Here is a 57671-nt window from a genome sequence, read left to right as displayed (position 1 = left end):
TCGGCGAACAGCTGCGCCAGGAACAACATCGTCAACGGTGTCTCGCTGGCCGGTTTGACGATGATGGTGCACCCGGCAGCGAGCGCGGGACCGATCTTGCGCGTTCCCATCGCAAGCGGGAAGTTCCACGGAGTGATGGCCAGGACTGGGCCTACCGGCATCTTGCTCACCAGAATGCGACCGTTACCCGCAGGTGCAGGCGTGTATCGGCCTTCGATACGGACGGCCTCCTCGGCGAACCAACGGAAGAACTCCGCGCCGTACTTGACTTCCGCTTTCGACTCGGCCAGCGCCTTGCCCATCTCGAGTGTCATGAGCGTCGCGACGTCGTCGGCACGTTCGGTGATCTTCTCGAATGCGGCACGAAGGTACTCACCGCGCTCGCGAGCGGGCGTCTTCGCCCACGACTTCTGTGCTGCCGCAGCTGCGTCGATCGCCTTCTTCGCATCCGCAGCGCTGGCGTCGGCGACGCTGGTGATCGGCTTTCCTGTAGCCGGATTGTTGACCTCGAACGTCGCTGCGTTTTCGGCATCGACGGCGTGGCCACCGATCCATAGCTTCGGTTGGATGGATTCGACGAGTGAATTGGTCTCCATTCTTCCAGTGTGCCCCCAGGCTTGACGTGCGCCCAGAGCGCACGAGAAGACGCGCACAAGCCGGCGAAGCAGATTAGGGTTTGCAGACATGAGCGGTGACATCACGGGCAGCGACGCCTGGAACAACTTGAAAGCACACCACGACGCAATCGGCGAGAAGAAGCTTCGAGACCTGTTCACCGAGGACCCGGATCGCGGCCGAACCTTCACGATGGATGCGGGCGACCTGCACATCGACTACAGCAAGCACATCATCGACAGCGAGACAGTGTCTCTTCTGGTCGAACTCGCTCGCGCCGCGGACATCGAAGGCCGTCGGGACGCGATGTTCGCCGGCGAACACATCAACACCTCTGAGGATCGTGCAGTCCTGCACACCGCCCTGCGGCTTCCCGCCGACGCGACGCTCGAGGTCGACGGCCAGAACGTCGTCGCCGATGTCCACGAAGTGCTCACGCGGATGGGCGAATTCACCGATCGAGTGCGTTCCGGCGAGTGGGTCGGCGCGACCGGTTCTCGAATCTCGACAGTGGTCAACATCGGCATCGGCGGCAGCGACCTCGGACCCGTCATGGTCTACAACGCGCTTCGTCACTACGCCGACGCCGGAATCGACGCGAGGTTCGTCTCCAACGTCGATCCCGCCGATCTGGTCGCCGCCTTGGTCGGGCTCGACCCGGCGTCGACGCTGTTCATCATTGCCTCGAAGACGTTCTCGACGCTGGAGACGTTGACCAACGCGACGGCAGCGCGGCGATGGCTCGTCGATGCCCTCGGCGAAGACTCGGTCGCCAAGCACTTCGTTGCAGTGTCCACCAATGCGGAGCGAGTGTCGGAGTTCGGCATCGACACCGCCAATATGTTCGGGTTCTGGGACTGGGTCGGCGGACGCTACTCGGTGGATTCGGCGATCGGTCTCTCGGTCATGGCCGTGATCGGAAAGGAAGCATTCGGGGAGTTCCTCGACGGCTTCCACCGCATCGACGAGCACTTCCGCACGACGCCACTCGAGCAGAACGCTCCGGCCCTGCTCGGCCTCCTCGGGCTGTGGTACAGCAGCTTCTTCGGGTCGGAAACCCGCGCGGTACTCCCGTATTCGAACGATCTGTCACGCTTCCCTGCGTACCTACAGCAGCTGACGATGGAGTCCAACGGCAAGTCGGTCAAGGCCGACGGCACTCCGGTGACGACGTCGACCGGGGAAATCTTCTGGGGCGAGCCGGGCACCAACGGACAGCACGCCTTTTACCAGTTGCTGCACCAGGGAACCAGGCTGATCCCCGCCGACTTCATCGGGTTCGCCGAGCCCACGGACGACCTCCCGACCCGCGACGGCACCGGCAGCATGCACGACCTGCTCATGAGCAACTACTTCGCCCAGACCAAGGTCCTCGCGTTCGGCAAGACGGCCGACGAGATCGCCGCCGAGGGAACCGCGCCCGACGTCGTGCCGCACAAGGTGATGCCGGGCAACCGACCGTCGACCTCGATCCTCGCGCCGAAGCTGACCCCGTCCGTCGTCGGTCAGCTGATCGCGCTGTACGAGCACCAGGTGTTCGTCGAGGGTGTCGTGTGGGGTGTCGACTCGTTCGACCAGTGGGGTGTCGAGCTCGGCAAGACCCAGGCCCTGGAGCTGACGCCGGTGCTGACCGACGAGGCGGCACCGGAGAAGCAGGGCGATTCATCCACCGACGCCTTGGTCCGCTGGTACCGCGATCAGCGGGGGCGCACGAAGTAGCTCTGCGGGGTCGATCCACCCGGCCGAGGGATCCGAATGGTTGGCCGGTACGTCCAACTCAGTATGGACTTCGATCAGAACCACATGTTCTCCCGTACGGACGCGCTGGCACGCGGTTATACGGACGACGACCTGCGGCGGGGCCGAGCCAGCGGCGAACTCGTCACCGTCCGGCGTGGGCACTTCATCAGGGCCGAGGTCTACCGCACACTCGATGCTCATCGCAGGCACGCAGTCCTCGCCGAGGCTATTTTCGCGGAGTCGAGCGCCGACACGGTATTCAGTCACGTGTCGGCGGCGGTGCTGCACGGGATGGAGACGTGGGACATCCCGCTGGACAAGGTCACGTTCACGATCGGTCGCTCGTATGCGGGCAAGCGCGGTCGACAGCGAGTTCTGCACGGATCACCCGTGCCGTCCTCCGACTTGATGACGCTGAACGGGTTCGCGGTCACCACACCGACACGGACGGTGGTCGACCTGGCCAGATCGCTACCACTGCACCCCGCGGTGTGCGTCGGTGACTACGCGCTTCGCACCGGCCTGACAACGCATGCCCAATTGCTCACCGCGCTCGACGACGCGAGAAACAGAACGGGTGTAGCCAAAGCGCGCCAAGCCGTCGGGTCGATGTCCCCGCGAAGCCAGAGCGCGGGAGAGTCACGCAGTCGCATGCAGCTCGACACGCTACCGCTGCCGCCGCCGCAGCTCGGTCAATGGCTGCGCGACGAATTCGGCCTACTCGTAGCGAGGGTGCCGTTCCTCTATCCCGATCACGGGGTAGTCGGGATATTCGAGGGTCAGGGGCTGTACGGGGCCGATCCCGTCATCGCCGACGTGGACTGCACGCGACAGCGGAAGCGCATGCGCAATCTGGGATGGGTTGTCGTGCAGTGGAACTGGGAAGACCTCGCGTTCCCGAGAGAGCTGACCGATCGAATCGCACGGGCCTTCGTCCGCGCAGCCGGCCTGCCTTCTCCACGCGGATCCTTCACCTGAGAATCGACCTAGATTCGGGCCAAGATCGCCGCGGTGTCCAGTCCCGTCGGCAGGGTCCCGAAGGCCCCGCCCCAATCTTCTCCGAGCCTGCTGGCGCAGAACGCATCGGCCACAGCCGCGTCGCCATGTCGGATCAGCAGCGAGCCTTGAAAAACCAACGCCATCAGCTCGACGACGCGTCGCGCGCGGTATTCGATATCGGAACGATCGGCGAGCTCCTTACCGAGCCGTGACACCGCGTCGTCGAAGCGTGAATCCGCTCCTGCTGCAAGACCGACCTCGGCAAAGTATGCCTCGACAACGTCCGGCTGTTTGGCCAGCGCACGCAGGGAATCGAGTGCGGCCACGTTGCCCGAGCCCTCCCAGATCGACATCAGCGGCGACTCTCGGAACAACCGCGGCATCGACGAATCTTCCACGTATCCGTTGCCGCCCAGGCATTCCAGTGCCTCTGCTGCATGCGACGGGGCGCGCTTGCACACCCAGTACTTGGTGACGGCCAGGGCGATTCGACGCAGTTCGGTCTCCTGACTGTCTCCCCGCGCCGACCGGTCCGTCGCTCCCGCCAGACGCATCATGACGGTCGTCGCGGCCTCGGACTCGACGATCAAGTCCGAGAGCACATTCCGCATCAGCGGCTGATCCACCAACTGCGCCCCGAACGCCGAACGATGGCGCGCATGGTGCACTGCGCGGACTGTCGCATTGCGAATTCCTGCCGCCGATCCGATGACGCAGTCCAGCCGCGTCATGTTGACCATCTCGATGATCGTCGGCACCCCGCGCCCCTCTTCGCCGACGAGCCAGCCGGTGGCCCCTTGGTATTCCACCTCCGAGGATGCGTTGGACTTGTTACCGAGCTTGTCCTTGAGTCGTTGCAGCGCAATACGATTACGAGTACCGTCGGGCAACACCCGGGGCAGCAGGAAGCACGATAGGCCGCCCGGGGACTGTGCCAGTGTGAGGAACATGTCCGACATCGGCGCCGAGGTGAACCACTTGTGTCCGACGATCGAGTACGTACCGTCCGCGGACGGTGTCGCTGTCGTCGTGTTGGCGCGGACATCGGACCCGCCCTGCTTTTCCGTCATCGACATACCCGCGATGAGGCCGCGCTTCTCGGTGGGAGTGCGAAGCCCGAAATCGTAGTGGGTCGACGCCAGCAGCGGCTCGTACAGATCGGCGAGCTGTGCATTGTGCCGCAGCGCCGGTACTGCCGCATAGGTCATCGAGATGGGACACATGTGCCCGGCGTCGGCCTGGCCCCATGCGTAGAACTTCGCCGCGCGGGCCACATGAGCACCTGCCCGGTCGCACTGCCACGGCGTCGCGTGCAGGCCGTTCGCTACCGCCACCGACATCAGGTCGTGCCAGTGCGGGTGGAATTCGACCTCGTCGATGCGGTTGCCGTACCGATCGTGTGTCCGCAGGATCGGCGGGTTCTCGTTGGCGAGGCGCCCCCACTCCTGAACTTCTACGCTGCCTGCATGATCCCCGAGTTCGCGGAGGTCGGGGAGCGAGTACTCGGCACCTTCGCGTTCGAGCCCCTCGAGCAACGAGGCGTCGTCGGACGTGTCGTACGGCAGCAGGTCCGGGACCTGATTGAACACGCTGTGTGTGTCCGGAAAAGTCATGACGAGACTCCTAGCGATCGAAGGGCGAATGCGACGAGATCGGGAACGACGTCGGCAGCGTCTCCGTGGTTGCGGTCGGGACGCAGCGGCCCGACGAGGACCTCCCCCACCGCGCCGACGAGTCCTGCTGCCGCCAGGTCGACGTTCTGCGCCGGAATTTCACCCGATGCGACTCCGGCGGCAATCGCTCCGGCGATCGCGTCCGTGAAACTGCGTCGGAACACCAGCCGTTCGGCGTCGACGGCCGGATCGACGGGCTCGGCCAACAAGGCGTACGCCATGGTGCGGTTCTTCATGGCCCGCCCGGCGAACGTCTCGACGATCGCGGTGACCCGCTCAGTGGCATCACCGGAAGCGCAGGCCTCGGCGACGGCACGGACCTCCCGACCGCACACCTCGCGAAATATCGCCACGACCAGGTCGGACTTGCTCTCGAAGTGGGTGTAGACGCTACCGGCGGAGACCCCGGCCGCTGCGGCGACGGACGCGATGGACAACCCCCGATAGCCCTGCTCGGACAGCACCTCGATCGCCGACGCGAAGAGTTTGTCGCGTCCGGCATCGAGTCGAGCTTGCACGGCCGTCGTGCGGCGATACGGCATGCCAAGAAGTGAAGCACTGATTCATTGCTTCACACAAGCCCCCTCGAGTACCGTCGACACCATGCCAGTGAGGATCGAACGCTCGGGGCCCGTCACCACCGTCATCCTGTCGCGACCGGAATCGAGGAATGCCGTCGACGGCCCCACCGCGGCCGAGCTGGTCGCTGCGTTCGAGGAGTTCGACGCCGACGACGACGCTGCCGTCGCGGTGCTGTGGGGAGAGGGTGGAACCTTCTGCTCCGGCGCCGATCTCAAGGCGCTCGGAACGGAACGGTCCAACCACGCGACCGAACACGGCGACGGCCCGATGGGGCCGACCAGAATGCAGCTGTCCAAGCCCGTCATCGCCGCGGTCTCCGGCTACGCCGTCGCGGGTGGCCTCGAACTCGCGCTGTGGTGCGACCTTCGAATTATCGAGAAGGACAGCACTTTCGGGGTCTTCTGCCGGAGGTGGGGCGTCCCTCTGATCGACGGCGGAACGGTACGGTTACCACGGTTGATCGGTACGTCGCGAGCGATGGATCTGATTCTCACCGGGCGCGCAGTCGACGCCGACGAAGCACTTGCCATCGGCCTCGCCAATCGCGTCGTCGACGTCGGTGGCGCGCGGGCTGCTGCAGAGGCACTCGCAGCCGATCTGGCACTTCTACCGCAGACGTGCATGCGCGAGGACCGCCTGTCATTGCTCGAGCAGGAAGGTCTGGAGCTGGAAGCCGCCATCGCCAACGAGTTCCGGCACGGTGCGATCTCGATGTCTGCCGATGCGCTCGGAGGTGCCCAGCAATTCGCTTCGGGCGCAGGCAGACACGGCGCCAGCCAGTCGAGACACACGCCGTGAGGCGAGACCGTCTGTCCGTTGTCGACGACATCTTCTTGCGAACCCACCGAGGGTTCGGACTGCCCATCGTCCTTCAGGGCATCTGGCGCAGCGCCGAACACGTCGACAGAGTGGATTTCGCTGCGGTGCATGCCAATCTGGCGTCGGGTCAGCTCGGTCGAAGGATCGTCACCCCTCGTGTTCCCGGTGCGCGACGACGCTGGACTCGATCCACCGAGGCACACCCACTTCGGTACGACGCCACACCGCTGAGCGAAGGCACTGTGCTGAGGTGGGCGGACGCGCAAGGAGACATCGAGCTCGATCCGGAGTTCGGACCGGGCTGGCGGATGTCGGTGGCAGCGGTCGAGACAGGCGGGACCGTGATGTCACTGGTCTGCTCGCATACCCTGGCCGATGCTGCAGGCCTCATCGCGGCGGCGGGGAGGGCGTTCGAGGGAAGTGCGCCGGAGTTCCGACTGCGTCGAACGTCGGACATCGGCGATGCGGTCTCGCTCGCCACTCGGGTGGCTGCGGGTTCGGTGCGCGCGTCCGTGAGTTTGATGCTCAGCCGAGACTCCCGGCGCGAGCTGACCGGTTACGTCCGCTCGACGAAGACCGTCGGACTTCACGACGTACGCCCCAGTACTGCCATCTTCGATATCGATGCGAACCTGTCCAACACGGTGTTCATTTCGCTGATCGCCGAGATCGCCGCCTCCCTCGGGGAACACGAACCCATCAGCATCAACGTACCTTTTCGGTCGAATACGCACGGCACCAATCGAATCGGTATGGCCACCGTCGGCGTGTCCAGCACCGACACCCTTGCAGACATCAAGACCGCAACCAAGGCGGCTCTCGCCAAGCCCGCACACGCGCCGAGCGGCTTCCCGGCCGAGGCAGTCCAACTGATGTCCGACGCCAAGGCCGCATCGATGACGTCCTCACTCGGGACTGCGCGGGTGCTGTGTTCGAACATCGGGGCTCTTCCGACGTCGATCGCATCGATCTCGGGACACCGTGCCACCACTGTCGCGACCCGAGCAATCCACCCGAACGCAGGTCGATCGCGTACCAAGACGGTCCTGTCCGCCTACATCTCGACGATGGGATCGACATCGACGCTCTCCCTCGTCGGGACCGAGAACCGGTTCGTCCCGATACTCACCGACCGAGCATCCGCGGTGCTCACGCGCCGCGGATTGCCGCACAAGTCGTGGTAGCAGGGTTAGACCATTCGGTCGGTGAGCTCGTTCGGGAGGAAGCGCAGCGCGGCGTCGATACCCCGCCACTTCAGGCCGGGCAGTGCCGCGCGACGCGGTTCCTTCTCGATCGCGGAGACCATGGCCGACACTCCCTCGTCGAGGCTGGCCGTCATCATCTTGTTGTCTCCGGCCTTCGCCGACATGTCGGTGGCGATGTAGCCGGGCAGCAGCGTCGTGACGACGATGTCGGTCTTCGCGAGTTCGCTGGCGAGCGCCTCGCCGAGGGCCGCGACGCCGGCCTTGCTGGCCGAGTAGACGGCTTTCGGGCCCGGTAGGCCGCGGTCGGCGCTGATCGAGGACACGAGCACGAGGTGGCCGTACTTCTGAGCTCGGAAGATCTCGAGCGCGGCTTCTGCTTGCGACAGTGCTCCGATGAAGTTGGTGCGCGCGGTGGCCAGATTGGCGTCGGCTCGTCCACTGCCGATCTTTGCGCCCTTGCCGATGCCTGCGTTGACGACGACACGATCGAGGCCACCGAGTTCGTCATGGAGTTCACCGAAGACCCTGACCACAGCGTGGTGATCGTTGACGTCGAGCGCCCGGATCGCCACCGTGACTCCCGGGTTGGCGATGATCAGCTCGTCTCGCAGTGTTTCGAGGCGGTCGAGCCGCCGTGCGCACAGCGCCAGGTCCTTCCCTTTCGCCGCGAACCGCCTGGCCATCTCCTCGCCAAGTCCCGAACTCGCACCGGTGATCAGAATCTTGTTCCGTCTCTCGCCCATGGCATTGGACCCTATGCCACCCTGGAGAGATGACCGAGCAGAGTACGGACGAATTCGACGTCATCGTCATCGGCGGAGGCCCCGTCGGTGAGAACGCCGCCAGCTATGCGATCGCCGGGAGCGACCGCACCGCCGTGATCGTCGAACACGAACTCGTCGGCGGCGAGTGCTCGTACTGGGCGTGCATGCCGAGCAAGGCACTGCTGAGGCCAGGCGATGTCCTCGACATCGCACGACACATGCCGGGAGTGAAGGAACTCGTCGGCGAGAAGACTCTCGATGTCGACGCCGTCCTGGCGCGTCGGGAGTCGTTCACTCATTCGCTCGACGATTCATCCCAGGTGACGTGGGCCGAGTCGGCCGGAATTTCGGTTGTCCGCGGCCACGGCCGAATCAGCGGAGAGAAGACCGTCGACGTCGATGGTCGCACCCTGACGGCACGGCACGCGGTGGTGCTCGCCACCGGAACGACGGCATCGATACCGAAGACCCCTGGACTACGCGAGGCGCTACCGTGGATCTCCCGCGATGCCACCAACATTCACGAGGTGCCGGCCAGAGTAGCCGTCATCGGTGGCGGCGTCGTCGCATCGGAGGCCGCAACGTGGATGCTGGCGTTCGGGGCCGAGGTGACGATGATCGTCAGAGGATCGCGCCTGCTGGCGAACGGTGAACCGTTCGCCAGCGACCTCGTCGCCGAGACGTTGCGAAGCCGCGGCGCGAGAATCCTGTTCGACGCCGACCTGACCGCTGTGTCGAGGCCGGACGCGAAGGACACCGGCGTCGGCAGAATTCACGGCGGCCCGGCCGAGCTGACCGTGGACGGACAGAGCATCACGGTCGACGAGATACTCGTTGCGGCGGGTCGCACGCCTGCGAGCACTGATCTCGGATTGTCCACCGTCGGACTCGACGACCGCGGATACGTCGAGACCGACGACCATCTACAGGTACGGGGAGTGCCGTGGCTGTACGCGACGGGCGATGTCAACGGTCGCTCGCCACTGACCCACATGGGCAAGTATCAGGGCCGCGTCGCCGGTGACGTGATTGCGGCCCGCGCCGGCGGAAAACCGCTGAACGGCAGGAGGTTCACCGCAAGCGCCGACCACGGCCAGGTCCCGCAGGTGGTGTTCACACCGCTTCAGGTCGCGTCGGTCGGGCAGACCGAGAAGCAGGTGCGCGACGCCGGGATCGACGTGGAGATACTCGGAGTCGACATCGAAGTGGCAGGTTCGTCGCTGCAGCAGGACAACTTCGCGGGCCACGCGCAGCTGGTGGTCGACAGGGCGTCGGACACCATCGTCGGCGCCACCTTCGTCGGACCGGGCGTGGACGAGTTGGTGCACGCGGCAACGATAGCGATCGTCGGCAAGGTGACACTCGAGGATCTGTGGCATGCCGTCCCGTCGTATCCGACGGTCAGCGAAGTGTGGCTTCGACTGCTCGAATCCCGCAGGGAGTAAGCTAAGTTGGTGTGGTGACCACCGAGACCGGATCGAAGCAGCAGCCACTTCTGGTGCTGGGCAAGATCACCGAGATTCTCGACGCCTTCTCGTTCGACAAGCCGACGATGACCCTCGGCGACATCCAACAGGTGACGGGTATTCCTACGTCGACGGTGCAGCGGCTCGTCACCAACCTCGTGTCGCAAGGGTTTCTGGACCGCAACGGCGACGGTATTCGGATCGGCGTCAGGATGGCCTATTGGGCCGCGACAGCGACGAAAGATCTCGACGTGCTCTCCATCGTCAATCCCGTACTCAAAGAGGTGCGCGATCTGACGACCGAGACGACGTGCTTCTTTCGTCCCGAGCAGCAGTACCGCGTCTGCATCGCCATCGCCGAGACTCGGCACGCACTCCGCCGAGACATGTACGTCGGCAAGGTCATTCCGCTCAATGTCGGCTCGGCCAGCCGGGTGCTGCTCGCCTACGACAGCGAACTGGCCGAGCGAATCCTGGCCGGCACACTCGAATCGATGACGTCCGATTCGATCACCGAAGCCGACGACCTACGCGCGGCGCTCGTACAGACCAGGTCCGACGGCTACGCCATCACGACCGGCGAGCGCGAATCCGGCGCGTCGGGGATCTCTGCTCCGGTGTTCGATTCTGCGGCAGACGTCATCGGCGCCATCACCATCAGCGGCCCGACCGTACGCATGCCCGAAAGTCGGTGCGAGGATTGGGTGGAACTGCTCGTCTCGCACGCCGAGCAGATCACCCGCACCCTCGGCGGTCGCTACCCTGCCTGAGCTACCAGGTTGACCGGGTGCGGCGGAACCGCGCCCCTCGCCATCGCAACCGCGTTCTCGGCGCACAGACGTGCCATCTCCGACCGCACCGACACAGTCGCACTTCCGACGTGAGGTAGCAGCACCGTGTTCGGCAGCCCGGCCAAACCGGGGGTAAGAGTCGGCTCCTCCTCGTAGACGTCGAGGCCGGCGCCGGCAATCACTCGTTCGCGGAGCGCACGCACCAACTCCGCCTCGTCGACGATGGGGCCGCGTGCCGTGTTGATCAGAATCGCGGGATTCTTCATCGCCCACAGGACCTCTGCGTCGACGAGGTGACGGGTCGATTCACTGAGCGGAACGTGCAGCGAGAGAAAGTCACTCGTGGCCACGAGCTCCTCCCAGGACACATGCTCGACGCGCCCGGCGAACTCACCGAGCTCGGACTCGGTCACCGCCCGGTCCGATGGCGGGCGAGGACAGAACTTGACGGTCATCCCGAACCCGAGCGCACGCCGAGCCGTCGCGCGTGCAATGCGTCCGAAACCGGCCAGCCCGAGCACCTGACCCGACACGTCGCTGCCGAGCAGTAGTTCCGGTTCCCAGCCGGTGAATGCACCGGACCTGACGAAATGATCCGCCTCGATCACGCGTCGCGCGGTGGACAGGATCAGCAACATCGCGATGTCGGCCGTCGAATCCGTCAGCACGCCCGGGGTGTTCGCGACGGTGATGCCGCGAGCAGTTGCGGCGTCGATGTCGATGTTGTCGAATCCGACTGCATAGTTGGAGATTCCAGTGATGCGGGCCGATCCGAGCAGCGCCGCATCGAAGCGATCGCGTAACTGGGACACGACAACCGAGTACTCCCCTGATGCACACCGCTCGGCCAATCGGTCGTAGTCGAGTTCGAGAACCTCGACCTCCCCTGCAGCGGCAAGGATGTCCATGCCCGGGGCGGGAATCGGCGTCGTGACGAGGATTTTGCTCATATGACCCACTCGAATGCCTTGGCATTCGATCGCGCTCCCTGAACGGTTTTGGAGCGCATGGGTTCGCCCAGTTCGGCGAGCAACTTCTCGGAGATCTCGACCATGCCCGCCAGCGTATCCGGGGTGAACCACTGGGGTCTCGTCGCGAACAGGATGTCCTCGCTCGAGGTGTTGCCGCTCGCTCCCGGCGCGAAGGGGCAGCCGCCGAGGCCGCCGAGGGAACCGTCGACCATCGTTGCCCCGGCACTGATCGCGGCGAGTGTGTTCGCGACACCGAGGCCCCAGGTGTCGTGGCCGTGGAACACGATGCGACGGCTCGGCGATTCTGCCGCGACCCTGGCTACCAGGGACGAGACCTGCGCGGGCACGGCCTGACCGAGGGTGTCGCAGATGACTATGTCGGTAGCACCCGCAGCGCGTTCGTCGTTCGCGATGGCCATCACCCGATCCGGTGGAACCGGGCCTTCGAACGGACATGTGAACGAGGTCGCGATGCACAACTCGATCTGCCCAGCGACCGAGCGAGCGATGTTCACGGCGTCGGGCATTGCTGCCAGAGAAGCCTCGGTGGTACGCCCGATGTTCGCCTCGTTGTGCGCATCGGAGGCGGAGAAGCAGTACTGGAAGTTTCGAGCCCCGGCCGCGGCGGCCTTCTCGACATGCCGTGGGGTGGCGACCCACACCCAACAGCGCTCGAGCTCCTCCGCGGTGAGTTCAGCGATGACGTCGAGGGTGTTCGCCATAGGCGGCACCAGATCTCCGCGTGCCATCGATCCGATCTCCAGAGCGGGTACACCCGACTGTAGGAGGCCGCGGGCAACGTCGAGCTTGCGGTCGACGTCGAGTAGCTTGCCGGTCAGTTGCAATCCGTCGCGCAACGTGACGTCGCGCAACTGAGCCTGCGGTTCGAACTCGTACATCACGGCACCATCTCCTCGTCGGTCCTACCCAGCAGATCCTTCAGCACTTCCGCTGTGTGTTCGCCGAGATCGGGACCCACCGAGCGAATCGGAATCGACTTTCCACCGATGACGGGCACGATGCCGACGAAGCCCACGTCGGCCGGCTCGTCGCCGCCGGTGTCCACCGGGAAGTGCTGAATCATGTCCCTGGACGCGTACTGCTCGTCGGCGGCGATGTCGGCTGCGGTGTAGATCGGACCCGACGGCACCCCTGCCGCATCGAGAACCTTCAATACCTCTTCGCGGGAGCGCATTCCGGTCCATGCGCTGATCGCGGCGTCGAGTTCGTCGCGACGGTTCCATCGACCGGCGTTGCTCGCGAGTTCGGGATCGGCGCCGAGATCCGGACGTTCGATCGTGTCCATGTAGCGCTGGAAGATCGCATCGCCGTTGCCCGCGATGACCACGGAGTGGCCGTCGTTGCAGAGGTAGGCGTTCGACGGCGCAATACCCTCCATCCGTCCACCGGTGCGCATCCGCTCGACGCCGTACGCCAGATAGTCCGGGATGAGCGATTCCATCATCGACAGGATCGATTCGTTCAGCGCGACGTCGATCGACCGTTGTTCGAGCGACAACGTCGCCTTCGAGGTCTGGCGTTGGAAAAGTGCCATGACGCAACCGAATGCGGCGTACAACCCGGCGATCGAATCTCCGATGGAGACCCCGACGCGCACGGGCGGTCGATCTGGATCGCCGACGAGATTACGGAAGCCGCCGTACGACTCGGCGACGGCGGCGAAACCCGGACGTTGAGACATCGGGCCGGTCTGTCCGAATGCGGAGATGCGCGTGATGATCAGGTCGGGGTTATTCGCACTGAGAACCTCGGGCGAGAGACCCCACTTCTCGAGGGTCCCCGGGCGGAAATTCTCGAGCACGATGTCGCAGTGCGCAGCCAGGTCGATGACGTCCTGGCGCCCCTGCTCGGTACGGAGGTCGAGGACGATGGACTTCTTGTTCCGGTTGATCGTGCGGTAGAGCATCGAGGTGGTTCCGGAATAGAGCCGCCAGTTTCGGAGCTCGTCCCCAGTCCCGGGCCGCTCGACCTTGATGACCTCGGCGCCGAAATCTGCAAGCATGCGCGCAGCCGTCGGTGCGGCGATGTAGTTTCCGAGCTCGAGTACGCGAACGCCACTCAGTGGTAGAGACATCGAATCCCCTTCGGGCCTCGTAGGACTACGTAGTGGGTAGGTCACAGCTGACACCTCAGTATGACCCGCCACACCGTCACCCACATTATGAGCTCACATTCACTTTATGGGCAATGTGGCTACTGCAGCGGTTGTGCCCTCTTCACCGGAACCGCCGCTCTGGCGGCATCCAATTCGACGGGCGACCGGACCACGGCCACGCCCGTCCGTAGGACACCGTCGGTGAGCGGTTCCGCGCGAAGCCCGCCTCGCCCGATGAGCGCCTTCCGGGCCCCCTGGGCGACCATCGTGTCCATCCATACGCATGGATGCGCTGGACGCCCACCCCGAAAGCGCACCGGGCCGTCGCCGGAGTCGATCTCGAACTCGAGTCCGCGCAGCGGGTCCAACTCGAGACCGCGAACCACTACGTTTCGCCTGGCCACCGCTGTATCCGGAACGGCTGCGCCCAGTTCCTCACCGACGGCTTCCCACGCCTCGAGCGCAAGGAAGGTCACCGCAGCCTCGGTGTGAGCCTTGACCCCGAAGAAGCGATCGCCGCGAATCCCTTTGTTCGCGACGATGTCCACGCGCTCGGCCAACTCGGTCTGCACGTCCATCGCGGGACCGTCCTTGGCCCGGCCGAAATACGCATGGGCGGGTGATACGAGCAACTGAACGATCTCGACGCGGTATTCGAAGGCCATGCGACCGATTCTCTCTTCTTCGATTACCTACCCGTCGGTAAGTTCGATACGTAGACTCGCGAACATGTCTGCGAACACCAGAGTGACCACCTCGGACGGCATTCTCGACGGCAAGTCGGTGGGCGACCTGCTCACCTGGCGCGGGATCCCGTACGCGGCTCCCCCGGTGGGGCCGCTTCGCCTCCGCGCACCGCAGCCCGTACAACCGTGGGAGGGCGTCCGCGACGCCACCGAGTGGGGCAACGCCTCGGTGCAGCACAAGCGCGGCACGATGCTCTCCATCGGCAAGTACCAGCCATCGAGCGAGGACTGCCTGACTCTCAACGTGCTCGCCCCGAGTCGACCCAGCGAGGGCCCCAGGCCCGTCATGGTGTTCATTCACGGCGGCGCGTACACCCTGGGCACCTCGGCTACCCCGCTGTACGGCGGCGGATCACTCGTGCGCCGATCGCTACAGGACAGCGACGGCATCGTCTACGTGTCGATCAACTATCGTCTCGGCGCACTCGGTTACCTGGACCTGACGCAGTTCTCGACGCCGGCAAGGAAGTTCGATTCCAACCTCGGCCTACGCGATCAGGTTGCCGCACTCGAGTGGGTTCAGCGGAACATCGGCCAGTTCGGCGGCGACCCCGAGAACGTGACGATCTTCGGTGAATCTGCAGGCGGGAATGCAGTCACGACGCTGCTGGCCACACCGGCGGCTGCGGGCCTGTTCCGGTCGGCGATTGCAGAGAGTTCTGCCCCCGGGCTGGTCGCAACTCAGGAACGAGCCACCGGATGGGCGCAGGAGTTCGTCGGGTTTCTCGGCGACGGCGGCAACGTCGCCGAGACCTTGGAGCAGGCAGATGTCGCCCGATTGGGCCGCGCTGGAAACAAGCTCGCGTACACAGTGCTGGATCGCACACCAGGACTTCACCCCTTCGGTCCCGTCGTCGACGGTGAATACGTCCCGAAGAATCCGCTGGACGCCTACCAAGACGGCACGGCGCACCGAGTGCCCCTCATCATCGGCACGAACAGCCGCGAGGGCACCTTGTTCCCGAAGGTCCTCGACGCACTGCCTACCAATCCCGAGCGCATCGACACCCTGTTCGCCCTGACCGATCCGCCAGCGAAAGATGTTGTCACCGAGTCGTATCCGGGGTATCCGAACGAGTCCGCCGCGATCGACATCGGCGGCGACTTCACGTTCTGGAAGCCGTCCATCGAAGTAGCCGAGTCACATTCGCGTCGAGCGCCGACCTACAGCTACCGCTTCGATTTCGCGCCGCGAGTGATGAAGTGGCTCGGTCTCGACGCCACCCACGGCTTCGAGCTGTTCGCCGTGTTCGGGATCAGCGAGACGGCATTCGGGAAAATCATGACGATTCCCGGTGGCCGCCGAGCGTTCGCCGAGGTTACCGAGAACGTGCAGTCCCAATGGCTCCACTTCGCCAGGACCGGTCAGCCACTGCCGACGTGGCCGAGATACGACGAGAAGGTCCGCGAGACGATGATTTTCGACTCTCGCACCCGAGTTCAGCGTGATCCTCGGCGTGACCGTCGGCTCGCATGGGAGGGCTACCGCGGCTACGCGAGCCAGAGGACCGAGGCTTCCTCTATTTGAGCAGGCGGGACATCCGGCGGTCGGCGAGGATTTTGCCGCCGGTCTGGCACGTCGCGCAGTACTGGAATGAACGTTCCGAGTAGGAGACCTCCCGAACGGGATCGCCGCACACCGGGCACGGCAGTCCAACTCGGGCATGCACCCTCATGCCCGAGCGCTTCTCCCCCTTCAGCCGCGCGGCATCCTGCCCCACGGATCGAGACACGGCGTCGGTGAGCACTTCTCGCATTGCTCGGTACAGCGCCGAGGTGGCCTCTGCGTCCAACTTGTTCGAGGACGCAAAGGGAGAGAGTTTCGCGACGTGCAGGATCTCGTCGGAATACGCGTTGCCGATTCCGGCGATCAGCGATTGATCGACGAGCGAGGTCTTGAGCCGAGCAGTGGTACCGGCAAGGATCTCACCGAATTCGGGTTCGGTGACAGCCAGCGCGTCCGGGCCGAGGCGCGCGACTCCCGGGACTTCCTTCGGGTCGTGAACCACCCACACCGCGAGTCGCTTCTTGGTGCCGGCTTCGGTGAGATCGATAGCGGGCGTCGACCCCTCAGGGGTGAAGAAGTGAATCCTCAGCGCAAGTGGGCCCTTACCTGGCTTCGGCGGTGCAGCGGAGGGGTTGTCGGTCCACCGCAACCATCCGCCGCGAGAGAGGTGAGTGATGAGCCAGAGGTCACCAGCCTGCAGCGCGAGGTGTTTGCCGAATCGGGCAGCGCCGGTGACGTCCCGGCCCTGCAACTCGGCGATCGGTGGGTCGAACGTCTTGAGCACGCTCAGAGCCGCGATGTCGATACGGCCGATCACGGCGCCGACGGCATGCTCGCGAAGGAAGCCGGCGAGCGCTTCGACCTCGGGTAACTCGGGCATGAACCCATTATGGTGGTGTTCGCGCTGAAAATGCGGGACATGCAGGCGGCTGCGCACACGGGCGGCCGCATACAATGGCCCGCGTGATGGTTCCTACCCCGTACGAGGATCTGCTCCGACACGTGTCGGAGACCGGCACCGCGAAGTCCGATCGCACCGGGACAGGAACGACCAGCGTCTTCGGTCACCAGATGCGGTTCGATCTCAGCGAGGGCTTTCCGCTGATCACCACCAAGAAGGTGCATCTGAAGTCCATCGTGTACGAGCTGCTGTGGTTCCTCCGCGGCGAGTCGAACGTCAAGTGGCTACAAGACCGCGGCGTGAGCATCTGGGACGAGTGGGCCGCACCGGACGGCGAGCTCGGACCCGTCTACGGCGTGCAGTGGCGTTCGTGGCCGACACCGGCCGGCGAGCACATCGATCAGATCTCGCAGGTGCTCGAGATGCTCCGCACCAACCCCGATTCGAGGCGCATGATCGTCTCGTCGTGGAACGTCGGCGAGATCCCGCAGATGGCGCTGCCACCCTGCCACGCGTTCTTTCAGTTCTACGTCGCCGACGGAAGACTGTCGTGCCAGCTGTATCAGCGCAGTGCCGATCTCTTCCTCGGAGTTCCGTTCAACATCGCCAGCTACGCACTGCTGACACACATGGTGGCCGCACAGGTGGGCCTCGATGTCGGCGACTTCGTGTGGACGGGCGGTGACTGCCACATCTACGACAACCACCGCGAGCAGGTGGCTGAGCAGTTGAGCCGCGAGGCTTACCCGTATCCGACATTGAATCTGGCACACCGTGATTCGATTTTCGACTACGAGTTCGAGGACATCGAGATCGTCGACTATCAGCATCACCCCGCGATCAAGGCGCCGGTCGCGGTATGAGTCCGACCCACGTCGGATTGATCTGGGCGGAAGCTGCGGGCGGGGTGATCGGCGACGGCAACTCCATTCCGTGGCACGTCCCCGAGGACATGGCTCACTTCAAGGCGATCACCCAGGGACACCCAGTCGTCATGGGCCGCAAGACCTGGGATTCGCTCCCACCCCGGTTCAGGCCGTTGCCGGGGCGTCGAAACATCGTCGTGACTCGTGACCCCGACTGGCACGCTGACGGCGCCGAGACCGCGAGCAGCGTCGACGGTGCACTGGCACTGATCGACGACGACACGGCCTGGGTCATGGGCGGCGGCGAAATCTACCGGGCAGCAATGCCGTTCGCCACCGAACTACAGGTCACCCGAATCGACCTCGAGATCGACGGTGACACGGTGGCCCCGACCATTCCCGAGAACTGGACCGCTGTCACCGGCGAGTGGATGACCAGCCGCGTCGACGGCATCCGATTTCGCTGGGAGCAGTACGGCAAGGCTTACCAAACTAGTTGATCGGCACTGCCTTTCGGTCGGTTAAGGTGTCCGCGACCGTCCCCGTACGCCATACTGAGCGCATGGACAAGAAGTCACTTACCGCCCTTGCCCGACAACAATTGAAGCTTGCCGTGGGCGCTTCGAGTGGCCGTAGTTCACAGACCGTCTACGGGGGCCATCAGCGCCACCTTCGCCAGACCGTCGTCGCGTTGGCTGCCGGGAACAGTCTTGCCGAGCACGACCTCTCCGGCGAGTCGACCGTACTGGTCATCAGCGGTCAGTTGATGCTGGTCAGTGGCGAGAAGTCGTGGAAGGGCTCGGCGGGCGACCTCCTCGTGGTGCCTGATGCCCGCCACAGCGTCGAAGCGACGGAAGACGTCGCATTCCTGTTGACGGTGGCGGTCTAGCCTCCCCGGACCACGAGCACCGGGCAGTCGGCAGTGTTTATCAGCGCGTAGCTCGTGGACCCGAGCGTCATTCCGGAAAACCCTCCGCGCCCACGACTGCCGACGACGATCAACGACGCTTGCTCGGACAACCCGGTAAGTACTCGCACCGGACGGTCCTGAGCGACGACGCGTCGCACTTCGACGTCCGGGTACTTCTCCTGCCAGCCGGCAAGACTCTCCGCCAACACCGCTTCCTCGGCTGCCGCGATGTCTTCCCATCCGAAAGGCACGGCCGAAATCTGTGCGAGAGAGACGTCCGACCACACGTGCACGGCCATGAGCGGCGCATCTCGATGCGATGCTTCGTCGAACGCGGTCGCGATGGCGCTCTGATTGACGGCTGAACCGTCGACGCCGACGACGACGGGTCCCAACGCCGGCGGTCGGCCGTCGATGCTTCGACCGCGTACGACGACCACCGGTGACGACGCATGCGTGCTCAGCGCAACCGCCGCCGAACCGATGAGGCCCGAATCCGATTCGCCGAGTCCGACGGCGCCCAGAACGACCATTGCACTGGTTTTCGACTCCGCCAGAAGCACATCGATGACCTTGCCGTCGAGAGCCTCGGTTTCGATCCGCAGGGCCGCGCCGTCGACGGTCGCGCGCGCAAGGGTTTCGGCCGCGACGAGGCGTGAACGTGCCATCGCCGAGAACTCAGCGGTGTGTGCGTCGTCGAGATGCGCTGGAATGTCGACCGCGGTGACTATCCGAAGAGTGAAGTCACGCCCGGCCGCTGTGAGCGCAGCCCAGACGGTTGCCAGATCGGACGCCTCGGACCCATCGATTCCGACCACTATGGTACTGCTGCCGCTCATCTGGGCCGCCTCCGCTCGGTGTGCCGCCCAGAGTAATCGACCAGAAGCAAAGAAGGGGTCGGTCAGACGCAAGAACCCTCTCGCCGGTCACCGAGAGCAATGCTTTCGGTCACCGGCGAGAGGGTGCTTTCCCACAGACCCCCCGGGGGTTTCGACACGCGCGTCGAACTACGACGCGCGAAGCTTTTCTGCATCGCGTGCAAGCGCACGCATACGCACTTGTTCGAAAGCCGTGGCCTGAATCTCCAGATCGTCGAGGAAGTCGGACAGGATCTTTCGATTCCGTTCCCCACCTACTGTGTCGGCGCGCTCGAAGACGCGCCATCCACGTAGTGCCGGGAGCAGAACTTCGTCGAGATGGCGTCTCAGGTCATAGATTCCGTCACGGGCGATCAACATCGCGCTGCGCTCGAAGCCGGGCAGACCGCTTCCTGGCATCTGGAAGTTCATCACGACCTCGGTGATCGCCTTCAACGTCTGAGCGGGTGCGATTCCGAGTGCAGCGTCGACGAGGCTCCGATAGAACTCGACGTGCAGTCGCTGATCGGCGACGATGCGATCGAGGATGGCGGTGGCCACCGGGTCCGCACACTCCACGGCTGTGTTCACATGGCTGACCATCGTCGCCATCACGTCGACGGTGGAGTGCACGATCGATCGGAGGAGGTGGTCACCTTCCATGGACGCTTCGATCCCGATGGTCGTGCATTGAAACCGGGCTCGATCGAGCGCAATCGGGTCGACACTTCTGGTTGCGACGAGGTACTGCTGGATGGCGTCGGCGTGCAGTCGTTTCTCGCCGGTCCACTCGTGCAGCCAGGATGCCCACGACCCACGGGTGGCCGCGGGTGCGCCAGGTTCCGTGCGCGCAGTGTTGTTGTGGGTCAACAGGGTAGTGATCAATGCAGCCTTGGCCGTTTCGGTCAACGGCGACCGCCGCTGCCCCCAGTACCGTTCCGGCAGAACGTACTGCGCAGGATCCCATGTCTGCGCGGTTGCACGATGTCGACCGAGACACCGCTCGATCACCGGCTCGAGTTCTCGAAGCAATGTGATCTGACTCAGTGCTCCCACCGCACACCTCCTCGACATTCTCGGGATCGGAGTCGATCCGCCCGATCGGCTGCGGACGACGCTAGGCCCACCGCTGGCCCCGAGTGCACGTTCCGGTGATTGTTTAGGCAATGTCGCAATCGTGATGTCGCCCGTGTTGAGAGCCTTCACAAATTGCTCGCGCCAAACACTGGATAACGCGTTGATAACATCCTATGATCAAGTCTGTTAGCAGCGGGAAAACAAACTTCAGGTTCGAAATCCGGGCATATTCGGTCAAGTTTTGAACCAAAGTTGCGTGGATAGGCAACAATACGCGTCAGTAACTTTCTCTACGCCGGAGCTGACGTTCCTACACGAAGGGCTGATCTGTGACCGTTCACAACACGACGAGCCTCGGAATAATGGTTGCAGGACAGCCTGCATCTGCGCCGCTACGTGACTTCCGTGCCGTGGCACGGCTACTCGTCGGCCACTTCGCAGCCAATACCCCGTGCGGATCCCTTCCTGGTGAGCAGCTGAACGGCGACGTCACCGAGTTCACCGTCAAATGCATCAGCATTGCGGTCCAGATGCTCGACGAGCGTCGCGCGCCGACCGAGAGCGATCTCGCGGAGCTGCGAGCGAAAGCCAGCCAATGGGCGCGCGAAGGCGTCCCGCTCGAGTCGGTACTGACCGTCTACCACGAGGGCATCCAGATCGGCTGGAATCTCGTATCGAAGCGGGCAGGTGAAGGAGACGCGAACGACCTCATCGAAGCGGCTCGGATGTTCGTCCTGCTGTCGGAGAAGGTGTCCATCGCTGCGTCCAAGAGCTACGTCGAGGAACTGCAGGCGGTTGCGAGCGAGCACCACACCGCTGCCCACACTCTGGTGTCCTCGCTGCTGAGCGGACACAATGCCGTCGCGATCGCCCGGCAGTCCGGCATCGAGCTCGCCGACAGTTACCTCGTGTTGGCATTGTCGGTGCCCTCCCACCCGGACGAGAACGATCCTGCGATCCAGCGGACTGTCGCCGCGCGCCGCAAGCTCCGCCGGGTCCAGGCGGAACTGGCGACCATGTGCGGACGGAGCCCGCTCTCCATGCTCAGCACCGAGGGCGGCACCGTTCTCATTCCCGGCGTGCACGACGAGGAATGGGTGGAAGCACTCGTCCATCGCTTGAGCACTGCAGCCGAAGTGCCTCTCACCGTCACCGCCGAACAAGCCGCGACCGCCGACATCCCGACGGCAGCCGATCAGGTCCACGAGCTGCTGGCCTTGGCGCATCAGCTTCATCGCCCCTCCGGTCTCTACCGCATGGACGACCTGGTTCTCGAATACCAGCTGACCCGGCCCGGACCGGGACGGCGCCACCTCCGCCAGATTCTCGAACCACTCGATTCTTCACCGGAGCTGCTGGAAACGCTCGAAATCCACATCTCGCACGACCTCAATCGCCAGCGGTCCGCGCGCCAGCTACACCTGCACACCAACACGGTCGACTACCGACTGAAGAGGATTGCTCAGCTGACCGGGTTCGACCCGACACGACCGTCGGGAATCCGTCATCTGCAGGCTGCGCTCGTCGCACGAAGACTCGAAGCAGCGCAGGGCGCGGCATAGGGAATTAATCGCCCGGGGCGCTGGTTGGACACTTCGACAGTGTTCGATCCATGCCCCGGGTACCAACACAAATGCCGCTTCGAGCGGCCTCTTGCCGAGAGGCGCACTGGCGGACACTGTCACTATTGAACCGCCCACCCTCGTGTGGGCGGTTCTTTACGTTCCAAGAGGAGTCGCATATGGCCACGCCCACTCTTACGGTCCGCCTCGATGGCGTCGTCAAGGAGTATTCGACCGGGGAACAACCGGTACGCGCTCTGGACGGGATCGACCTCACCGTGTCGGGTGGCCAATTCGTCTCCCTGGTTGCACCGTCCGGAGCAGGCAAGAGCACCCTGCTGCACATGCTCGGTGCCCTCGACGTCCCCGACGCCGGGACTGTGGTCTTCGACGGCATCGACATCACGAAACTCAACGACAACGAGCAGTCCGACTTCCGGCGCCATCGAGTCGGGTTCGTCTTCCAGTTCTTCAATCTGCTGCCCACCATGTCGGCGTGGGAGAACGTTGCGGTACCCAAGCTGCTCGACGGGATACCGATGTCCAAAGCCAAGGCCGATGCGCTCCGCCTGCTCGACATGGTCGGGCTGGCGGATCGCGCTGAGCACCGCCCCGCACAGCTCTCCGGCGGTCAGATCCAGCGGGTGGCGATCGCGCGAGCTCTCGTCATGAACCCGGCACTGATCATCGCCGACGAGCCGACCGGCAACCTCGACTCGAAGACGTCGCACTCCGTACTCGACATACTCGCCGACATCGCACACGACAGCGATGACACCCGCGCAGTCGTCATGGCGACGCACGATCTCGAAGCTGCGCGTAGAACCGATCGCGTCATCTCCATGCTCGACGGTCGGATCGATACCGATGTCTTGTCAGGGCAGGAAGTGTGATCGGGACGGCGGTCAGTCGCTTTCGGGTACTCGGACTTCGAGACCTCCGCGCGCACTGGGTTCGATCGCTGGTATCGGCCGGCGTCGTAGCCGTCGCGGCCGCGCTCCTCGTTGCGGTGCTGGGGACGTACGGTTCCCTCACCGGTTCGGTCGAAAAGCTTGCGATCTCCATTGCCGGAAACGCCGATCTCGAGGTCGTCGGTGTGACGGACACCGGTTTCGCTGCAACCGAACTCGACGTCATCCGCGGTGTGCCCGGCGTCGAGGCGGCCGTACCGTTGCTGCGCGGTGAGATCGTCACCGGCAGTGGCTCGCTCACCGTCATCGGAGTCGACGCAACCATCACTGCGCTCGATTCGGATCTACAGAGTGCCGTGTCGGGTTCGATCACCGACCTGGCGCGCCCGGGTGCCGTACTCGTCGGACCGAACACCGGATACACCGAAGGACAGACCTTCGAGGTGGCCGGACGCACGCTCACTGCCGTCGGCGTGGTGACCGGGGAGGGTTCGGAGCGAATCGGCGGCGGCAATTTCCTCATCGCTCCCCTGCCTTTCGCCCAGACACTCACCGACCGAGCCGGACAGCTGGATTCCGTATTCGTCGTCGGCGATGTAGCCGACGCAGTGCGGGATGCAGTCGGTGGACGAGTCGCCGTGATGAGCCCGGACTTTCGTGCCGAGCGAGCCGACACGGCCATGAGCCTGACGCGAAACTCCACACTCATGGTCTCGCTGATCGCCTTCGTCGTCGCGGGCTTCCTGGTGTTCAACGTCATGAACATGGCGATCGCGAAGCGTCGACCGACCATCTCCGTGTTGCGCTCCATCGGTGGTCGGCGCGCGACGATCGTCCGAGACCTGCTGGCCGAAGCTGCTCTGGTCGGACTCGTAGCAGGATCGATCGGCGTTCCATTGGGAATCCTGATGGGGCACCTTGCAATCGACAGCCTGCCCCCGTTTCTGATCGAAGCGTTCGACGTCCGAATCGAATACGTGTTGCCGGGCTATGCAATCCCCTCGGCGATCGTTCTGTGCGTAGCTGCGTGTGTCGCGGCGTCTGCCCTGGCAGCCGTCCAGGTATATCGAATTTCCCCTGTCGAGGCTCTCGCCGTGGGCGGGTCGGAGACCTCGTCGGGGCCGTCCGGTCGGTTCGCCTTCGGTGTCGCACTGCTCGGTGCCGTAGCGATCGCCGGGTCGGTCGTCTTGGCTGTGACGGTCGACGGACAAGCCGCACTGACTGCGGGCGCCGTTTTCCTCATCGGCGTCGTCGCGCTGTGCGTGGGTGGTACCAGAATCATCGTCGGAGTCGCAGGTAACGTTCCACGCCGCTGGGGTGGCGCCGGGCGACTGGCAAGCGCCACCATCGAACGCGCGCCGGGCCGAATCTGGGCAACCGTCATGACGATCGTGGTGGCAGTCGGCGTCATCGTCGGTGTGTCAGGGGCGTTGAACAACCTGACGAGCTCGGCGACGGAGTCGTTGTCGTCCCTGGGCCGCACCGACGTGTTCGTGTCATTGACCTCCAGCTACGCGGTGCCCGCGGGCGCGACATTGGATCCTGCAGTGGTGCAGCAGATTCGCTCGACGCCCGGGGTGACGAATGCCGTCGAAGGGCAGTGGGCGTACGCGGACCTCGGCGACGAACTAGTCGCCATCCAAGGCGTCGCCGAGGGCAGCAACGCCGTGACACTCTCGGTCCTCGACGAGTCCGTCGAAGCTGCTGTGCTGCGCGGTGACGGTGTCGCCATATCCCGCAATCTGGGCCTCGCGCTGAATGTTTCGACGGGAAGCACCATCGAACTTCCCACTCCCACCGGAGTGCGGCCGGTGAAAGTTCTTGCCGTGGTCGACTACCTCAATGCCGCCGGCGGAACCATGGCGATCTCACTCGACTCCATGCAGGAATGGTACGACCGCCCAGGCGCCACCTATCTGGAGATCGCAGTCGACTCGGACACCGTCCAGAAGACGTTGGACGACACCCTTCCGCCCGAGGTCAACGTCTACTCCGGCACCCAAGCACTCGAAGGCGCGAGCGCATCCATCGCGCAGGCCGGTGCGCTCGCCGTGGCACTGCAATGGATCGTGGCCGTCGTCGCGGCTGTCGCGCTGCTGAACACCCTGATGCTGTCGGTCCTCGAACGACGCCGAGAACTGGGTGTGCTGCGGGCCATGGGCGCGAGCCGCGGAACACTCGGACGGATGGTGCTGAGCGAAGCGCTGTCCGTCGGGATCGTGGGCGGTGTGCTCGGGCTGGCAATCGGTGCCGCGCTGCAGTACCTCAGCACCCTCATCCTCGGCGCAAGCACAGGCATCGCCATCGAGTACACGGCGGACCCGTCGATCCTGCTCTACGGACTCGTCGCGTTGCTCCTCGCCCTGGTCGGGTCACTACCGCCGGCCGTGCACGCCTCGCGGTCGACCATCGTCGATGCTATTGCGGCCGACTGATCCGGCGACCGGTACACTCGTCCGTGCACAACTCGCCTTCGTAGCTCAGGGGATAGAGCAACCCTCTCCTAAAGGGTAGGTCGCAGGTTCGAATCCTGCCGAGGGCACCACGTATAACCGCAGGTAGTGCGCCTGCGACGCCAGATCCAAGGGCCGGAACCGGCCTCCGCAAGCGCGAAACGCGCGTGATTTACGCGTGAAGCGCGGGCCGATCAGCTCTGCATCGCATCGAGCAACATGCCGCCGAGACACCTTGTGCAAACCTGTCGGTACGTGATGACAGGATGTGTTCAAGCTCGCTCGATCCACGACGTACCGCGCACCTAGGGGCAACATGAAGCTGAAGTCATTCCGCGTTCGCGTTTTCCGCAACATCATTGATTCAGGTGAAGTCACGGCCGATGACGTCACCTGCATCGTCGGAAAGAATGAGGCGGGCAAATCTGCTCTCCTGCAGGCCTTGCACACCCTGAACCCAGCTAATGCAGCGTCCAACCTAAGTATGCTTGACGAATACCCGCGCTGGCTGAAGAAGGAACACGAAATAACCGGCGTGATTGACGACGCGGTTCCGATCACTGCCACTTTCACCATCAGCGACTCGGAGCTACAAGACATCGAAGACACTTTCGAACCCGGCGTACTGGACTCTCGTGAAATTGTAGCCAGCCGCTCGTACAAACATCCCGGAACTTTGAATATTGAAGCGCAAATAGATTACGCTGCCTACGTTGACCCGTTCATTAATAGCTTGCCAGCAGTCTTACAGAGCGCAATCGGATCGCCAGGCACGGTTGACAAACTACGAGCTCTGGTAAATGAATGCATAAACCAAAAAGACGATTTACCAGAATCCGTCGAGATTGCTGGGGCTGCACGAGATGCGGCAGCCCGACTTGCTGAAACCTTTGGCCCCACCAAGGGTTTGCGAAGTGCAATAGACGACCTACTCAAAGAACTTGTCCCAAGAACGTTCTACTTCAGCACCTATGCGCAGCTGGACGGAAGATACGACTTCGATTCGGTAGCTACGGCCATCAAGAATGGGTCCGAAGTTGAAGCAATACAGACAGCCGCGGATTTTCTAAAGTTGGCAAGAATCGCACCTGACGCTGCTGGTGACTGGAATTTTGAGGAGTCCAACGCCGAACTTGAGTCAGTATCCAGCTTACTAACAAAGCGGGTAACTGACCAGTGGCACCAGAACGCACATCTGAAGTTGCGCGTATCAATCGAGGCAAAGCAGGTTACAGATGGATATCAGAATTCTCGAATCGAGCGTTATTTGCAGTTCCGCGTCGAGGACACCCGCCACGACTTCAGCAATCGCCTTGACCGCAGGTCAACCGGCTTCCGTTGGTTCGTTTCGTTCATAGCCGCCTTCTTGGAGTTTGAGAAGGAGGCCGACCTGATTTTGCTGCTTGACGAGCCTGGGCTGAGCCTGCATGCTCGTGCGCAGATGGATCTACTAGATACAATTGAAGACAAGCTCGCCAAAGATAGGCAAATACTCTATTCGACCCATTCGCCGTTCATGGTCAGGACAAACAGCCTGTCACGCACTCGAATCGCAGAGGATAAGGGTCCAGAAGTCGGCTCTACTGTGACCAACGATGCTGGAATGGTTTCGGACTCGGACACACTATTCCCGTTGCAGGCCGCCCTCGGCTACGACATTGTTCAGAGTCTTTTCATCGGCAACAAAAACGTACTCGTAGAGGGCGTCTCAGACTACATCTATCTCTCGATGATTTCGCAGCACTTAAAGTCAAAGGGACGCGCATCGTTGGCAGATGACACTCGACTCCTACCAGCAGGTGGCGCTACCAATATACCGACCTTCATCTCCCTCGTGGGGACACAACTTGACATTGTCGTTCTTCTTGACGGGAATAGTCCCCGCCAGCGAATAGAGAACACAATAGAGCGAGGGCGGCTGAGTAGCTCAAAGATTTTAAGCATAGCGGATTATACCGATGTGAGAGAAGCGGACATCGAAGATCTTTTCGCCCCTGAAGAATACTTGAAACTTTACAATCAGACTTACAAGACTCGACTCAAGATTGCAGACCTAAACGGCAGTGACCGCATAGTGAAACGGATTGAACGCGCTCGAACTGCATTCGATCACGGCGAGGTAGCAGCCCAATTCCTGCGAACGCTCGACAAATCACTAGCCAGTCTTTCTGACGAGACACTGCAAAGATTTGAAGATACCGTCAAGGCGATCAATGCCGCATTGCCGTAGTCGGTTACTCGTTACTGTGGAGTAGAAGCTGAGGTGGTGCGCTCGCTTACCCCACTGACCTCCTACCGAAGAGCGGCACTACGTTCGACGCCTCTTGCGAGGCCGTCTGCTTCGGTGCCGGTTCCGTCGGGGGACGGGTGAGCGGTGCTTGCTTGCCGCCCTCGTTCTCGGCGATGTAGTCGGCGTAGACGTTGAGCGTGGTCACGTAGGACGCATGCCCGAGCCACTTCGAGACCTGCATGTAGTGCTCCCCCGCGCTCAGGCTCATCACCGCGAAGGTGTGACGGAGGTCGTGCCAGCGGGAGTGCGGCAGGCGGACCGAGCGTAGGGCTGGCTCAAGTAGTGGTCAGCGATGTTGCCGGGGTTGATCGGAACGCTCCACTTGTACCCCTCGGACGGGGCGGGCCGAATGCAGGTCGCCGTCGGGTCGTAGGTCGCGTTGCGGCGGTCGGCGGCTCCGTTCTTCCGACGTATCTCAGGGTCAACGACCGTCGCGCGCTCTGGTCGGATCGCGTCCTGGGTCAGGCCGTCCGGCAACGTCTCCCCCATCGCATACCGACCAGGGAACAACGGTGTGTTCGGGTCGTAGTCCGCGCTGTCGGGGTTGCCGAACGGGTGTACCTCGTAGAGGTACCGACGCAGGTCGTCCGCCAACCAACCGTCAATCGGCACCGTTCGACGGCTTCGCTTGCTCTTCGGGGTGCCTGTCTCGAAACCACCCCGCACCGCTCGTCTAGTCCGGGTCACCCGCAGAGACCCATTGCTCCCCTCAACCTCCGGCAGGCCAACGTCCCCGACATCAAGGCCGGCAAGCTCTCCCGCGCGGAGTCCGCTGTAGGCGCTCGTCGTCACCGCCAACGCGTAGATCGGGTAGCCCTGGATACGCGCGATGTGGTCGGTGACAGCGCCCACCTGTTCTGCGGTAAGTGGCCGCGGCTCGAACTCGGGGGTGTCCGCGTCGACGGTGGCCGTGGTCCGACCGAGCGGAACCGAATGCACAGGGTTCGCCGGAATAGCGCCGTCCACGACCGCAACGTCCAAGATCCTCCGCAACACGTCGTACGCGGGCTTGATCGTGGTCCTCGCCAAAGTGACCATCTCCACCGGTTCGTCGGGTCGGTAGCTGCGCTTCGGACGCGGACTCAGCAGATCAGCCCGAAACCGGCGAATGTCTGCGGCAGTGATCGAGGCGACGGCCCGCGTGGCGAAGGCGTCTGCGATGTAGCGCTTGTAGACGGCTTCGGTCTCCCGCGCATACCTCGGCTTCACCGCCCCGGCCAAGCCCTCGAAGTATTGGTGGGCGAAGTATCCAAGCGCCTGGTCTCCGAGCTTGCGTAGTTCCGACGGCGAAGCGGCAACTACTCTGTGCCGTTTCGCGTTCAGCTCGTCGCAGTACTCCTGCGCTGCTTCCTTAGACCGGAAGGTGCGCTGTCGGTTCACTTCCTTGGCGCGACCATCGGGACGGTTTGGATTGAAGGGGATGGGTCGACCGTGCTCGTCGCGTGCCTTCTCGGTCCACCGCACCCGATACGACGGGACTGGCTTGCCGTCCTTGGTGCGCTTAGTCTCTGCCTTCTCGATGTGGGGCATTGCTACTTCTTTCCGGTTCCGAAGATTGCGCCCAAGACGATGAAGGCGAGGGGCAGGACGACCACGAGGATCAGGGCGAACGTGTCCATGTCAGGCCACGCCCTCTCGCTGGAGCAGGCGGCGAATCGTGCTGTGGTGCCACTGGAGGCCGTCACCTGGGGTGGGCACCCCGTACTCGTCCAGCTTGCGAGCGATGACCTTTGCGCTGAGGCCGTCCTCCTGGCGCATAGCGATGATCTCCGCGACGATGGACGGGTCGATCTTCGACGGCCTGCCGAGCTGCTGGCCCTGAGCCTTGGCCCGACGTAAGCCCTCCTTGGTCCTCTCGCTGATCTTGCGCTTCTCTTCAGCGGCCATCGCTACTCGAATGTCGAAGAGCAGGCGCTGGCTTGCATCGCTGGAGTTCGCTCCCTGCGTATCGAGCAAGGTCCAACCATTTGTATTGGCGCGCTTGGCGATTGATGCCGCATCGAGCTGGTCCCGCGTGGCGCGATCCAGGGCCCGAACCAGCAGGCCGTCCGCGAGACCAGACTCAATTGCTGCGATGGCCGTCTGGCGTCCGAACAACTTGGGTACGCTGCCACTGCTCATGACATCGTATGTGACAGTGAGTAACTGGAGCTCGTTGACTTGGCAGTACCTACGCATCTCATCAGACTGTGCGCCGAGGCCGTGCCCCTTCTCCTGCGCGCTGGTTGAGACCCGCGCATAGCCGATAACCCTGAGGCCCTTGAGCTTTGGACCCGAGTGTTCGCGCTGGTCGAGCGCCTGCATCGTCGTCATTTCGTTCTCCTGTTCGCCTTACTGAGTGGGGCCGGAAACGTCGCCGTCGGTCGTGATGAACGTTTCCGACGCCGAATCCGCTCTGATCCCAAAGACAAACAATCTGAATGGGACCGGTCACGCGGTGACGAGCTTTGCCCGGAGCTTCCGGTGGACTGAGGAATTGGCGAACAGGCCTGGCCCCACCTGGCAGAACTTCTCCCCGCAATAGATATTGCGCCCCGCTACCAGCGTTGCTATTATCGAACACATGTTCGAGAGATTCAGGGGGATCTCGTGGAAGCATCCGAAGTTCTGAAGTTGGTTGCGCAGCTGCAGCAGTCGACGGGCACCGTCGACGCCACTGCCGGGATCGACCTGATCTCTGCGCTCGAAACCTTGAAGTCGACCTGTTCGGCCGTTCAAGCCAGCGCAACCGATGGCGTGGCCACTGCGATCGCCGAGCACAGGCGTGCAATCGGTAAACCGAAGGCGCAGTGGCGCGCTGGGGTTGCCTCGCAGATCGGGCTCGCCAGGCGCGAGTCACCGAACAAAGGGGGCCGATACCTCGGACTCGCCCGTGCACTGGTCCACGAAATGCCACACACGTATGCACGTCTACTGGCTGGTGAACTCAACGAATGGCGCGTGACGCTGCTCGTGCGTGAAACAGCATGCCTGACAGTCGAAGACCGACAGATCATCGACAAGCGGCTGTGCTCGGACCCGGCGACGCTGAAGAACCTCGGCGACAAAGCCATCGAGTCGAAGGCCAAAGCCTTGGCCGCTCAACTCGATCCGGCATCGGTAGTGAAGAAGAAACAGAAGGCATTCTCCCAGCGCCGCACCAGCACCCGCCCACAACCCGACTACATGTGCGAATTCAAGACATTGACGTCGATGGACCGCGCCGTCAGCATGTGGGCAACACTACGCAAGGCCGCCGACTCGATCGTGGGCGTCGGCGACGAAACACGCACCCGCGACCAGGTCATGGCCGACCTTGCGTACGAACGCATCACAGGCGCATCGACCGCCAAAGCCGGGGCCGCAGTAGCCGTCAACCTCGTACTGTCCGACGAAACCCTCCTCGCCGGCGGCAAACAACCCGCCCACCTCGACGGCTACGGCGACATTCCCGCATCGATCGCGCGACAACTCGTCCGGGACGCGTTCGCAGAGGACGTTTTGGTTACCCTCCGAAAGCTCTACGCCGAACCATCGTCGGGAGCGCTCACTGCGATGGAATCGAAATCGCGGACCTTCCCGACTGCGTTGGCCCGACTCATCGACCTCAGAGACCGCACATGCCGGACTCCGTGGTGCGATGCTCCGATCCGCCACCGCGACCATATCCAATCGGTCGCCCGCGGAGGTAAAACCACCGCGAACAACGGTGCCGGGCTGTGCGCAGCATGCAACCATGCGAAGGAAGCCGATGGCTGGGAGTCGGGACCTCGACCGAAAGCGAAAGGTGTGGTCCACATCTACGACTTCGAAACTCCGACCGGACATGCATACAGCTCGGAGGCACCGCGAATGCCGGTAGCACGGCGCTACTCATCATTCTTCGAACACGAGCTCACACTGAACCTGACGGTTGCGTGAATGCCTGATGCATCACTCGGGGAAGGATCGTGACGGGTCAGCAGTTACACTCGGAGATGACGCGCGTAGCAGCACGTCAGACGTCGTGGAATGCTTCTACTTCCGCCCGGCTCCGGCCGCGTAGTCCATGTGCACCCTGCACAGGCTTTTCTTACGGCGATCGAAACTGCCCGCCGGCAGTCTCGCCACCCTTGCATTCTCGGGCCATAGCCCATGGGTGCAACACCCTGCCCGAAAGGCGCAACCCATCACTATGACTACCTTTGCTTCACTCGGCGTACCGCACGCTCTCGCCGACGTTCTCTCTTCACAGGGCAAGACCGAACCGTTCCCCATCCAGGCCGACACCCTGCCCGACACCCTCGTAGGACGCGACGTCCTCGGGCGCGGCAAGACCGGCAGCGGCAAGACCCTCGCCTTCGCAATCCCCATGGTCGCCCGGCTCGCCGGACAGCTCCCCGGCAACCGCAAGCCCGGTCGCCCGCGGGGACTGATCCTCGCCCCGACCCGCGAGCTCGCAACTCAGATCGCCGTCGCCATCGAACCGCTGGCAGCGGCATACAAGCTCAAGGTCACCACCATCTTCGGTGGCGTCTCGCAGAATCGTCAGGTCTCGGCACTCAACGGCGGAGTCGACATCGTCGTCGCATGCCCCGGACGTCTCGAAGACCTCATGAAGCAGCGCCACGTGAGCCTCGACGCAGTCCAGATCACCGTGCTCGACGAGGCCGACCACATGGCCGACCTCGGCTTCCTCCCAGTCGTGACGCGCATCCTCGCCGCCACACCGCAGAAGGGACAGCGTCTGCTGTTCTCTGCGACGCTGGACAACGGCGTCGACAAGCTGGTCAAGCGCTTCCTCACCGACCAGGTCACCCACTCGGTCGACGAGGCAACCTCGCACGTCGAAGCCATGACGCACAGCGTCTTCGAGGTCGACGGCGTCGAAGCGAAGAAGAAGCTCGTCCAGCAGCTCGCGTCGGGAACCGGTCGCCGGATCCTGTTCATGCGCACCAAGCACCAGGCACGCAAGCTCGCCAAGCAGCTCACCGACGCCGGCATTCCGTCCGTCGACCTGCACGGCAACCTGTCTCAGGCAGCGCGTGACCGCAACCTGCTCGCCTTCTCTTCGGGCGACGCTCGTGTTCTCGTCGCCACCGACGTCGCTGCACGCGGAGTCCACGTCGACGATGTCCAGCTCGTCGTCCACGTCGATCCGCCCGCCGAGCACAAGGCGTACCTGCACCGCTCCGGCCGCACCGCTCGTGCGGGAAGCGCCGGAGACGTCGTCACGGTCGTTCTGCCCGAACAGCGCAAAGACACTGCAATTCTGCTGCGCAAGGCTGACATCAAGGTGACGCCCATTCGGGTCACTGCAGATTCGCCCCAGGTAGCCGAGCTGGTCGGTGAGCAGGCCCGATACGTACAGCCTGCACCCAAGGCAGCACCTCAGCCACAGCGTCAGGGAACGCCCCGTCCGCGCAACGGCGCTCCTCGCGGAGGGAACCCGCGGAACAGTGGCAGTTCACGTGGCGGCTCCAGCGAGGGCGGTCAGCGTCAGCATGCCGCCGTCGGTGGACGTCGTCGCCGGCCTGCAGGTCCAGCGGCAAGCCAGCGGACTCGCTGACCTACAGCGTTCGAGCAAAACATAGCGACGTCGGTTCGTCTACGTAGGCGCCGAAGGGGTCGATCTTCGAATACCCTTCGCGCTCGTAGAACCGAACGGCGTCCGGTTGCCCTGTTCCGGTCTCGAGCTTCAGTACGCGAATTCCCAACCTTCGCGCGCTGTCCTCGAGCCGGCGCAGGATTGCGACCGAAGCGCCGCGTCCCCGTTGTGCCGGGACGACATACATGCGCTTGATCTCGGCCTCATGGTTGCCCAGCAACCGGAGCCCACCGCACCCGATCCCGACGGCGTCATCGTCCCGCGCGACGACGAAGACGACGATGTCGTCCACCGACGGTGCCGTACCGGGCTCGTGATCGCTGCTGCCGTACCGGGCATCCAGCTCTGCCCGTTGTGCAGCCCGCAGCTGTGCGCCTACCGGGGTGTCCCATTCTTCTTCGTCGACGGTGATCACCGCGAGAGTCTAAGTCGGTAACTGGCACACTGGACAGGTGACCGACAGCCCCGCGGACGTTCCCAAGCGAACAGCATTGACGCCTGCAGAGTTGGCGACCGCGGCGGTCATGAGCAGCTTCACAGTTGGGCTGTCGGTGGTCGCGATGGTCGTGCCGATGGCCACCGCCCTGCAGATCGTCGCAGCCGTACCGATGGCTGTGGTCGCACAACGACACCGCACCCGTGCGCTCGTCGCAGCTGCTGTCGCCGGCATTCTGGTTGCCTTCGTCGTAGCGGGGACCACAACAGCGTTCACCGTCGGCATGTCGGCGCTGCTCGGCGGTCTGGTAGGCCGAAGCAAGCGCAAGAAGCAAGGCCTCCTTTCTGTGCTCGCTACGTCAGCGGTGGTGGGACCCGCCATCGGACTCGTCAGCGTCGGAATCCTCTTCCTTCTGACCCCGCTGCGCGAGCTGTTTCTCCTGACGATCGAGAACACCGTCGAGGGTGTGGCACGACTGATGTCACGGGCCGAACTGCTGGTGTCCCCCGCAGATGTGTTGCGTGGCAGTGTCGGCGCGATCCTCGACAACTGGTGGTGGATCCTCGGCACAACCAGTGTGTCGATCATCGTCGGGGCCCTGTTCACGTGGCTGATCCTCGGCGCGGTCCTCGACCGACTGGCCACGATTCCGGTCGTCGAACACCTCCCTACGTCAGGCGAAGGCACCGTAGCGCCATTGCCGCTACAGCTGACAGGCGTCGGATTTCGATACGGTGAATCCCGCACCGCCGCACTGACGGACATCGATCTCACGATCGACTTCGGTGAGTTCATCGCCGTCGTCGGACACAACGGTTCCGGGAAGTCGACACTCGCTCGGATTCTCGCCGGCCGCACTCCGACGTCGGGACATGTCGCTCGCCCCGGAGTGGCCGGACTCGGTTTGGTCGGCGGCACCGCAGTGGTGTCGCAGCGACCCGAGAGTCAGGTGCTCGGCAGCCGAGTGGCGGACGACGTGGTGTGGGGACTTCCGCCGGGCTACGACCTCGACGTCGACGCTGTGCTCGCCGAGGTCGGTCTGACCGGAATGGGCGATCGCGACACATCGTCGCTGTCCGGCGGCCAGCTGCAACGACTCGCGGTGGCTTCTGCCCTCGCCCGCCAGCCTGCGCTTCTGATCGCCGACGAGGCAACAGCGATGATCGACGCCGAAGGTCGGGCGACACTTGTTGCCCTGCTCGCCGCGCTGCCGAAGCGCCATCGAATGTCGGTCGTCCTCGTCACCCACCAGGAGCTCGAGACGACTGCCGCCGACCGCGTGATTCACCTGCACGGCGGATTCCAGGTCGACCATGTGCCCGAGTGGATGCGTGGCCCGCTCACCGGATCGGCAAGGCCCCTTCACACCGGATCGAAACAGCCGGCACTGATGCAGATGCGCGGCATCGCGCACACCTACAACCGCAGGACTCCGTGGTCGCAACGCGCCCTGGACGGACTGGATCTGACGATCGCCGCAGGAGACGGCATCCTGATCCTCGGCGGCAATGGGTCCGGAAAATCCACTCTGGCTTGGGTTCTCGCCGGACTGACGAAGCCCTCGGAGGGATCCGCTGAATTCAGCGGTAGCGACATCAGCCGCAACGTGGGAGCCGTCGGGCTCGCGTTTCAACATTCGAGGCTGCAGCTGCAGCGGAGAACGGTTGCCGAGGACATCGAGGCAGTCGGCGGCCCCGAAGTCGGCTCCGCAGCGGTGTCACGCGCCATGGACGCTGTCGGATTGGATCGACTTCTTGCCGGCCGCGAAATCGACTCGCTCAGCGGTGGCCAGATGCGACGCGTCGTCATCGCGGGACTCGTGGTGAACAAGCCGAGGATCCTCGTACTCGACGAACCCCTCGCCGGACTCGATCCACCGGGACGGACGGAGATCATCGAGGTTCTCGGGACATTGCGTCGGCAAGGGATTGCGGTCGTAGTGATCTCGCACGACGTCGACGGCATGGATCGAATCTGCGACCGGACCATCACCCTCGACAACGGGCGCATCGTGTCGGAACTGGCGACGCCGGGGGTCCCGTCGTGACCACAGTCGTCCTCCGGCAAGTTCCGCGCTCGTCACCGATCCATCGCCTGTGGGCCGGAACGAAGTTGATCGCGGTCCTGCTGATCAGCATCACCATCGTCGTGGCTCCGTCATGGATTTCGATCGGCATCATCGTCGGACTTCTCGTCGTGACCGCCGCGATCGGGCACATCCCTCCTACGGCGCTTCCCCGCCCGCCACTGTGGATCTGGGGCTTGTTCCTGGTCGGCGCCCTACTCAATCTTCCCCTCGGACTCGATGCCGTTCTCCTCTTCCTCCGCTCCACGACGTTCGCGTTCGTATTGCTCGGCGCATCGCTGATGATCGGGTGGACGACATCGATGAGCGATATCGCCCCGGCGATAACAGTGCTCGGAAAGCCGTTGACGAAACTGCGCCTGCCGGTCGGCGAATGGGCCGCAACCGTCGCGCTGTGCCTGCGATCCTTGCCGCTGCTGATCGAGGAGATGCGGACCATGATCGCCGCACGAAGACTGCGCCCGAAATCCGTACTGAACAGTGCCTCGGACAATTCCATCGTGGATCTCATCACCGCCACGATGTCGATCGCGATCCGACGAGCGACCGAGATGGGTGAGGCCATCACCGCCCGCGGAGGATCGGGTCAGATTTCTGCACACCCGAGCAGACCGCATCTGCCCGACGCTTTCGCCCTCATCGTCGTCGTGCTGTGTTGCGGCGCAGCTATGACCCTGACGTTCGTCTGATCCTCGTCATTCCCCGCCGATTCGCTGCGTTCTACTGTTCAGAGCCTGCACGAATACGTCGGGGATGTCTCGCGGATCCTCTGCCACATAGCTGGTTCCGCCGGTGGCGGCCGAAATACGCTGGAGAGCAACCGGATCCGCGTCGGTGGTGATGCCGACGGTCACGATCACGACCGGCCGGACCGGATCCTGCTCTCGCTGCAGGGTATCGAGGAGTTGATCGAGACTCGGGCTGCCCTCGTCCTCGTTGGTGCCATCGGTGAGCAGAATGACACTGTTGACGAATTTCGGGTCGTACCCCTCCTTGACCCGGCGGAATGCTGCCAGCGTGGTGTCGTACAAACCGGTTCCGCCGCCGACCAGCGAGGGAAGCGTTCCAATGGCTGCAAGGATGGCCTCACGCTGCGGAAGACCGTTCACCACGTTCGTAACCGGGCCCAGCGGAACGAGCTCGCGGTAGTCCTGGCTGCCGCCGCCGAGACCGATCGAGAACGCCCACAGACCCATCTCCGTCTGATCACTGAACAGGGCATTCGCGCCGAGACTTGCCTCGACGGTCAGGGCCATCCGCGTCGAGTCTCCGGACTTCGCCGACATCGAACCGGACACATCCTCGACGACGAGGGTGCGAAGCGGCAGAGCCAGCACGGACCAATCACGCAAGGTTGTTTCGATCGCCAGCGGATTCTTCAGCTCGAGTGCCGCGACCGAACCCACTCCGGCGTTGTCGGCCAACGGAATGCCACTCGACTGACGGAACCCCGCAGCGGCGAAAGCGTCCGTGGCCGTCGTCGTCGCAAGCACCGAGGACAGTGCGGCACCGGCTTCCTTGACGCGGTCGTAGTCGGGTCCCGGGGCTGCGGTGATCGCAAGCGGGTAGTTCAAGAAGTAGCTGCCTGTCGGCGGAACCGTGGCTGCCACAGGGGCATCCGCATGTGCTGTGTTGTAGGCGACGACGCTCTGCTCGGTCGCGATACTGCTTCCGCCGTCGGTCGCCGCTTGTTCGACGAGGTCCGCCGTGTCATGGGGTTCGTCTGCGATCCGCCCGAAGTCCTGTGCTTTCGGCACCAGGGCTGCGGACACAGCCTGAGCGTCGGAGATCGCCACCTCGGACTCGGCCAGGGCACCGAGTATCGACGCGAGTGAGGCGCTGCTGTTCAGCGGATCGCCGATCCGCACAGCCGGAGCCTGCAGCACTTCGAGCCAGGTGTTCACCGGAGTCGATTCACCCGGTCGGGTGACCACCACCGGCATCGTATTGACGACCGAGGACTTCGCGACCTCCGGCAACGCGCCGGTCGACCGGAGAGTCTTGAGCAACCACAACGTCGAATCGGGAATCCAGAGATCGGGACGGTTCTCGTCGGTGCCCGCCAACTCGGTTGCGGTGTCGGTGGGAGCTTCCGCCCGCACTTCGAAGTCGGTGCAGCCACGTTCGACGACGTCGGACGTGGAGAGGATGTCGGAGATGACGGGCGCAACGGTCGGATCCACCGCGAGCGACACCTGGTCCACGGTGTCGCAGCCGCCGCTACCTGCCCGTACGGCCTGGACCCCGAAGTAGCCACCGACCACCACGACCACAGCGACTACTGCCATCGCAGCCCATGCATAGGCCGGGTTCCTTCGTGTCCCTGCTCCGTGACGCCCCGACATTCCTTTGACTCCCTTGATTCAGCGACATACGGGCATCGAGCAGACTCCGATGCCAAAAGTAGCGGTTGAATCAGCGACCCGCGCGGCTTTTGAGAGCATTCACAAACACGTTTGGAATTTCTGCAGGATTTCTTGCCAAAAAACTTGTTCCACCGGTTGCTGCCGAGATCTGCTGAAGGACGCCGGCGTCGGCGTCGTCGGTGATACCGATCGTCACGATGATCACCGGCTTGGTCGGGTCCTGCTCGGCGCGCAGAGTGGCGAGGAGTTCATCGAGCGAGATGCTGCCCGCATCCTCGTTCGACCCGTCGGTCAAAATGATCACGCTGTTGATGTAGTCGGGGTCGTACCCTTCTTTGACCTGACGGAATGCAGCGAGTGTCGTGTCGTAGAGGCCTGTTCCCCCGCCCACCAACCCGGGCAACGATCGGATCTGCTGACGGATCAGCTCTCGCTGGGTAGTCCCGTCGACGTTCTCGTCGAGCTGCCGGATCGGGGCCAGTTCTCGATAGTCCTGACTCCCACCTCCGAGGCCGATCGAGAATGCCCACAGGCCGAGTGCAGCGTTGTCGGGAAACAGCGCGCTGCCCGTTTCGCTGGCTTGGACGGTCAGCCCGATCCTGGTGTCGGCGCCGGCGCTGTAGCCCATCGAACCGGACACATCCTCCATCACCAGCGTGCGCGACGGCAGCGCAAGGACCTGATACCGACGCAGCGTCGTTTCGGCGGTTTGTTGGTCGGTGATAGCCAGGGCAGCGACGTCTCCCAAACCGCGACCATCGCTCAGCGGGGCATTGTCAGGTGCGCGGAAACCTGCCTCGGACAACGCCTGCAGCCCTGATTCGGAGGCCAGAGCATCGGCGACGGCCAACCCGGCCGTCTTGGCGGCCTCCCTACCAGCTCCCTCCGGCTCGGTGACCGCGAGTGGAAAGTTCAGGAAGAAGGAACCGGTCGGCGGCGCCGTCACACCGAATTCGGTGCCGGTCGAGTCCTGGAAGTCGACGAGCGTCTGCTCCGACACCACGGATACTCCCCCGTCCGCGGCCGTCTCCTCGAGACGCACTACGGGGTCCGCTTCACCGCGAGTCTCGGCCTGGGCCTGCGCGATCGGGACCAACGCAGCGGAAACGGAGTCGACGGCGTCGGCATCGGTGCCCGCTTCGGCGAGCGCACCGAGGATGGCGGCGTCGGAAACCGTGTTGGTGAGCGGGTTTCCGATCCGTAGGCCCTTCAACTGCAACGCCGTCAACCACGAGTCGAAGAACGGGACCTCGTCCTTCCGCGCCGCGATGAGCACCGGCGAACTTGCGACGGACTGGCTGGCGACATCGACGAGCGAACCCGTCGCTCGCACAGCCTTGCCCACCCACAGCGCTGAATCAGGAATCCACAGCGACGGGACGTCGACACCCATCGACACTGCCGCGGATGCGTTGCCGGATTCGGTCGCGGTGACATCGACGTTCGCGCACCCGAGATCTTCCGCAGGCGTGTCGGCGACGATCTGCTCGACGACGTCGGCGATCGCCGGGTCCGCGGCCAAGGAAAAGGTCTGCGGGTTCTTGCAGCCCGATCCGAAAGCCTTCTGCGCGGCATAGACACCACCGCCGACGACGAGAAGGAGAACGACGGCAATTACGCCGTATTTCACCAGCCCTGTCGAGCTGGACGCCGTGGTGGGCGTCGCACTGTGTCTACCGGGCATTGTTGAACCTCTCCGTAGTGAGCGAGAGACTTGGTGAAACAGACTCCCGCTGTGCGGTTGCGCAAGATCGTAACGCGGCCGCAGGCAGCGAAGTGAGACGCGCTAGAACTACGCGTACAGGGACTCGAAGGTCTTCATCGAATTCTCGATGTCACCCTTGAGTGCTCGCGCAACACCTGATCCGATGGGACCGAACAGTGGCGCGCCGCCGAGCTCGACGTCGAGCGACAAGTCCGAACCACCGTTCTTGGCAGCCGTCACCGACAACAGGAGGCTGATCTTGACGCCGCCCTTACCGTTGCCCTTGAGCTTCAGCTTCGTCGGTGGGTCGTAGCTCTCGATGGTCCAGCGCACCCGGTTACGCATTCCCTTGACACTCGCGACCGACTCCAGGTTGGCGCCTTCTGTCAACTGTTCAGGCAGCTCACAACGCCAGGCTTCGTGAATGGACAACCACTTGTCGTAGTCGGCGAGATCGGACGCATGCGTCCACGCTGTCTCTGGGTCGAGGGGAACGTTGACGGATACCTTCAGCTTGGCCACGCAGGGATAGTAACCACAAGCGTCGAGTTTCCTGCGTGAGGTTGGCCCTCACAGCGCGCGCCGCTTTGTGAGGAGTCACAAATTCACCGCTCTACCTCGCCACGCGACGAGGGCGACCGACTATATGTCGGCCGCCCTCGTCGCGTGGAATTCGTGCCAGTAGAACTCAGTGAGCGCTTGCTTTCTCTGCACCGATACCGGTGAGCGAGCGGACCTCCATCTCGGCCTGCTTGGCGCGAGACTCGGAATCCTTCGACAGCAGAGTGCCGACGATACCGAGGACGAACGCCAGCGGGATGGAGACGATGCCGGGGTTCGACAACGGGAACCACGCGAAGTCCGAGCCCGGGATCATCGCGGTCGGCGAGCCGGATACTGCCGGCGAGAAGATGATCAGGACGAGCGTCGAGATCAAACCGCCGTACATGCTGCACAGTGCGCCGGTGGTGTTGAAGCGACGCCAGAACAGCGAGTACACGATGGTCGGCAGGTTCGCGGCCGCTGCGACTGCGAATGCGAGTGCGACCAGGAAGGCGATGTTCTGACCGTTCGCCAGGATGCCGAGGCCGATCGCGAGGATACCGATCACGACAGCGGTGATCCGTGAAACCTTGACCTGCTTCTTCTCGTCGACGTCGCCCTTCTTGATGACGCTCGCGTAGATGTCGTGTGCAAACGATGCCGAGGCCGTGATCGTGAGCCCGGCGACCACCGCGAGGATCGTCGCGAAGGCGACCGCCGAGATGACACCGAGCAGGATGACTCCACCGAGTTCGAACGCGAGAAGTGGTGCAGCGGAGTTCTGTCCGCCGGCCGACGCCAAGATTCGGTCGGGTCCGACGATGGCTGCGGCTCCGTAGCCGAGCACCAGGGTGAAGAGGTAGAACGCGCCGATGAGGGCGATGGCCCAGACAACGCTGCGACGCGCTTCCTTGGCGGTGGGCACGGTGTAGAAGCGCATGAGAACGTGTGGGAGTCCGGCAGTTCCGAGTACGAGCGCGATGCCGAGCGACAGGAAGTTGAGCTTGGACATGTTGCTGCCGCCGTACTGAGCGCCCGGTTCGAGGACGTCGCGAGCAGCGACGGCCTGGGATGCAGATCCGGAGACGGTCTCCTGCGCACTACCGAGCAGCTCGGAGATGTTGAACCCGAACTTCGCCAGTACCAGCACAGTCATGAACAGCGCACCGGCGATGAGCAGAACCGCCTTGATGATCTGCACCCACGTGGTGCCCTTCATACCGCCGACGAGGACGTAGACGATCATCAGCACACCCACGACCGCGATCACGATGGACTGTCCGGTGCGATCCGAGATGTCGAGGAGCAGCGCGACGAGTCCGCCGGCGCCTGCCATCTGCGCGAGAAGGTAGAACAGCGACACCGTCAGAGTGGACAGTGCTGCCGCAGTACGAACCGGACGTTGCTTCAAGCGGAAGCTCAGCACGTCGGCCATCGTGAACTTGCCTGTATTGCGCAGCAATTCGGCAACGAGGAGCAAAGCGACGAGCCAGGCGACGAGGAAGCCGATGGAGTAGAGGAATCCGTCGTAGCCGTACACCGCAATGGCGCCCGCGATGCCGAGGAAGCTCGCCGCCGAGAGGTAGTCACCGGCAATTGCGATGCCGTTCTGCGGCCCCGAGAATCCGCCACCCGCGGTGAAGAATTCGGAGGCGGTCGCGTTCTTCTTCGATGCCCGGATGACGACGAACATCGTGACGGCGACGAATGCGCCGAAGATCGCAATGTTGATCAGTGGTTCGCCGACGGTGGTGTCCGTGGCTTCTTGAGCTAACAGGCTGATCATCGCTTGGCCTCCTGGGAGGTGATCATCTCGGCGCGCAGCGCTGCGGCGCGCGGATCGAGTTCACGGTTCGCGAACCTCACGTAGATTCCCGTGATCGCAAAGGTGGTCACGAACTGGCCGAGCCCGAGTAGCAGGCCGACGTTGACGTTCCCCCATACCGGGGTGGACATGAATCCCGACGCGTAGGTACTGAGCAGCACATAGACGACGTACCAGATCAGGAAGAACGCGGTCATCGGAAATACGAAGCTGCGCAGACGTCGTCGCAACTCCTGAAATTCCGGGCTGGCTTGCATGTCGATGAACGCTTGCTCGTCTGGTGGCGGAGACGTATCCGGTGTGCTCACGTCGCTTGCTCCCTCGTTTTCCCCATCACGGGCTGTGATTGGAACCGATTCATGACGTTAATGAGAGCGTCATCACAAAGATACGGAGTGGCGCCAGTCACACGGCCAGTAGTCGGACTCTGCGCCGAGCGGTCATCTGACGACGATGAACGGGGAGCTCGTTCGGCTAGAGCTCGCGCTCCCGATCACGGCCGACGCCGAGACGTTCCGGCGCATGAAGCCGAGTGAAAATGCTTCCGACATCGCTCGGAACCGACCGAGCGGTGGCCTTGCTGACGGCGTACATCAGGCCGAAGGCGAGGGGAACACTCACGGCGGCCGGATATCCCAGGATCGCGGCCGCCCAGCCGTCGAGCCAGGAATCCGGAATACCGAAGACCGACAACGACGCGGCGACCAGCGACACCGTTCCGCCGCCGACCAACCCGGCCGCTGCTCCCGCGGCGGTCAAACCGCGCCACCAGATGCCGAGCACCAACAAGGGGCACAGCGTCGACGCGGCGACCGCGAACACCAGTCCAACTGTTCGAGACAGATCGAGCGATACCAGTCCGAGGGACAGCACCAGCGGCACTGCCCCCGCCAGCACCGCAGCGATCCTGAAGTCGCGAACTCGCCCCTTCAGCACATCTGTGCTCAGCACCCCGGCGATGCTCACCAACAGGCCCGATGATGTCGACAGGAATGCCGCGATAGCGCCGGCCGCGACCAGCGCTGCGAGCAACTGACCGCCCACTCCCGAGAGCACCGAACCTGGCAACAACAAGACCGCAGCGTCGGAGGTCCCGGTGATCAGCAACTGGGGCACGTACATCCGCGCGAAGACACCGAGCAGCGTCGGAAACAGATAGAACACGCCGAGCAGACCGAGAACGGTGAGCGAGGTCAGCCTGGCTGCACGCCCATCCGGATTGGTATAGAACCTGACCAGTACGTGCGGCAGGCCGAGCGTGCCGAGGAACGTCGCGAGGATCAGCGAGTAGACCTGGTACAGGGGGTGCATTCCGCCGAGACCGCCACCGGGCGTGGCCCATTCACGATCGGAGGACGGTGCACCCGCCACGACAGGCACCGGTGAATCCGCGTCGAGAACCAGCGATGTGCCCTCACCGAGTTCGTGGGTCCCGGCATCGAGCGCAATCCTGCCGTCGACACCCTCGCCGTCGACCGTCCCGCGTACCGTCACCTCGATCGGCGAATCAACCTGCACGAGAACGTCGGTGCTGATGTCCACTGTTGTCACACGGTCCACCGTCGGCGGGGCCGGACTGCCGACGGCCCGATCGTCGGCGAAGAAATGCAGTGCCAGCACGACGGCCGGCACGGCGACTGCAGTCAGTTTCAGCCAGTACTGAAAAGCCTGAACGAACGTGATCGAACGCATGCCGCCGCCCACCACGTTCCCGATGACGATGATGCCGACGACGGCTGCACCGACCCACCCGGGTACGCCGAGCAGAATGTTCAGCGTCAACCCGGCGCCTTGAAACTGCGGAACCAGGTAGAGGGCGCAGATGACGACGACGACGAACATGGCGAGCTTGCGGAGCAGCAGCGATCCGAGCCGGAATTCTGCGAAGTCCGGGACCGTGTACGCCCCGCTTCGCCGCAGCGGGGCCGCGACGAACAGCAGCAGACCCAGGTATCCGGCGGTGAATCCGATCGGGTACCACAACGCATCAGCGCCGTACTTCGCGATGAGTCCCGCGACGCCCAGGAACGAAGCGGCCGAGAGATATTCGCCGGATATCGCCGCGGCGTTCCATTTCGGCCCCACCGTACGAGAAGCCACCAGAAAGTCCGAGGTGGTACGGGCGAGCCGGACCCCGTAAATTCCGATGGCCACGGTCGCCACCGCAGCGAGCAGCAGCGCGATCACCGTGATCACCGGAATCGACTGGCCGTTCACTGGACGCGTATTTCCTGGTCTTGTACGAAGTCCAACGTGGAACAATGCGACGATGCACACGCCGAGGACCACGTGATGTCCGTAGCAGGGGCCGTCACTGCCGCGCTTCCCTTCGCTGTGGGTGCAGTGTTGGCGCACTTACCCACCACGGCGATGGCAGCAGGTCTGTCGACGTTGAACACCGGCACCGTACTTGCTCGGTTCACGGCCGGGTGGCTGGCCGGCGTGGCTGCCGTCACCGCCACCGGACTGTTGCTCGTCGACACTGCAGTGCTGGCCGTCGACTCGTCCGCCTGGGTGCGGTGGTTGCGCCTGGCCCTCGGTGTCGGGTTGATAGCTCTGGGCGTGCGAAGACTCTTCGGGCTCGTTCGGCACGGCCCTGCAGCCGATGAACCGGGCTGGGTTCGGTCGGCGCGCGGACTCACCGGCGGGAAAGCTCTTGCAACCGCGTTCCTGCTCGGTTCGGTGAATCCGAAGAGCGTCGTCATCGCGCTGTCCGCAGTCGCGGTCATCGTGGACGCGACGACGGTCGTGACCGCGCAGATCGTGGCCGCGGTGGTGTTCGTAGCGGTCTCCAGTCTCGGTGTCGCCGCGCCGGCGCTCGCGTTGCTCGTCTTCGGCGACCGCGCGCGCAGGCCACTCGATGCGTTCGTCGGCGGGTTCGTCAGGCACAGCGACGTCATGATGACGGTGATTCTGTGCGCTCTGGGTCTGTACGTGACACTCAATGCCCTCTAGTCATCCATCAAGTCGATGAACTCGTGCTCGTTGCGCTCGGCCCGTCGTACGTACACCCAGCCGACCCCGAGGAGTAGCGGGTAGACGGCGACGCCAAGAATCAACCACGGCAACCGAATTCCGAACACAGTGGCGTGGGAATAGGCGGGAACCAACAGCCCGACGAGTGGAATCGCGAAAAGGATGCACAGGGTCAGCGCGGCGAGCCGAACCGACAGCCAGAGTTGTGCTCGCACCAGAGAACGCACCATCGCGTCGCCGACCTCGGTCTGTTCCTGCACTTCGACGCGTGTGCGCACGATTCGGGCACCGCGCCGACGCGCCAGTACGACGCGTTCCCGGGGAAGCTTTCGACCGTCGGTCACCGACTCGACCACGACTGCAACGGCCCTCGAACGAGCCGATCCTTCAGCTCACGGGTGTGCCGCCGGCTCACCGGTAGCTCGACAGCGGCCAACGCCCCCTCTCGCCGCAGGCATACGACCAACCCCGACCCCACGCTCTTGATCCCCGTCACCAGCGAAAGCGACACCAGATACGACCGGTGCACACGAAGGAAACCGACGTCGGCCCAACGGCTTTCGAGAGTGGAGATCGGAATCCGCACGAGATGCGAACCGCTCGTTGTATGAAGTCGGGCGTAATCGCCGTCGGCCTCGACCCATCCCACACTCGCCCGGTGCACGAGCGTCGTCGTACCCCCCAGTTCGACGGGAATGATCTCGTCCGACAGCGCCGGCTCCTGCGTCTCGGGGCGTCGCCCTGCGGTGACGATGCGACGCACCGACTCGGTCAGGCGGTCTTCACGCAGCGGCTTGAGCAGATAGTCGACGGCACCGAGGTCGAACGCGGCAACCGCGCGATCGTCGTGCGCAGTCACGAACACCACTGCGGGCGGACGGGCGAAATTCGCGAGAATGCCCGCCAGCTCCAAGCCGTCGAGACCCGGCATGTTGATGTCGAGGAACACCGCATCGATCGCCGGCGACGATGGACCGACCGGATGCTGAAGGCGTCGCAAAGCAGTGGTCGCGTCGGCAGCAGTGTTCACCTCGGCCACCATGTCCTGCCTGTTCAGCAGGTAGGCCAGCTCGTCGAGAGCGGGCTTCTCGTCGTCGACCGCGAGAACGACGAGACCGGACACATCAGTCTCCACCCCCGTCATGCTGCCAGAGGCGCCGATCATGCCCGAATCCCCGCTCTGAACTTGGGCACCCGCATGCTGACCTTGGTCCCTGAGCCGAGTGCCGTGTCCACGACGAGACCGTAATCGTTGCCGAAGGCCGCGCGCAGTCGATCGTCGACATTGGACAGACCGACGTGCGCCGCTTCCTCCGAATCGAGCGTCCCCGAGCGCAGGAGGTCCGGGTCCATGCCGACACCGTCGTCCTCGACGCTGATGAGGCAGTCCGTTCCTTCGTCGGCAGCGACGATCGTGATGGTGCCGCCACCTGCCCGCCCGGACAGGCCGTGCCGCACTGCGTTCTCCACCAGCGGCTGCAGAGCCAGGAATGGCAGCGCCACGTTCAGCACCTCGGGCGCCACCTGCAGTGTGACCTGCAAGGAGTCGCCGAAACGTGCACGCTCGAGCGTGAGATAGCGGTCGATGTTGCGTAGCTCGTCGGCGAGGACAGTGAACTCACCTGTGTTCCGGAACGAGTAGCGGGTGAAGTCCGCGAACTCGAGCACCAGCTCCCGCGCCCGATCCGGATCGGTACGCACGAACGAGGCAATCGTTCCGAGCGCGTTGTAGATGAAATGCGGACTGATCTGTGCGCGGAGTGCGCGCACTTCCGCTCGGTCGAGCCTGGCCCGGGATGCGTCCAGTTCGGCGAGCTCGATCTGTCCGCATGCATACCGCGCGACCTCGGTGATGGCACCGAGCATTCCCGGGCCCGGCACCGATCGGGTCACGACGCCGATCACTCCGACGACCCCGACGTCCTCGACAAGCAGCGGCTGAGCGATCAGCGCACGCACGGCGTCATCGTTTCCGAGCGGGCCCAGCAGGAGTACGCGACGTTCGCCGTCGACCGCACGCTTCGCTGCCGCGGTGAATGTGTCGATCAGCTCGTCGTAGGGTCCGTTCCACGTCAGCAGTTCGGCGTCCGCGTCGGCAATCCCGAGGGCATCACCACCGGTCAATGCGCGTAGATGTGGAGCGGCCTCGGCCGCCGACTCGGGGTCGAGTCCTCGGCGCAGCGGCCGTGCGGCCATCGACGCGGTGTGCAGCGTCGCATGTACGGCACGCTCTTCCGGGGTCGTCAGATCGCGTCGACCCCGGAGACTGATGATGGCGACGGCGACGATCGCGCAGGCCACCAGTACCGCGAACCACAGCAGCGCGGATGTCATTCAGCCTCCCGGGCAGCTGTTCGGGGCAGGCAGGCCCGCGAATCGATCGGACAACCAGGTCACTCCGGCGTAGACCGCAGCCTGGTCGGAATGCCCTTGGCCCGGCTCCAGGCGTTCGGCGACGACGTCACCCATCGAGCATGCCTGCCCGACGGCATCACGTGTCCACTTCGGGTCGATCAACTGATCCTGCTCCCCCACCACGACGAGCAGTGGCACCTCGGACGGCTCTCGCGGAAGGGCCACTGAGGTCAACCAGTCGACCATCCGTACGCGCGACGCCTCGGTCTCGGGTGTCGCATCGCTCGGGAGGAGCCGCGTCGCCGCCTCCGCTTTCTGGACTCCGAGCAGATCCGTGCACGCAGTCAGTGCCCGCTGGTCGGTGACCAGTGCGCCACGAATGAACTCCGTATCCGCGGCGTCCGGATGCCGGTACTGCAGCCCTTCCACCAGAAAAGGCGTCAACAGGGTCTGCGGCAGCGTGTTGGTGTGGCCCGCGGCGAACATCGGTGCCATGTTCAGCACGGGTGACAACGCGGCGCTACCCACGAGTTCGAGCCCGTCGCCGTAGTCGCTCTTTTCTGCGGCAGCCCAGACAGCTTGTCCACCTTGCGAATTACCGATTGCACCCCAACGGGTCCCCGCACCGGGAACGATGTTCCTCGCGGCCCGGACAGCGTCGACGACGTTGTATGCCGCTGCATCCGGATCCAGGTACGGATGCGGGCCAGGCGTGCCGATGCCTTCGTAATCGGTGACGGCAACGACCATTCCACGCTCGAGGAACGGCGCGGCCATTCCGATGGTTCCCAATAGATTCGGGTACAGCGACGGCGCACATTCGTCGGTGACACCGGTGGTGCCGTGTCCGACGGACACGATCGGCCAACCACCCTCCGGCGGAACACCACTGGGAGTGAAGATCACTCCGGACACCTCCGTGCCACGATCGGCGCCACGGGACGTGGACCGGTACACGACGCGGGTGGCCGTGGCCCCGAGGAAGCGCACGGCCAGATCGGTATGCCCCATCTCCACCCGCGACACGATCGCGCCCCGCTCGTCGCCGACGGGCGGCGCCGGTGCCGATTCAGCGGGTGGCGTCGTAACCGCCTGCGGCTCTGCACAACTGGCGACCAGGCAGGCTGCGGCCAGAACGAGCATGAGGCTATGAGAGGTCTGCACTATCTGTTCCGCCGTTCCAGGCGCGCTTCTGCCGCCGCCTCTTCCACGTCCAAGCCGTCGAGCACCGCTCGCAACACTTCGTCGTCCAATTCGCCGGAATCTCGGGCCTTGACCAACGCATCGCGTTGAGCTGCAAGTACATGTCGACGCAGGGTGTCGAACACGGCACCGGCGGCGGCGACCCGCTCCTCACGATCCTCCGTCTCGTCGGCGTCGAGTCTGGCCCGTACCGACCTGCGGACCCGTTCGAGTACGGCCTGCACCGACTCCGTGCTGGCACCGGGGATTCCGTTAACCGCGGCATCGGACAGATATTTCTCGGCCGCCGAGCGTGAAATCGCCCGTGCGAGGGCCTGCTGCTCGTCCGTCTGCCGCTGCTCGAGCGGGTCTGCTACGTCGAGTCGACGAATCAACAGCGGCAAGGTCAACCCTTGAATCAGCAACGTGCCGACGGCGACGACGAAGGCGACAGCCTGGATGACTGCTCGACCGGGGAACGGATCGCCGGCGACCGTCGCGAGCGGAACACCGGATGCTGCTGCCAGGGTCACGACCCCACGCATGCCCGCCCAGGACAGCACCAGGTTCTGCTTCCAGGTCAGACCCAACGCATCGGATTCGGCGGCACGTTTTCGGCGAACGGTCTTGCGCGTCATCGCACGCCGGCCTGTGTTGACGAAGATCCATGCGGGGCGGACAGCGATCACCACGGCGAGAATCAGCAGGGCGTACGCGAAGATGTGCAGCACCGGCAGGCCATCGCGCTCGACCTCCTGGATCACCGACTTCAACTGCAAGCCCATGTATGCGAACACGAACGCTTCCAGCAGCAGATCCATCAGCGGCCAAACCTGACGCTCCTGGATGCGAGTCGTCACCGCGACGTCGGCGGTCACCCTGCCGAGAACGAATCCGGCGGTCACGACGGCCAACACACCCGAAGCGTGAATCTCTTCGGCAGCGAGATAGGCAGCGAACGGAAGAACAAGGCCGAGAACGGTTTCGAGTGCCGAGTCCTGGATGCGGGATCGCACGAAGCGAACTATCCTGGCAAGGATGAGCCCGACGATCACGCCGCCCACGATCTCGTAGGCGAAGAACAACACGGGTGAATCGATCTCGATCTTCTTCCCGGTCACCGATGCCACCGCCAGCGTGAACAAGGTCAATGCGGCGGCGTCGTTCACGAGGCTCTCCCCGGTGAGGATTGCCATCATTCGAGACGGTAGTCCGAGCTTGCGTCCGACGGCGATTGCCGCGACCGCATCCGGCGGAGCGACCACCGCGCCGAGAACCAGGGCAGCACCGAGAGTCAGCTCGGGCGCGAGCCAATTTGCGAAGTAGCCGACAGCGACGGCAGTGACGATCACCATCACGACCCCGAGCCGCAGTATGTGGCCGAGGTTCTTCCGGAAGCTGACGAACGAGAAGTCGAGCGCGGCCGAGTACAGCAGCGGGGGTAGAACCACCCCGAGAATCAGTTCGGGCGCCAGCGTCACATGTGGGACGCCGGGCACGAACGATGCAATCGATCCGGTCGCCACGAGCACAAGCGGTACTTGAAGGTCCAGGCGCTTGGCGAATCCCGCGACCGCGACGGCCGCGATCACGACGAGAAGTAGTACCGGTCCGTCCACAGCTAGATTGTGCCGTCAGCTGTACTCGGACGCGCAGCTGACGCGCACATACGACCCGCTCTACTTGTCCGGGATCGCCTTCTTGGCGGCGTCCTGCGCTTTGTCGACCTTGTCGGCGTACTTTCCACCGGTCTTGTCGTCGATGAAGTCACCGGCCTTGTCGACTACGTCCTCGATCTTGTCCGAGTTCTCGGCGGCAAGCTGCTTGCCCTTGCCGACGAGACCCTTCAGGTTGTCTGCGAAACTCATTTTTCGCTCCATCTCGTTGAGTGAAAGAACTGGCGAGACGCAAGCTTACTTCGTGCCTGCGACCGGCATTGCTCCGAAGAGCCGACGTTTCTCGCCGTGCAGAGCCGCGCTGATCCACCAGGCGCCCTCGACTGCGACGATGCCGATTGCACCGATGACGACCGCCGACGTCGTCAACGCGATGTTCGACGGGTCGAGTTTGAAGAACGTTCGACAGAACGGGATTGTGAAGAGCGCGAGGTAGCCGACGATCGATCCCGCGATCAGCAGAATCTTCCACCACACATAGGGCCGCGCTACGACGGCGAGCACCCACACGGCGATCATGATCAAGGTGATCAACGCCGTCGTACTGGCCTGCGTGACCTGCTGTTCGGTGGCGCTGGGCCCCTGATATGCGAGCAGGTAGGACACGAATGTCGCGACACCGACGATCACTCCCGACGGCACTGCGAGGCGCATGACGCGCGGCACGAACCCGGAGCGGGCCCGTTCGTTGTTCGGTGCCAACGACAGGACGAAGGCCGGGATGCCGATAGTGAACCACGCTGCGATCGTCACGTGCCGTGGCAGGAACGGATACGGCAACGGCTCGAAGTGGAAGACCTGCGACAGCACACCCGACAGGCCGATGAGGAAGGCCAACAGCACCGAGTAGACGGTCTTGGTGAGGAACAGATTCGAGACCCGCTCGATGTTGCCGATCACTCGTCGTCCCTCACCGACGACGTAGGGAAGGGTGGCGAACTTGTTGTCCAGCAACACGATCTGCGCGACGGCTCGGGTCGCCGCACTGCCCGACCCCATGGCGACACCGATGTCTGCGTCCTTGAGTGCGAGCACGTCGTTGACTCCGTCGCCGGTCATCGCGACGGTGTGCCCTCGTGACTGCAGAGCCCCGACCATCCGACGCTTCTGGTCGGGACGTACCCGACCGAACGTCGTCGCATTCTCGACGGTGTCGGCAAGCTTCTCGATGTCCTCGGGGAGGTCCCGAGCGTCGATCGGATGCCCGTCGAGACCGAGCGAACCGGCGACTGCGCCGACGGACACGGCGTTGTCCCCGGAGATGACCTTGACCGCGACGGACTGGCTCGCGAAGTACTCGAGCGTCTCGCGGGCGTCGGAACGCACCTTCTGCTCGAGAATCACCAGCGCCCGAGGCGTCACGACGCCGGGGGCGGCATCGTCGTCTACCGGGAGGTTGCTGCTGGCGAGCAGCAGAACGCGCAGACCCGCGGAACCTGCATCCTCGGCCTGGCGGGCGATGTCGGTACCAGGGTCGAGCAGTACGTCGGGCGCACCGAGCAGCCAGTTGCCGTGCTCACCGTACGACAGCCCGCTCCACTTCTTCGCCGACGAGAACGGGGCAACCGCACTCTCGGTCCAACCAGGGTCGTTGTCGAACGCTTCCCCGATGGCGAGAACGCTGGCATTGGGACGAGGGTCGTCGTGCGCGAGGGCAGCAAGAACCGACGTCAACGTGCTGGTATCGCTCTCGTCGACGACGCGCAGCTCGGCGAGGCGCATTCCGTTCTCGGTGAGCGTGCCGGTCTTGTCGGCGCACACGACATCCACGCGTGCGAGGCCTTCGATCGCGGGAAGTTCCTGCACGAGGCACTTGCGCTGGCCGAGGCGAATGACGCCGACCGCGAATGCGATGGACGTCATCAGAACGAGTCCCTCGGGCACCATCGGCACGAGCGCCGCGACCATGCCGTTGAGCGCCGGGCCGAGTGACTGCCCCGAGGAGAACAGCTGGTTGTAGATGATCAGTGCCCCGGCAGGAATCATCAGGTACGTGATGAACTTCAGAATCTTGTCGATGCCGCTGCGCAGTTCGGAATGCACGAGCGTGAACTTGCTTGCTTCCTCGGCCAATTGGGCAGCATAGGCATCGCGGCCCACCTTGCTCGCACGGTAGGCACCGCTTCCCGCGACGACGAAGCTTCCCGACAGAATCTGATCCGCCTCGAGCTTGTGAACCGCATCCGCTTCGCCGGTGAGCAGGGACTCGTCGACCTCCAGGCTCGACGCCTCGATGACCACGCCGTCGACGACGATCTGATCACCTGGACCGAGTTCGATGACGTCACCGAGGACCACCTCGTTCGGCGCGATCTCACGTGCCACACCGTCGCGTCGTACCACGGGTTTGCTCTGCCCGACGATTGCGAGCTCGTCGAGAGTCTTCTTCGCACGGATCTCCTGGATGATGCCGATGCCGCTGTTCGCGATGATCAGCAGACCGAACATGCCGTCGACGATGGAACCCGTCGACAGGACGATGATCAGCAGGACACCCAGGATCGCGTTGATTCGGGTGAAGACGTTGCCTCTGACGATGTCCTTGACCGAGCGGCTTGCGCGTGCGGGGACGTCGTTCGATTTTCCTTCGGACCGAAGCTGCGCTACCTGCGCCTCGGTGAGCCCGCTGTCTCGCTGTGCGTCCGCCTCGATCGACATGGGGGTAAGCCTAGGTGCTCTTCGGCTCAGCCGAGGCGCGCCCACCACCGATCGTCGTGCGTGCGGCGAGAGCCGTCGATGCGCTGGCCCGGCATGGGCACAGCCGTGTCGACGCCGCCGTCTTCGGCTGCAGCCTTCAGCCGGACTATCGGCTCCGACCACGGATGGAACGCGAGGTTGAACGTGGCCCAGTGGATGGGAACCAGGAGGCCGCCGCCGAGATCGCCGTGTGCGCGCACTGCCTCTTCCGGGTTCATGTGGATGTCGGCCCAGCGTGGGTCGTAGGCGCCGACCGGAAGCAGGGTCACATCGAACGGGCCGTACTGCGCGCCGATCTCGGCGAACTTGACCGTGTAGCCGGTGTCGCCGCCGAAGAACACGCGGTGTTTCGGTCCTGCGAACGCCCAGGATGCCCACTGCGTCAGGTCGCGTTTGAGACCGCGCCCGGAGAAGTGCCGGGCCTCGGTGCAGGTGATGGTGAGCCCGGCAACCTCGGTCTGCTCGTCCCAGTCGAGTTCGATGATGCGATCCTCGGGAATTCGCCAGTGACGCAGATGGGCGCCGATTCCGATCGGGACGACGAAGGGCGCGCTCTGCAACGAGGCCAACCGCTGAATCGTCGTCTTGTCGAGGTGGTCGTAGTGGTCATGGGAGATGACGATCGCGTCGACGGCCGGGAGCGCGTCCAGCCGAACCGGTGTGGGGTGCAGCCGCGAGGGCCCGACGGCCTGCGACGGAGAGACCCGGTTGCTCCACACGGGATCGGCGAGAATGCGTCGACCGTCCAGTTCGACCAGCACCGACGAGTGGCCGTACCAGGTCACTGCGATCTCGCCGGCGTTCACGGGTGCTACGTGAGGTGCGAGCGGAATGGGTCGCAGAGGCTTGCCCTGCGATCGACGTCTGAGGAACGAGACGAGGATCGACTCGTCACCGCCACCGGTGAAGCTCGAGCTCGGTTCGCTGTTGTGGAACTTGCGATCGCGATACCGAGCCGAATTGGCGGCGTACGGCGCAATCTTGGCGGTGCCGGCGCCGATTTGCGTCGGCAGACCCCATGCGGCCCGAGCGACAAAGGCCGCACTCAGTACGCTCAGCGCGATCGGCACGATCTTCGAGTTCGTCACTCACTCCACAGTAGGTGAGGTGCGACGCGGCGAGGCCTCGGAGCCGGGCATGTTCTCGCTCGGCTTAACGCTGGACAATGGGTAACGGGAGACGAGTCCCGCAGCGTTCTCGCCGCAGCTCGCAAGTAGACTACTTGCGACGGTTTTGCTCTAGAAGGAGATCGCACACAATCATGACCACCGAACAGCGCGAATTTCAGGCCGAGACACGTCAGCTCTTGGACCTGATGGTTCACTCCATTTACTCGAACAAGGACAGCTTCCTCCGGGAGCTGATTTCCAACGCGTCCGACGCCCTCGACAAGCTGAGGCTCGAGTCGTACCGCGACAAGGATCTCGACGTCGACGTCTCCGACCTTCATATCGAGGTCGACATCGACAAAGAGACCCGGACACTCACGATCCGCGACAACGGCATAGGCATGTCGCGCGAGGAGGTCATCGACCTCATCGGCACGCTGGCGAAGTCCGGCACCGCCGAGGTCCGCAAGAAACTGAAGGAAGCCAAGGACGCTGCCGCATCCGAGGAGCTGATCGGCCAGTTCGGCATCGGCTTCTACTCGACGTTCATGGTGGCCGACAAGGTCACACTTCTCACCCGTAAGGCAGGCGAAGCCACCGCGACGCGGTGGGAGTCCTCCGGTGAGGGCACTTACGAGATCTCCGACGTCGACGGTGCGGCGCAGGGTACCTCGGTCACTTTGCATCTCAAGCCGACCGACGAAGAGGACCACCTCTACGACTACGCGTCGGAATCGAAGATCAAGCAGCTCGTCAAGAAGTACTCCGACTTCATCGCCTGGCCGATCCGGATCGACGTCGAGAAGCGGGTCAAGTCCGAGGAGGAAGGCGCCGAGGACACCGTCACGATCGAGACCGAGACGATCAACTCGCAGAAGGCCCTATGGACTCGCCCCAAGGACGAAGTGTCCGAAGAGGAGTACAAGGAGTTCTACAAGCATGTGAGCCACGCATGGGACGAGCCGCTCGAGGTCATCCCATTCAAGGCCGAGGGAACGTTCGAATACCAAGCGCTGCTCTTCATTCCGTCGCAGGCGCCGTTCGACCTGTTCATGCGCGAAGGCAAGACCGGCGTGCACCTGTACGTCAAACGTGTCTTCATCATGGACGACTCCGAGGAGCTGCTCCCCGAGTACCTCCGTTTCATCAAGGGCGTCGTCGATGCACAGGACCTCTCGCTCAACGTTTCTCGTGAGATCCTGCAGCAGGATCGTCAGATTCGCGCGATCCGTCGTCGTCTGACTCGCAAGGTCCTCTCGACGATCAAGGAAATGCAGAACGAGCATGCCGAGAAGTACCAGACATTCTGGTCGCAGTTCGGCCGGGCGCTCAAGGAAGGCCTGATCTCCGACACCGACAACCGCGAGACGCTGCTGACGGTCTCGTCGTTCGCCTCGACCAACAGTGAAGAGGGCTTGACCACTCTCGCCGAGTACGTCGACCGGATGAAGGACGGCCAGGAGCAGATCTACTACATGACGGGTGAGTCTCGTCAGCAGATCGAAAGCTCGCCGCACATGGAGGCGTTCAAGGCTCGCGGCCTGGAAGTTCTTCTGCTGACCGACTCGGTCGACGAGGTATGGGTTGGAAATGTTCCCGACTTCGACGGCAAGTCCTTCCAGTCCATCTCCAAGGGCGAGGTCGACCTCGACACCGAAGAGGAGAAGAAGGACGCCGAGTCCAAGCGCGAAGAGCAGGACAAAGAGTTCGAAGGCCTGCTGAAGTGGATGAGCGAGACGCTGAGCGAAGACGTCAAGGAAGTTCGCCTGTCCTCACGCCTGACCACATCACCCGCCTGCGTCGTCGGTGATGAATTCAGCTTCTCCCCGCAGCTCGAAAAGATGTACAAGGCGTCGGGACAGTTCGTTCCGACGTCCAAGCGCATCCTCGAGCTGAACCCGACGCACGATCTGGTCACTGGGCTCAAGAAGGCTCGCGAGGATCGCAGCGATGATCCCAACCTCGCCGAGACGGCCGAGTTGCTCTACGCCACGGCGCTTCTCGCCGAGGGGACCGAGCTCAAGGATCCGGCAAAGTTCTCCCGACTGCTGGCCGATCGGCTGACCAGGACGGTCTAGCTCGCCAGGTTTCTGGGGGCTCCGCCCCCAGTGGCGCGGTTAAGTGTGCTCCGCATACTTAACCGTGCCACTGACCCGGAGGGTCAGAGTGGGAGCAGATCTAGGGCAGCCAGATAGGCGTCCGCGTCGAAGTCCGGCATCAAGACCGACTGCAGAATGAACCCCTGACAGAGACCGACAACAAGCGGCGCGAGGGCATGCGCACGCGCGTCGGCATCGTCGAAACCCTTGCTCTCGAACCACACTCGCAGATATCGCTCGTACAGCGATCGCAGCTCCACCACAACCGACGACACGGTCGACACATTGTCGGGATCGGCCGCCGCTGCCGCCCATATCTGTACGAGAATGCTCGGATTGCCGAGGTCCCTGGTCATCCCGTTGAGGAAGATCCTCACGACCACCGCCGGTGGTGGCAGCGGGTCCTGCTTCTCCAGGCCGTCGAGATCGTCGGCCCGAGACTGCAGCACATCCCGGGTGACTTGCACGATCAGGTCCTGCTTGCTGGTGAAGTAGCTGTAGATCGCCCCGGCCGACAATCCGGACTCGGTGATGATCTCCGCCATCGACGTGCCCTCGAAACCTGACCGGGAAAAACACGTCAATGCCGCATCGATGATCTGACGGCGGCGTTCTTCGCGATGGACATCGCTGACTTTGGGCACACCTCATATTAAAAACGAATGCTCGTTCTTGACAACTCTCAGCATCGCGCTCACTATAAAAGAACGATTATTCGTTTTTTAAGGAGCTGGCATGAACCTCACCCCATGGCCACGCGTCGTAGCAGTGGCCCTCACCGGATCCGCGATCCTCGCCCTCGTCGTACTGGCATTCCTGTGGCCGTCCGTGACATCGACCGTCCACGACATCCCGATCGCCGTCGTCGGCGACAATCCCGCTGTCACCAGCCAGTTGTCCCGGCAATTCGACGTCCTCCCCGCCACGTCGCGCGAGGACGCAATCGCGCAGCTTCACTCGCGCACGGCCTACGGCGCGATCGTGCTCGGCACACAACCCGAGGTACTCAGCTCGTCAGCCAACGGAACTGTCGTCGGGCAGATGCTCGACTCGGTGGCTGCGCGCCTGAACACCACGGCAACCGACGTGGTGCCGTTCGCGTCGTCCGACGCCCGCGGCGCGGGTCTGTCCGCGATGACGTTTCCGCTCGTCATCGGCGGTATTGCAGGCGGCGTGATCATCTCGATGCTCGTCCGCGGAGTGTGGCGACGCCTCCTCGCCACTGCCGC

Annotated in this window: 51 protein-coding genes and 1 tRNA gene (2 of these 52 running past the window's edge); 22 read left to right on the top strand and 30 right to left on the bottom strand. The window is 63.7% G+C overall.

What is annotated here, in order from left to right; all coding sequences use genetic code 11:
- Positions 1 to 596 carry the 5' end (the start) of an NAD-dependent succinate-semialdehyde dehydrogenase gene (locus tag ACODSO_RS12750; protein WP_489037247.1) on the bottom strand. It extends 856 nt beyond the left edge of the window, so the window shows 596 of its 1452 coding nt (coding positions 1-596); its start codon is at positions 594 to 596; its stop codon lies beyond the left edge, outside the window.
- 88 nt (positions 597 to 684) lie between these two features.
- On the opposite strand from ACODSO_RS12750, the gene pgi reads away from it, so the two are divergent.
- Positions 685 to 2334 carry a glucose-6-phosphate isomerase gene (gene pgi, locus ACODSO_RS12745; RefSeq protein ID WP_489037246.1) on the top strand — a complete coding sequence of 550 codons (1650 nt, stop codon included), beginning with the start codon at positions 685 to 687 and terminating at the stop codon, positions 2332 to 2334.
- A gap of 36 nt (positions 2335 to 2370) precedes the next feature.
- Positions 2371 to 3333: a type IV toxin-antitoxin system AbiEi family antitoxin domain-containing protein gene (locus ACODSO_RS12740; RefSeq protein ID WP_489037245.1), complete on the top strand. Its 963-nt coding sequence runs from the start codon at positions 2371 to 2373 to the stop codon at positions 3331 to 3333.
- A gap of 8 nt (positions 3334 to 3341) precedes the next feature.
- Here the strand turns inward: ACODSO_RS12740 and ACODSO_RS12735 are convergent, their stop codons facing one another.
- Both ACODSO_RS12735 and ACODSO_RS12730 read right to left on the bottom strand, forming a co-directional pair.
- Complete coding sequence (locus ACODSO_RS12735) at positions 3342 to 4967, bottom strand: acyl-CoA dehydrogenase family protein (RefSeq protein WP_489037244.1); 1626 nt, start codon at positions 4965 to 4967, stop codon at positions 3342 to 3344.
- Positions 4964 to 5569 (bottom strand): TetR/AcrR family transcriptional regulator, encoded by a 606-nt coding sequence (locus ACODSO_RS12730; RefSeq protein WP_489037243.1) that lies wholly within the window; start codon positions 5567 to 5569, stop codon positions 4964 to 4966. Before ACODSO_RS12730 ends, ACODSO_RS12735 begins: the two co-directional genes overlap by 4 nt.
- Positions 5570 to 5630: 61 nt before the next feature.
- Between ACODSO_RS12730 and ACODSO_RS12725 the strand changes: the two genes are divergently transcribed.
- Together ACODSO_RS12725 and ACODSO_RS12720 are read left to right on the top strand one after the other, a co-directional pair.
- Positions 5631 to 6407 carry a crotonase/enoyl-CoA hydratase family protein gene (locus tag ACODSO_RS12725; RefSeq protein ID WP_489037242.1) on the top strand — a complete coding sequence of 259 codons (777 nt, stop codon included), beginning with the start codon at positions 5631 to 5633 and terminating at the stop codon, positions 6405 to 6407.
- Positions 6404 to 7612 (top strand): hypothetical protein, encoded by a 1209-nt coding sequence (locus tag ACODSO_RS12720; RefSeq protein ID WP_489037241.1) that lies wholly within the window; start codon positions 6404 to 6406, stop codon positions 7610 to 7612. The genes ACODSO_RS12725 and ACODSO_RS12720 overlap by 4 nt, the downstream gene beginning before the upstream one ends.
- A gap of 5 nt (positions 7613 to 7617) precedes the next feature.
- Here ACODSO_RS12720 and ACODSO_RS12715 read toward each other — a convergent pair whose 3' ends face one another.
- Complete coding sequence (locus ACODSO_RS12715) at positions 7618 to 8376, bottom strand: SDR family oxidoreductase (RefSeq protein ID WP_489037240.1); 759 nt, start codon at positions 8374 to 8376, stop codon at positions 7618 to 7620.
- Between the two features lie 29 nt (positions 8377 to 8405).
- On the opposite strand from ACODSO_RS12715, the gene ACODSO_RS12710 reads away from it, so the two are divergent.
- A complete protein-coding gene (locus ACODSO_RS12710; protein ID WP_489037239.1) occupies positions 8406 to 9842 on the top strand; it encodes a dihydrolipoyl dehydrogenase family protein in 1437 nt (478 codons plus the stop codon).
- A gap of 14 nt (positions 9843 to 9856) precedes the next feature.
- Positions 9857 to 10633 carry an IclR family transcriptional regulator gene (locus ACODSO_RS12705; protein ID WP_489037238.1) on the top strand — a complete coding sequence of 259 codons (777 nt, stop codon included), beginning with the start codon at positions 9857 to 9859 and terminating at the stop codon, positions 10631 to 10633.
- On the opposite strand, the gene ACODSO_RS12700 is transcribed toward ACODSO_RS12705, so the two are convergent.
- From ACODSO_RS12700 to ACODSO_RS12685, 4 genes are all read right to left on the bottom strand, one after another.
- Positions 10621 to 11604 carry a 2-hydroxyacid dehydrogenase gene (locus ACODSO_RS12700; RefSeq protein ID WP_068377487.1) on the bottom strand — a complete coding sequence of 328 codons (984 nt, stop codon included), beginning with the start codon at positions 11602 to 11604 and terminating at the stop codon, positions 10621 to 10623. The two genes, ACODSO_RS12705 and ACODSO_RS12700, sit on opposite strands and share 13 nt — an antisense overlap.
- Entirely contained in the window at positions 11601 to 12524 is a 924-nt protein-coding gene (locus ACODSO_RS12695; RefSeq protein WP_068377490.1) for a beta/alpha barrel domain-containing protein, read from the bottom strand. The genes ACODSO_RS12700 and ACODSO_RS12695 overlap by 4 nt, the downstream gene beginning before the upstream one ends.
- Entirely contained in the window at positions 12524 to 13720 is a 1197-nt protein-coding gene (locus ACODSO_RS12690) for a CaiB/BaiF CoA transferase family protein (RefSeq protein ID WP_082897962.1), read from the bottom strand. Before ACODSO_RS12690 ends, ACODSO_RS12695 begins: the two co-directional genes overlap by 1 nt.
- A 119-nt stretch (positions 13721 to 13839) precedes the next feature.
- Positions 13840 to 14406 carry a molybdenum cofactor biosysynthesis protein gene (locus ACODSO_RS12685; protein WP_068377496.1) on the bottom strand — a complete coding sequence of 189 codons (567 nt, stop codon included), beginning with the start codon at positions 14404 to 14406 and terminating at the stop codon, positions 13840 to 13842.
- A 64-nt stretch (positions 14407 to 14470) separates the two neighbouring features.
- On the opposite strand from ACODSO_RS12685, the gene ACODSO_RS12680 reads away from it, so the two are divergent.
- Entirely contained in the window at positions 14471 to 16015 is a 1545-nt protein-coding gene (locus ACODSO_RS12680) for a carboxylesterase/lipase family protein (protein ID WP_068377500.1), read from the top strand.
- Here ACODSO_RS12680 and ACODSO_RS12675 read toward each other — a convergent pair.
- Positions 16008 to 16874 (bottom strand): Fpg/Nei family DNA glycosylase, encoded by an 867-nt coding sequence (locus tag ACODSO_RS12675; RefSeq protein WP_068377503.1) that lies wholly within the window; start codon positions 16872 to 16874, stop codon positions 16008 to 16010. The genes ACODSO_RS12680 and ACODSO_RS12675 overlap by 8 nt on opposite strands.
- 83 nt (positions 16875 to 16957) lie before the next feature.
- On the opposite strand from ACODSO_RS12675, the gene ACODSO_RS12670 reads away from it, so the two are divergent.
- From ACODSO_RS12670 to ACODSO_RS12660, 3 genes are all read left to right on the top strand, one after another.
- On the top strand, positions 16958 to 17758 hold the full coding sequence (locus tag ACODSO_RS12670; protein WP_269455225.1) for a thymidylate synthase: 801 nt from the start codon (positions 16958 to 16960) through the stop codon (positions 17756 to 17758).
- Positions 17755 to 18261, top strand: coding sequence for a dihydrofolate reductase (locus ACODSO_RS12665; protein ID WP_068377509.1), 507 nt, complete (start codon positions 17755 to 17757; stop codon positions 18259 to 18261). Before ACODSO_RS12670 ends, ACODSO_RS12665 begins: the two co-directional genes overlap by 4 nt.
- Before the next feature lie 62 nt (positions 18262 to 18323).
- Positions 18324 to 18650 carry a cupin domain-containing protein gene (locus ACODSO_RS12660; protein ID WP_068377512.1) on the top strand — a complete coding sequence of 109 codons (327 nt, stop codon included), beginning with the start codon at positions 18324 to 18326 and terminating at the stop codon, positions 18648 to 18650.
- On the opposite strand, the gene ACODSO_RS12655 is transcribed toward ACODSO_RS12660, so the two are convergent.
- Together ACODSO_RS12655 and ACODSO_RS12650 are read right to left on the bottom strand one after the other, a co-directional pair.
- Positions 18647 to 19510 carry a universal stress protein gene (locus ACODSO_RS12655; RefSeq protein WP_068377515.1) on the bottom strand — a complete coding sequence of 288 codons (864 nt, stop codon included), beginning with the start codon at positions 19508 to 19510 and terminating at the stop codon, positions 18647 to 18649. The genes ACODSO_RS12660 and ACODSO_RS12655 overlap by 4 nt on opposite strands.
- A 168-nt stretch (positions 19511 to 19678) precedes the next feature.
- Positions 19679 to 20584 (bottom strand): acyl-ACP desaturase, encoded by a 906-nt coding sequence (locus ACODSO_RS12650; RefSeq protein WP_231912627.1) that lies wholly within the window; start codon positions 20582 to 20584, stop codon positions 19679 to 19681.
- A 350-nt stretch (positions 20585 to 20934) separates the two neighbouring features.
- Between ACODSO_RS12650 and ACODSO_RS12645 the strand changes: the two genes are divergently transcribed.
- The 5 genes from ACODSO_RS12645 (at position 20935) to ACODSO_RS12625 (ending at position 27761) form a co-directional block, all read left to right on the top strand.
- On the top strand, positions 20935 to 22167 hold the full coding sequence (locus ACODSO_RS12645) for a PucR family transcriptional regulator (RefSeq protein WP_068377521.1): 1233 nt from the start codon (positions 20935 to 20937) through the stop codon (positions 22165 to 22167).
- A 179-nt stretch (positions 22168 to 22346) separates the two neighbouring features.
- Positions 22347 to 23060 carry an ABC transporter ATP-binding protein gene (locus ACODSO_RS12640; RefSeq protein ID WP_068377524.1) on the top strand — a complete coding sequence of 238 codons (714 nt, stop codon included), beginning with the start codon at positions 22347 to 22349 and terminating at the stop codon, positions 23058 to 23060.
- A complete protein-coding gene (locus ACODSO_RS12635) occupies positions 23057 to 25513 on the top strand; it encodes an FtsX-like permease family protein (RefSeq protein ID WP_489037237.1) in 2457 nt (818 codons plus the stop codon). The genes ACODSO_RS12640 and ACODSO_RS12635 overlap by 4 nt, the downstream gene beginning before the upstream one ends.
- 34 nt (positions 25514 to 25547) lie before the next feature.
- Positions 25548 to 25623, top strand: a tRNA-Arg gene (locus tag ACODSO_RS12630).
- 224 nt (positions 25624 to 25847) lie between these two features.
- Complete coding sequence (locus ACODSO_RS12625; protein ID WP_489037236.1) at positions 25848 to 27761, top strand: AAA family ATPase; 1914 nt, start codon at positions 25848 to 25850, stop codon at positions 27759 to 27761.
- Between the two features lie 46 nt (positions 27762 to 27807).
- Here ACODSO_RS12625 and ACODSO_RS12620 read toward each other — a convergent pair whose 3' ends face one another.
- The 3 genes from ACODSO_RS12620 to ACODSO_RS12610 form a co-directional block, all read right to left on the bottom strand.
- Positions 27808 to 28029, bottom strand: a complete 222-nt coding sequence (locus ACODSO_RS12620) for a hypothetical protein (protein ID WP_068377546.1) — start codon at positions 28027 to 28029, stop codon at positions 27808 to 27810.
- Positions 28029 to 29351 (bottom strand): tyrosine-type recombinase/integrase, encoded by a 1323-nt coding sequence (locus tag ACODSO_RS12615; RefSeq protein ID WP_068377549.1) that lies wholly within the window; start codon positions 29349 to 29351, stop codon positions 28029 to 28031. The genes ACODSO_RS12620 and ACODSO_RS12615 overlap by 1 nt, the downstream gene beginning before the upstream one ends.
- 90 nt (positions 29352 to 29441) lie before the next feature.
- Complete coding sequence (locus tag ACODSO_RS12610; protein ID WP_068377551.1) at positions 29442 to 30134, bottom strand: recombinase family protein; 693 nt, start codon at positions 30132 to 30134, stop codon at positions 29442 to 29444.
- 276 nt (positions 30135 to 30410) lie between these two features.
- Between ACODSO_RS12610 and ACODSO_RS12605 the strand changes: the two genes are divergently transcribed.
- Together ACODSO_RS12605 and ACODSO_RS12600 are read left to right on the top strand one after the other, a co-directional pair.
- Positions 30411 to 31721 (top strand): HNH endonuclease, encoded by a 1311-nt coding sequence (locus ACODSO_RS12605; protein WP_068377555.1) that lies wholly within the window; start codon positions 30411 to 30413, stop codon positions 31719 to 31721.
- Positions 31722 to 31974: 253 nt separating this feature from the next.
- A complete protein-coding gene (locus ACODSO_RS12600) occupies positions 31975 to 33348 on the top strand; it encodes a DEAD/DEAH box helicase (protein ID WP_068377560.1) in 1374 nt (457 codons plus the stop codon).
- Position 33349: 1 nt separating this feature from the next.
- Here ACODSO_RS12600 and ACODSO_RS12595 read toward each other — a convergent pair whose 3' ends face one another.
- Positions 33350 to 33802, bottom strand: a complete 453-nt coding sequence (locus ACODSO_RS12595; protein WP_068377561.1) for a GNAT family N-acetyltransferase — start codon at positions 33800 to 33802, stop codon at positions 33350 to 33352.
- A 37-nt stretch (positions 33803 to 33839) separates the two neighbouring features.
- On the opposite strand from ACODSO_RS12595, the gene ACODSO_RS12590 reads away from it, so the two are divergent.
- Together ACODSO_RS12590 and ACODSO_RS12585 are read left to right on the top strand one after the other, a co-directional pair.
- Entirely contained in the window at positions 33840 to 35870 is a 2031-nt protein-coding gene (locus ACODSO_RS12590) for an ABC transporter ATP-binding protein (RefSeq protein ID WP_489037235.1), read from the top strand.
- Positions 35867 to 36598: an energy-coupling factor transporter transmembrane component T family protein gene (locus ACODSO_RS12585; protein WP_068377563.1), complete on the top strand. Its 732-nt coding sequence runs from the start codon at positions 35867 to 35869 to the stop codon at positions 36596 to 36598. Before ACODSO_RS12590 ends, ACODSO_RS12585 begins: the two co-directional genes overlap by 4 nt.
- Before the next feature lie 6 nt (positions 36599 to 36604).
- Here ACODSO_RS12585 and ACODSO_RS12580 read toward each other — a convergent pair whose 3' ends face one another.
- The 6 genes from ACODSO_RS12580 to ACODSO_RS12555 all read right to left on the bottom strand — a co-directional run bounded on the left by ACODSO_RS12580 (position 36605) and on the right by ACODSO_RS12555 (position 44565).
- Positions 36605 to 38197 (bottom strand): VWA domain-containing protein, encoded by a 1593-nt coding sequence (locus tag ACODSO_RS12580; RefSeq protein ID WP_489037234.1) that lies wholly within the window; start codon positions 38195 to 38197, stop codon positions 36605 to 36607.
- Between the two features lie 127 nt (positions 38198 to 38324).
- Complete coding sequence (locus ACODSO_RS12575; RefSeq protein WP_489037264.1) at positions 38325 to 39890, bottom strand: VWA domain-containing protein; 1566 nt, start codon at positions 39888 to 39890, stop codon at positions 38325 to 38327.
- Between the two features lie 177 nt (positions 39891 to 40067).
- A complete protein-coding gene (locus ACODSO_RS12570; protein WP_489037233.1) occupies positions 40068 to 40502 on the bottom strand; it encodes a type II toxin-antitoxin system Rv0910 family toxin in 435 nt (144 codons plus the stop codon).
- Positions 40503 to 40668: 166 nt separating this feature from the next.
- A complete protein-coding gene (locus tag ACODSO_RS12565; RefSeq protein WP_489037232.1) occupies positions 40669 to 42309 on the bottom strand; it encodes a solute symporter family protein in 1641 nt (546 codons plus the stop codon).
- Positions 42306 to 42605 (bottom strand): DUF485 domain-containing protein, encoded by a 300-nt coding sequence (locus ACODSO_RS12560; RefSeq protein WP_068377571.1) that lies wholly within the window; start codon positions 42603 to 42605, stop codon positions 42306 to 42308. The genes ACODSO_RS12565 and ACODSO_RS12560 overlap by 4 nt, the downstream gene beginning before the upstream one ends.
- 217 nt (positions 42606 to 42822) lie before the next feature.
- Positions 42823 to 44565 carry a sodium/solute symporter gene (locus ACODSO_RS12555; RefSeq protein WP_489037231.1) on the bottom strand — a complete coding sequence of 581 codons (1743 nt, stop codon included), beginning with the start codon at positions 44563 to 44565 and terminating at the stop codon, positions 42823 to 42825.
- A 75-nt stretch (positions 44566 to 44640) separates the two neighbouring features.
- Here ACODSO_RS12555 and ACODSO_RS12550 point away from each other — a divergent pair, with 75 nt between their 5' ends.
- The gene (locus tag ACODSO_RS12550) at positions 44641 to 45303 is read left to right on the top strand and encodes a GAP family protein (RefSeq protein ID WP_489037230.1); all 663 of its coding nucleotides are present in this window, start codon (positions 44641 to 44643) and stop codon (positions 45301 to 45303) included.
- Here ACODSO_RS12550 and ACODSO_RS12545 read toward each other — a convergent pair.
- Genes ACODSO_RS12545 through ACODSO_RS12510 form a run of 8 tightly spaced genes read right to left on the bottom strand, consistent with a single transcriptional unit; the run spans position 45300 to position 54322 of the window.
- Positions 45300 to 45668 carry a DUF485 domain-containing protein gene (locus ACODSO_RS12545; protein ID WP_489037229.1) on the bottom strand — a complete coding sequence of 123 codons (369 nt, stop codon included), beginning with the start codon at positions 45666 to 45668 and terminating at the stop codon, positions 45300 to 45302. The two genes, ACODSO_RS12550 and ACODSO_RS12545, sit on opposite strands and share 4 nt — an antisense overlap.
- Entirely contained in the window at positions 45665 to 46489 is an 825-nt protein-coding gene (locus ACODSO_RS12540; RefSeq protein ID WP_489037228.1) for a LytR/AlgR family response regulator transcription factor, read from the bottom strand. The genes ACODSO_RS12545 and ACODSO_RS12540 overlap by 4 nt, the downstream gene beginning before the upstream one ends.
- The gene (locus ACODSO_RS12535; protein ID WP_489037227.1) at positions 46486 to 47658 is read right to left on the bottom strand and encodes a sensor histidine kinase; all 1173 of its coding nucleotides are present in this window, start codon (positions 47656 to 47658) and stop codon (positions 46486 to 46488) included. The genes ACODSO_RS12540 and ACODSO_RS12535 overlap by 4 nt, the downstream gene beginning before the upstream one ends.
- Entirely contained in the window at positions 47659 to 48822 is a 1164-nt protein-coding gene (locus ACODSO_RS12530) for a lipase family protein (protein ID WP_489037226.1), read from the bottom strand.
- Between the two features lie 20 nt (positions 48823 to 48842).
- On the bottom strand, positions 48843 to 50480 hold the full coding sequence (locus ACODSO_RS12525; RefSeq protein ID WP_489037225.1) for a Na+/H+ antiporter: 1638 nt from the start codon (positions 50478 to 50480) through the stop codon (positions 48843 to 48845).
- 60 nt (positions 50481 to 50540) lie between these two features.
- The gene (locus ACODSO_RS12520) at positions 50541 to 50729 is read right to left on the bottom strand and encodes an antitoxin (protein ID WP_068377589.1); all 189 of its coding nucleotides are present in this window, start codon (positions 50727 to 50729) and stop codon (positions 50541 to 50543) included.
- Between the two features lie 45 nt (positions 50730 to 50774).
- Complete coding sequence (locus tag ACODSO_RS12515; RefSeq protein ID WP_489037224.1) at positions 50775 to 53195, bottom strand: HAD-IC family P-type ATPase; 2421 nt, start codon at positions 53193 to 53195, stop codon at positions 50775 to 50777.
- 26 nt (positions 53196 to 53221) lie between these two features.
- Positions 53222 to 54322, bottom strand: coding sequence for an MBL fold metallo-hydrolase (locus ACODSO_RS12510; protein WP_489037223.1), 1101 nt, complete (start codon positions 54320 to 54322; stop codon positions 53222 to 53224).
- Positions 54323 to 54495: 173 nt separating this feature from the next.
- On the opposite strand from ACODSO_RS12510, the gene htpG reads away from it, so the two are divergent.
- A complete protein-coding gene (gene htpG / locus ACODSO_RS12505; protein WP_489037222.1) occupies positions 54496 to 56421 on the top strand; it encodes a molecular chaperone HtpG in 1926 nt (641 codons plus the stop codon).
- An 83-nt stretch (positions 56422 to 56504) separates the two neighbouring features.
- Here the strand turns inward: htpG and ACODSO_RS12500 are convergent, their stop codons facing one another.
- Positions 56505 to 57086 carry a TetR/AcrR family transcriptional regulator gene (locus ACODSO_RS12500; protein ID WP_489037221.1) on the bottom strand — a complete coding sequence of 194 codons (582 nt, stop codon included), beginning with the start codon at positions 57084 to 57086 and terminating at the stop codon, positions 56505 to 56507.
- A gap of 91 nt (positions 57087 to 57177) precedes the next feature.
- On the opposite strand from ACODSO_RS12500, the gene ACODSO_RS12495 reads away from it, so the two are divergent.
- Positions 57178 to 57671, top strand: partial view of a hypothetical protein gene (locus ACODSO_RS12495; RefSeq protein WP_489037220.1) — the 5' portion only. Its footprint extends 469 nt past the window's final position; the window shows 494 of its 963 coding nt (coding positions 1-494); the start codon lies at positions 57178 to 57180; its stop codon lies beyond the right edge, outside the window.

Source organism: Rhodococcus sp. FG69 (assembly GCF_057808915.1).
This window is presented reverse-complemented; position numbering and strand designations above follow the sequence as displayed.

Excerpts from the sequence above, each read along its gene's own strand:
- pgi (WP_489037246.1), top strand. The coding sequence starts at position 685 with ATGAGCGGTGACATCACGGGCAGCGACGCCTGGAACAACTTGAAAGCA.
- ACODSO_RS12740 (WP_489037245.1), top strand. The coding sequence starts at position 2,371 with ATGGTTGGCCGGTACGTCCAACTCAGTATGGACTTCGATCAGAACCAC.
- ACODSO_RS12735 (WP_489037244.1), bottom strand. The coding sequence starts at position 4,967 with ATGACTTTTCCGGACACACACAGCGTGTTCAATCAGGTCCCGGACCTG.
- ACODSO_RS12730 (WP_489037243.1), bottom strand. The coding sequence starts at position 5,569 with ATGCCGTATCGCCGCACGACGGCCGTGCAAGCTCGACTCGATGCCGGA.
- ACODSO_RS12725 (WP_489037242.1), top strand. The coding sequence starts at position 5,631 with ATGCCAGTGAGGATCGAACGCTCGGGGCCCGTCACCACCGTCATCCTG.
- ACODSO_RS12715 (WP_489037240.1), bottom strand. The coding sequence starts at position 8,376 with ATGGGCGAGAGACGGAACAAGATTCTGATCACCGGTGCGAGTTCGGGA.
- ACODSO_RS12710 (WP_489037239.1), top strand. The coding sequence starts at position 8,406 with ATGACCGAGCAGAGTACGGACGAATTCGACGTCATCGTCATCGGCGGA.
- ACODSO_RS12700 (WP_068377487.1), bottom strand. The coding sequence starts at position 11,604 with ATGAGCAAAATCCTCGTCACGACGCCGATTCCCGCCCCGGGCATGGAC.
- ACODSO_RS12695 (WP_068377490.1), bottom strand. The coding sequence starts at position 12,524 with ATGTACGAGTTCGAACCGCAGGCTCAGTTGCGCGACGTCACGTTGCGC.
- ACODSO_RS12690 (WP_082897962.1), bottom strand. The coding sequence starts at position 13,720 with ATGTCTCTACCACTGAGTGGCGTTCGCGTACTCGAGCTCGGAAACTAC.
- ACODSO_RS12685 (WP_068377496.1), bottom strand. The coding sequence starts at position 14,406 with ATGGCCTTCGAATACCGCGTCGAGATCGTTCAGTTGCTCGTATCACCC.
- ACODSO_RS12680 (WP_068377500.1), top strand. The coding sequence starts at position 14,471 with ATGTCTGCGAACACCAGAGTGACCACCTCGGACGGCATTCTCGACGGC.
- ACODSO_RS12675 (WP_068377503.1), bottom strand. The coding sequence starts at position 16,874 with ATGCCCGAGTTACCCGAGGTCGAAGCGCTCGCCGGCTTCCTTCGCGAG.
- ACODSO_RS12665 (WP_068377509.1), top strand. The coding sequence starts at position 17,755 with ATGAGTCCGACCCACGTCGGATTGATCTGGGCGGAAGCTGCGGGCGGG.
- ACODSO_RS12660 (WP_068377512.1), top strand. The coding sequence starts at position 18,324 with ATGGACAAGAAGTCACTTACCGCCCTTGCCCGACAACAATTGAAGCTT.
- ACODSO_RS12655 (WP_068377515.1), bottom strand. The coding sequence starts at position 19,510 with ATGAGCGGCAGCAGTACCATAGTGGTCGGAATCGATGGGTCCGAGGCG.
- ACODSO_RS12640 (WP_068377524.1), top strand. The coding sequence starts at position 22,347 with ATGGCCACGCCCACTCTTACGGTCCGCCTCGATGGCGTCGTCAAGGAG.
- ACODSO_RS12625 (WP_489037236.1), top strand. The coding sequence starts at position 25,848 with ATGAAGCTGAAGTCATTCCGCGTTCGCGTTTTCCGCAACATCATTGAT.
- ACODSO_RS12620 (WP_068377546.1), bottom strand. The coding sequence starts at position 28,029 with ATGAGCCTGAGCGCGGGGGAGCACTACATGCAGGTCTCGAAGTGGCTC.
- ACODSO_RS12615 (WP_068377549.1), bottom strand. The coding sequence starts at position 29,351 with ATGCCCCACATCGAGAAGGCAGAGACTAAGCGCACCAAGGACGGCAAG.
- ACODSO_RS12610 (WP_068377551.1), bottom strand. The coding sequence starts at position 30,134 with ATGACGACGATGCAGGCGCTCGACCAGCGCGAACACTCGGGTCCAAAG.
- ACODSO_RS12600 (WP_068377560.1), top strand. The coding sequence starts at position 31,975 with ATGACTACCTTTGCTTCACTCGGCGTACCGCACGCTCTCGCCGACGTT.
- ACODSO_RS12580 (WP_489037234.1), bottom strand. The coding sequence starts at position 38,197 with ATGGCAGTAGTCGCTGTGGTCGTGGTGGTCGGTGGCTACTTCGGGGTC.
- ACODSO_RS12565 (WP_489037232.1), bottom strand. The coding sequence starts at position 42,309 with ATGATCAGCCTGTTAGCTCAAGAAGCCACGGACACCACCGTCGGCGAA.
- ACODSO_RS12560 (WP_068377571.1), bottom strand. The coding sequence starts at position 42,605 with ATGCAAGCCAGCCCGGAATTTCAGGAGTTGCGACGACGTCTGCGCAGC.
- ACODSO_RS12550 (WP_489037230.1), top strand. The coding sequence starts at position 44,641 with ATGTCCGTAGCAGGGGCCGTCACTGCCGCGCTTCCCTTCGCTGTGGGT.
- ACODSO_RS12540 (WP_489037228.1), bottom strand. The coding sequence starts at position 46,489 with ATGATCGGCGCCTCTGGCAGCATGACGGGGGTGGAGACTGATGTGTCC.
- ACODSO_RS12535 (WP_489037227.1), bottom strand. The coding sequence starts at position 47,658 with ATGACATCCGCGCTGCTGTGGTTCGCGGTACTGGTGGCCTGCGCGATC.
- ACODSO_RS12530 (WP_489037226.1), bottom strand. The coding sequence starts at position 48,822 with ATGCTCGTTCTGGCCGCAGCCTGCCTGGTCGCCAGTTGTGCAGAGCCG.
- ACODSO_RS12520 (WP_068377589.1), bottom strand. The coding sequence starts at position 50,729 with ATGAGTTTCGCAGACAACCTGAAGGGTCTCGTCGGCAAGGGCAAGCAG.
- ACODSO_RS12515 (WP_489037224.1), bottom strand. The coding sequence starts at position 53,195 with ATGTCGATCGAGGCGGACGCACAGCGAGACAGCGGGCTCACCGAGGCG.
- htpG (WP_489037222.1), top strand. The coding sequence starts at position 54,496 with ATGACCACCGAACAGCGCGAATTTCAGGCCGAGACACGTCAGCTCTTG.